The following is a 46735-nucleotide window of genomic DNA, read 5'->3' as shown; positions in this document are numbered from 1 at the left end:
AGCTCAACATTTTTCATGATGGCCTCTCCAGAAAGAAAAACACCCTGCCAGCGTACCGCCTACAGGGTGGGGGTGACCATCTCATTAGCCCTGGCGGAGGCGGCAGCGATACTGGTGCTGCGAAAGCGGTTGCAGGACTATTACGGGGAAACGGACGGGGACGACTGACGCCGGTCCCGGAACGGGCGGCGTTAAGTGGTTATGTTCGCGAAGCCATGACGAATGGCGCGCGACTGTCCGTTGCTCTGCGAGAAATCAACCTGAGTGAACGCACCTGGCGGCGATGGCACAAGAGCGCGGAAGACAAGCGTCCGGGGGCAATAAGGCCAGTAGCGGGCAACGGCTTAACGGCAGAGGAAGAGCAGCAGATACTGGCGGTGTGTCATCAGCCAGCGTATGCCAGCCTGCCGCCGTCGCAAATCGTGCCGCGACTGGCGGATGAGGGAATTTATCTGGCCAGCGAATCCACATTTTACCGGGTGCTGCGGCGGCATGGCGAAGCGCATCGCCGGGGTCGGCAACGGGCGGCACGGAAAGTCACCCCGGCAACGACCTGGCAAGCCAGCGGCTCGAATCAGGTGTGGACATGGGACATCACATGGATACCGTCGACCGTGAAGGGACGCTGGTTTTACCTGTATCTGGTGGAAGACCTCTTCAGCCGAAAAATAGTGGGATATGAAGTGTATGAAACAGAAAGTGGCGAACAGGCAGCAGCCCTGATAGAGCGCACGGTACGTCGGGAAGGATGCTGGCAATGTCCACCGGTACTGCATGCAGACAATGGCGCGGCGATGAAGTCACAGACGTTGCAAATGAAGCTTTTTGAGTTGGCAATAACCCCGTCTCACAGCCGGCCAAGGGTCAGTAACGATAACGCGTATGTGGAATCGTTGTTCAGGACGCTGAAATATGTACCGGACTGGCCGTCATCAGGGTTCATAACGCTGGAAGAAGCGCGGAACTGGGTGGAGAGATTTACCCGGTGGTATAACGCGGAACACCGGCACAGCGGTATCCGGTATGTAACGCCGGCGCAGCGACACCGGGGTGAAGACAGAGAGATACTGCGGAGGCGCGATGAAGTATACCGGTCGGCCCGTTCTGTCCATCCGGAACGCTGGTCTGGCAAGACGAGAAACTGGCAGCCGATAGGCGAGGTCATGCTGAATCCAGAGCGAGAAAAACAGGCAGCCTAAATCAACCGGGGGTCGAGTAGCCCAAGGGAACCTCCCCCTCAGGCTCTCACAGAACCGTACGTGAATCTCTCGATTCATACGGCTCTTCTTATCCAACTGCCTTTGTATAGATAAATGCCCAGTGCGCAAACAATTTAGGATGCTGTCCTCTTATCTGTTTGAGCCAGTTCCATGAACGTCGTTTGTGTCCGCGCAACCGTTTGTATTTGTTACGGGCCCATCGCCCCAGATGCAGATCTATTCTGACCAAGGCTCGGGACAATATTTCTGGGTAAAATTTTCCGTAATACGTTATCCACCCCCGCACCCGGGAATTGATCCGTTTCGCCAATTGGCCTAGATCCATCCCGGTTGCCCTGGCGATTTTCATACCTCGTAATACTTCACCCATCCGTTTGAGCGCTTTCCTGCTGATTCCCGGGTTGAATCCGCTAAACAACTTCCTCTGCCGATCCTGTACGGTCCGGGCATGGAAGCTGAATCCCAGAAAATCAAATCGGGTATGCTCGGCATGGCCGGTACGACGTCCATCTTTGCAATACACCAGCCGCGTCTTTTCTGGATGAAGTTGCAACCGACAGGCGGTCAATCTCGCCTGTAAGGCTTCGAGCAACGCTTTTCCTTCAGATTCGGTGCGGCAATGGCAGACAATATCATCGGCATAACGCTCGAACGGCACCTGTGGAAAATGTTTATTCATCCAGCTATCAAACGCATAATGCAAGTAGAGGTTGGCTAATAACGGTGAGATTACCCCACCTTGTGGCGTTCCACGATCGCGTGACTGACATTGCCCGTCAGCCACTCTCACCGGGCACGCCAGCCACCGTCTGATATACAGTCGTATCCAGCTTTCGGGGATATGCTTTTCAACGGCGCGCATCATCAAATCATGGTCGAGCGTATCAAAGAACGCTTTCATATCCATATCCAGCACCCAGTCGTATCGCCAACAATGCCGTCGTGCCTGCTCCACTGCGTGGTGAGCACTTCGTTGTGGACGATATCCAAATGAGCTGGGATGGAAAAGCTGTTCCAACCTCGCTTCCACTAACAACTTGACCGTCATTTGCGCCACCCGATCGCCTACGGTAGGGATCCCCAGAGGCCTGAACTCGCCGGCTCCTTTGGGGATCAATACCTGACGAACCGGCGATGGCATATAACTCCCCGAACTCATCCGGTTCCATAACTTATACAAATTGGGCCCCAGCCGTTCCCCGAAGGCGGTGATGCTTTCCTTGTCAACGCCCGGCGCGTCTTTGTTGGCCGCCACACATTTCCACGCTTCCCACAGGGCTCGTTTGGGTATATCAAAGGGTTTTGCCGTCCGGCAAGGATCATCCTGATGCACAGTTGTCCTCACTTTTCCGCTGGATAAGGTCATGCCTTCGCTCCGGCACCATTACAGTACTTTCCTCACTACTACGCATGACTCCGTCTCTGTATTCCGCATCGGTACTCAGATCCTCCGCAGGTTCGCTGCTTGAATCGCTCCCTTGGCATCGGAATGACAGATTCTCCTGTTCCGTATCTGTGCCTGAATGATCGTCACGCCACCTCCGTGCCGGATACCGCCAGACCCGCACTTCAGGTATCGGTCTGACTTATCCCAAAGCGTTGACAAGACCCTGGTTCTGATATCGGTTGCAATTATCGACATGTCTTCAGTGGTTCACTTGCGTTCGTCTCAATCATTCTTACCTAACGGAGTCTTGCTCCGCCTTTTCCCATGGCGCTCACCACACACGCTCTTTACGTATGCAGCCCAGGGTGGTTTGGGATCACCGCCTGATCGGCGAACCCGAGGGGCCTACCCTCATCACAAATACAGCATGGTAAAACTTCATCCGGAAGATCTACCTTCAGGACACACTGCCAACTATCTTGACACTTACCGCGGCCGTTAAAAGAGAGCCTCGATGTGAATATTAGCAATCTTACCGCATTTTAAAATATTGCATATTCTTAACAATTTATCTTTCTTTCAACAAAACTGTCACATTGGTATAAGGGTGACTCATTAAGTGATTACGGAAGGAGTCATGGCATGAGTATTAACCATAAGGGCACATTATTAATTGATTCAAAAGATATTATTTTAAGGAAATTTACAAAAGATGATTCTGGTAATGTCTACAAAAATTGGGCATCAGATCCTGAAGTAACAAGATATCTTACCTGGAAAGCCCATGAAAATATTAATGATACTTATGACATAGTCAGTGGATGGGTTGAAAATTACAATAGTAAAGAATTCTATCTCTGGGCAGTAGAGCTTCGTAGTTCTGGAGAGGTTGTGGGCTCAGTCACCTTGAGTCATGTCGATAATTTCAGAGAAAGCGCCGAACTCGGTATCGCGTTATCACAAAAATTCTGGAGAACAGGCGTAGGAACGCGAGCGGTCGGACTTGTCATAAGTCATGCTTTTAATGTGCTTAATTTTAAACGCATCTCTGCAAATCATCAGCCAGATAATCGCGCATCCGAAAAACTGCTTCGTAAACTCGGTTTCAAACTTGAAGGTGTTGCCCACGGTTATACAAAAAACAAAGATGGTGAACTAACGGATGTTGTCCAGTATGGATTGCTAAAAGAGACAATGGTAAAAGAAACGAGCCGTTTTAAAACAGATCAAACCTGGAAAGATACTCGCAACCATTATCTAAAAGTGCTTGGTAAACCATGGTATCAATTGTTGGCTGAGCTTCAGAATACGCTTTCTTTTGCTACTTTTGACTTTTATAATCTGCGAAAAATAAAAACTCTTCACCTACCTATAACAACTGGATCTATCTCCAGCCCGATGGGCAAAGGCAGTGATTCACTTCCTGTTAAAGTAAAAATGTTTGAACAGGATGTTTATCTCGCTGACTCAATGCAATTTATGCTTGAATACGGTACAAGATTATTTGGCAATGGTGCATGGTACATTATGCCATCTTTCCGGGGTGAAGATAACGATAAGCGTCACCTGTCTCAGTTTTATCATAGTGAGGCTGAAATACCGGGTACGATAAATGATGTGATAGTACTTGTAGAAGATTATCTTGTTCATCTAGCCCGGCATATATTGCTTCGACATGGTGTCTTATTAAATGAAAAGTTAGGTGACATCTCTCATTTGATTTCTCTCGCTGAGAAGAATAGGCCTTTCATACGAATAACATTAGATGAAGCAGATGACCTCCTTAAAGAGCTATCCCCGGATAATTACCATAGCTACATTGAAGACGTGGGTGAATTCAGGAATTTAACTCATGCGGGTGAACGACGTCTTATACAACATTTTGGTGGGTTTGTCTGGGTAACTAATTATGACATTCTTAGCGTCCCATTCTATCAATGCAGGGATCCGAAAAAGCCGCATTCTGCATTGAATGCAGATTTATTATTTGGTATTGGCGAGGTGGTGGGAGCTGGTGAGCGTCATAATGATGGAGCCGGAGTGATAAAAGCACTCGAAGAGCATCAGGTCGCAGCAGATGATTATGAGTGGTACATCAGAATGAAAGAGGAATATCCTTTAAGAACGGCAGGTTTTGGTATGGGGATTGAAAGATTTTTAATGTGGGTAACCAGAGAAAACGACATTCAGGATTTCCAGTTGCTTCCACGCGTTAATGGTGAAAATATTGTACCTTGAATCAACGCTAACGCTACCCGAAGGTAGCGTTAGTTTTTCTCATTATGAAGGGAGGGGAATTGTGCTTAAAAGCAGTGCAGCCGTCAGATTCACTGGCATAATGTACTCCGGCGTAAGGATGCTGATTGGCGCGTATTCTGTAATATACATGCTCCAGAATGGTCTTTCCGTTAGTCAGGTAGGTCTGCTCAAGACTTTTCAGGGAATCATTATCGTCTTTTTGGATATACCCCTTTCTTATTTTTCTGACAGCTATAGCAGAAAGTTTTCAATCAGCGTCAGTATACTTTTTTCTTCTGCATGGTTGCTTACTATGGGAGTGGCAGATAATTTTTGGGTTTTCATGCTGGCCGAACTCTTCAACGCCTTATCTTTGGGAATGATGAGTGGTACATTCGATAGTTACCTTTATGATCATAGTAAAAATGAGAACAATCATATATCTTCTCAAAAGATATTCTCATTATATTATAAATATCAGTTTATGTTTATGGGGATTACGTCTCTTATAGGAGCGACTGCTTACTTCTACATAGGAAAACTGTCTATATTTATATCATCATTTTTAATGTTTATAGTTTTCTTAATGTCCGTCTTATTACCCTCTGATCGAGAGTTTAAGAGCGAAAACAACTCAAGGCTTTTTTCCTTCACTATGTTGGGGAACGGTATCAAGCAGGTTTTCGCAGGCCGCACAGGTTGGTTAATTTTATTCACTGTTATTATATCTTCATTCTTCCTTCAGTCCCTCATTCAATACTGGCAGGTTATAGCGGGAAGAGTTCTGCCGGAAGACGGGCAGTCGATAATCTTAGGTGTCATTTTCTTTTTTATTATGCTTGCGCAGTCCGCAACAGGCTTTGTCACTGAGACTCTACCTTCTAATTATAATGCTAGATTCCATTTTTTATTCTTCCTAGCGGTTATAATTTCATCAATATCTTCTGTGTGTTTTAGTAATATATATGTGTCAGCGTTTTATCTCTGCATCATATTCTTTTATATCAATTTTGTTCAAATCATTTCTTATACTCAGATGGTATCACATACAGAAAAAAGTCTGCGTTCTGTTACATTGTCTACTATAGCCACAGTAAACAAGATAGTGATGTTTGTCATGATTGCACCATTTGGTTTCTTACTGCAGATGTACGATTGGTTATTTATAATTCCTGCTTTCTTAATAATTACTCCTCTATTTTTCTTATATTTCAGAGGTAGTAGATGAGGATTGCCTGTCTCTTTAATAAATCGTTTTTTCTATCCTGTAGATAGGAGGAAATCTGGACACAGATGAAAGTGACCTGCTCACCGTTGATTAGTAAACCTAACCCCCGGAAACCACGCCCTGTACGTCGCTCTGCACCTTCCAGCCCCCTCACCGGGGCTGCCAGCCTACTACAGGCTCATAAAAGTCAGTGCTCAGAGAGCAAAAAACCCGCTCAGGGCGGGTTCTTTGCTCTGTAGCCCGTGATGCTTAGCGGGCACCCGGCGTACAGCGTGATGATATTCTCTTTTGGCGAGTTAACTATACGTCGAATGAGCCGTATGATCAAACCTGTATTCAATCCGTCCTGTTCCCGGCCATTTCCCATAGAGCAAAACGCCCGGTGCCATCTCCGGCTGTAACGGGCGCCGGTTTCAGCGGGGTGCCACTGGCGAAACGGCTAGGCTTCAGACTCCGAGTAGTGGAATCGTAGATTAGCCCCATAGATCACCAGACACTTCGCCTCTCTTAAAATAAGAGGTAGTCTTGGAACTATGTTTAACACCAGTCAGAATAATAAGATGGTTGAAGTGTTATCAGGACCTGAGCGGCGTCGGCGTCGTACACCGCAGGAAAAAATTGCCATTATTCAGCAGACTATGGAACCCGGTATGACCGTGTCTCATGTCGCGCGCCTGCATGGCATCAATGCAAACCAGATATTCAAATGGCGCAAGCAATATGAAGACGGTTCGCTGACGGCTGTTGCATCGGGCGAGGAAGTGGTGCCGGCCTCCGAGCTCGCTGCCGCCAATAAGCAAATCCGCGAACTCCAGCGCCTTCTGGGCAAAAAGACGATGGAAGCCGAGATCCTTAAAGAGGCCGTGGAGTTCGGTCGGGCAAAAAAATGGATTGCGCATGCGCCCTTGTTGCCCGGGGACGACGACTAACCGACGTCTGCCGGAGTATTGGTGTGTCGCGTGCGCAACTGAGCATCAGGGTTCACCGGCCATCTGACTGGCAGGATCACAGACGGCAGCCCCGTACTGACGATACCACCGTATTGTCCCGGATAAACATGGCGGTGGCTGACCTGCCGACGTAGGGTTATCGCCGTGTGTGGGCGCTGCTGCGACGGGAGTCAGAGCGGGACGGCCTGCCTGTGGTTAATGCGAAGCGGGTGTATCGCATTATGAGAACACATAATTTGCTTCTTGAACGTAAACCCGCTGATCCTTGCCGTAAGCAGGCCCATAAGGGGCGCGTAGCAGTAGCGGAAAGTAACCGGCGCTGGTGCTCAGATGGCTTTGAGTTCCGCTGTGATAATGGCGAAAAGCTGCGGGTGACCTTCGCGCAGGACTGCTGCGACAGGGAGATCATTGACTGGGCAGCGAGCACCGGAGGCTATGACAAAGAAACGGTGCAGGATGTCATGCTGGGTGCGGTGGAAAAACGCTTCGGAAGGCAGTTGCCAACAGAGTCGCTGGAGTGGCTGACGGATAACGGTTCAGCCTACAGGGCTCATGAAACGCGGGCGTTCGCCCGGTTGCTGGGACTGGAGCCTTGCACGACAGCAGTGCGAAGCCCGGAAAGCAACGGCATAGCAGAAAGCTTCGTGAAGACGATAAAACGGGACTACATCAGCATCATGCCGAAACCGGACAGCCAGGCAGCGGTGATGAATCTGGCGGTGGCGTTCAGTCATTACAACGAACATCATCCGCATAGTGCACTGGGATATCGCTCACCACGGGAATATATACGCAGGAAGTTATCGCAACCGTAAGAGAGCAAAAACGTCTGGATATATAGGGTCAAATCCAAATCGGCAGATGAAGTCTCTCAGAAAGAGTGTTTTAATAAGCACCGTTAAACATTCATATGTATAACGGAGATAGCAGTATGATTGAGAGGATTTATGACGGAATGAGTATATTTACTGCGCTGGTATTGTCAGGAATTATATGGATAACATGCATTGCGGCGGCATGGTATTATCATTTTAGCGATGCGCGACGTTATTCGTGGCAAAGCGGTTCTCTGGCAGACGTTTTAGATCTGATACCTCAGTGGGTAATGAACTCCGTTCTTGTTGCCTGGTTTGTAGCAGGCTCGTTCCCGATATTGAACTACGTGGCAGAAAAAGAGCAGTTCGGCAGTATTGTAGGCCGCTCCCGTGAATTGAGCATCTTCGATGATCGCCCTTGGTACGGCGTTGGTGGTTATCAGATTCTGGCAATAGTGGCTATCATGGTTGCAGGCTACCTTATTCATCGCTTCCGGGATTGAATCAGCACACCGGGAGCGTTTCCAATTCAGGATAAACCGTCTGGCCTTGGCAGAAATGAAGAATATCACTATTGGTATCGGGGAAACTTTAATATCGGCACTGGAGCAGGCGTTTTTTGCATGCGTGCTGATCGACGATAACGACCGCATCCGGTTTTTCAACCAGGCCGCCGAGAAATTGTGGGGATTTTCGTGCGAAGAAGTGCTGGGGCACTCCGTAGAACTGCTGATACCGCCGGTGATATTTTCCGATCATGACGACGACATTCGCCGGAACCGCGAGAGCGCGGCGTCAACCGTTATTGGCAAAAGCCAACGCCTTCAACTTCAACGCAAAGATGGGCAGCCACTGTGGGCTAGTTTTACCCTACTGAGGCTTGATGTTGGTTTGCGTCCGCACTATCTGGCACTCGCAAGAGACGTCACCGAAGAGGTCGATCAGGCTCAACAACTGCTATTGCAATTCAAGGTCTTCCATTCGGCACATCAGCCCATGGCGATACTGAATGCAGACAGACATATAACCCAGGCCAATCATGCCTTTGCCAAGCTGTTCGGCTACGAGGTTGAAGAGATGATTGGGCACGAGCCGGCCAGCCTGTTCTCCGCCGAGGAACTGACGCCAGAAGAATTTGCAAACCATCAGGCTTTTCCCTGGGGACAAGAACCTGTCCTGCATGAGGCAAAAGCACGCACTAAAAACGGGCGCTCTCTTTGGATCCGCATTTTCAGTTCCCCCATCGACGACACCGATGGCCCATTCCGGGGTTACTCACTTGATGTAGTGCACGACATTACGGAGGCCAGGCGCCTACGCGATCTGGAACGCGACGTCCTGCAATCAATGGCCAGCGATTTATCATTTTCCGAGCAGGGAAAGTTTCTTTGCCGCAGGTTGCGCGAGATTGTACCGGACATCCTCGTCTCGATTATACGTGTCGATGATGAGCGCAGATTGAGACTGTGGGCGGCGGATGGTTTACCCACTGACTATCTCCACAAAATAGAAGGGCTGATACTTGGCCCGAATGTTGGTAGTTGTGGTTCTGCTGTCTCGCGGGGGCTACCCACGATTTGCTGCGATATCGAGCACGATCCACACTGGAAAGACTATGCCGATCTGGCGCTGCGCCATGGTTTGAGAGCCAGTTGGTCGTTCCCGATCAAGCTGCGCAACGGCGTGGTAGCGGGTGCCCTGGCTTTCTACTCCAGGGCGCCCAACGAACCAAGCGCCTATCATCTCCGTATCGTCGAATCATGTACCCACTTGTGCATGTTAGCCATCGAACGCGAAGTGGATCGGATGCGCATGGATCGCCTGACCCACTTCGATCGTTTGACTGGACTACCGAACCAGGAGCGCCTCAGACGGTGCATCGACGAATTGCTGGTAAAGCGTTCGACAACCAGCCTCGCCGTGCTCTCGCTGGGGCTGGATGGTTTCCGGGAGCTCAATGAGGGCCTGGGGTATGCCGTGGGCGACCAGGTGCTGCTGAAAGTCGCAACACGGCTTCAGGCGCATCTGGACAGCCTGGCTTTTGTCAGCCGCACCGGAGGTGACATTTTTGTGGTTGTCGTGCCCAATCAGGATGTCGATTCCACAATACAACTGATCAAACTGCTGCAGGAAAAACTGGGCGAGCCGTTTGACGCTGCGGGCTATCCGGTGCATATCACCGCCAGCGTGGGGATTTCTCTCTATCCGCGGGACAGCGGTGACCGAACGACCCTGCTGGAGGATGCGCATAAGGCGATGCATGAAGCCAAGGCGTCAGGCAGGGGCAATCACTACTTCTTCAGCCCAGAGTTGAATGTTCTTGCCCGCGACCGGTTCCTGTTGGGGACGGCCCTGCACAGGGCTATCGTCGAAAACAGATTGCATTTGGTCTATCAGCCACAGGTGCGCCTCAGCGACCAACAACTTTATGGCGTTGAAGCGCTCGCGCGCTGGTCTGATCCGGAACTGGGCGCGATACCGCCGGAGCGTTTCATCAAGCTGGCCGAAGAAATCGGCAAGATCGAAGCGCTGGGACGCTGGGTGCTGCGACAGGCATGCTGTCAGATGGCTGCCTGGCAAGCGCAAAACCTCCCCATTCCGGTGGTTTCCGTCAACCTGTCGCCACTGAGCTTCCGTGCCCCGGGGCTGGCAGACTATGTGGCGGCGCTGTTGCAGGAATACTCGCTGGAAGGAAAGAGCCTGACGGTGGAAATTACCGAAAGCGCATCGATGGCGTTGACCGACGACATGCTACAAGTCGTCCGCGCATTGCGTGCGTTGGGCGTCGGATTGGCCGTGGATGATTTCGGAACAGGCTATTCGAGCCTGTCCAACCTCGCCCATCTGCCCGTCACCGAAGTTAAGATCGACCGCAGCTTCATCAGTCAACTCCAGGAGGATGAACGCCTCAAGTCTATTGTGGTTGCCGTGATCGGCATGGGAAATAGCCTTCGCCTGAACGTTATTGCGGAAGGGGTAGAAACCGCCGAGCAATGCGATCTGCTGCAGCACCATCAATGCCCGGTCATTCAGGGCTACTTTTTTTCCCACCCCTTAGCCCCGCAGGAACTACATCAGTGGCTCGAACACCGTTCGGATGAGGGTTGCCAACACTCACTTAAAGGCGATGGCGGAATGGAGACACCGAAGAAAGCAACATGAATACTTTTAGCAACACATACTGAACTTAACACGTTAGCTGCTAAGCCAGACGCCTTAAAGCGACGATTATGCTAATTTAATCCGCAGCCCCGGTGAGGGGGCTGGAAATATAGGGTCAAATCCACTCTGCTTCTACAATCTCTCCCGCCATTGGTTTCTCTCTATTCGATTTATCGTCTACCATGCTTTTTACCCAGAAGTATACTGCCCTACGTTTACCATAAGGTATAAACCTGTAAGTATCCGCCCCAAACGGAACCATTCTCTTGTAGGTAGTATCCAGCAGACGGTTTAGGTAAATTCAAAACCAACTTCCGCTTCACGCCCTGAGACATTCGACAAGCTTTTTATGGCTTCAGTAAGGACGAGTGTCGCGCTTCAAGAGTCAGCAAATACCTCGCTTCGTCGTATTGGGTTCTGGTCTTCCAGCAGCGGTAAATGATCCTTATCCATTTGAATGCCAGAGCCCGGATGGCTGATTGATGCGATTTCCCTTTTTCTCGCTGACCCTGGTAATAAAGTCTAGCCCAGTATGATGAGTTAACCGTCTTGGCAGCCCATTCAACAAAGGTCTGCCTGACGAACTTCGCACACTGCCATCTCCAGTGAACCCAGGATTTCTGGCCACTTCGTTCTGTCACAGGTGCAATACCTGCGTAGTTTTGAATTTCTTCAGCGCTGTTAAACCGGTCACGGTTATCACCAAGTGCAGCAAGCATACGTGGGCCCATACACGGCCCCATGCCCGGAAGCGATTTGAACAGACCTGCATCTGGCAATGTGTCAAACAGCGTTTCGATTCGTTCGTCATAGGTTTTGATGATTTCACTCACGACTTTAATTTGTGTCGCCAGTGCTGTTGCCATCAAAGCATTAGCCTCTATAACACTCGGGTCTGTCGTCAATGGGATCGCGTTATCAATACTCACCACACGCTGCTCGGTAATGGCCATTGCGCGGCCACCTTTGGCATTGAGAAAGTTGCGGATCGTCTCGCGCCTGGCTCGTTTCAGTTGTTGCAGACTGGGCCACCGTATAATCAGTTCACACAACAGTAAGCTACTCCGATGTGAGAACCACTCCAGTGGCTGAGGATAATACTGTTTAAGCGTGTTGATTATCCGGTTCACAAAGCGTCGTTTATCTTCAACCAGCTGACGACGTTGCTCAACCAGTTGCTGGAGTAACCGGATATCCGCATTGTCGGATTCAATAGCTTTTATCTTCTGGGGGTAACGCAGCATTAACTCTAATGCCAGCTCGGCATCCTGCGGATCATCTTTAGCGCCGCTGGGCGAGAAGGCTGAACGAGCCAGGGACAAAGCGTGGACGGGGGAAAACGGTGATAAAGGGATATTTTTTGAAAAGCATATACCACGGGGCCCTTCTTCAGTTCGAGAGCTATTGCGATTTTGCCTTTTACCTTCTGGTGTAACTCAGTAAGCCAGACATCAAGCGCTTCTGCAGTATGTTCAATCACATGGAACACGCGTTCACCGTTTTTGAACTGAACGCAGACATCGTGTTTTTATCTGCCCAGTCCAGACCAACATGTGCAGCAAACTGATTAGTCGCAGTCATCACCAACTCCTTTTCACCGGGGATTGGTATGCATTCCACGCTCTTCGAAAGAAATATAGCCAGCAGTTTATCTGCATGCCCTGAGTATTCGTTAGCGAACGTGGAGCACCTACTGGTTCGAAAGAAAAGCGGCGATCATCACATGATTCTCGCTCAATATTCGTAACCAGTAAGCGCATACCCTGAATCACTTCAAAGTGTAATTCTCAGGGTGCGAATGACTATACCTCGCTCAAATCAGTCTGTCAGATTTGATTGTATTCTATCTACGAAATCTGTCAGAGCGAGTCTGAACTGATACATATAAACGGCACGGCATCGTGCCCTTTATATTAGATATCACCATACATTATTTTCATTGAGCTTATGATGTTGCTTGTTTTTTCATCACTGACAGTCTTTATAAACTTCTTCTTAAATTCGGAATAAAGATCGGTTTTATATAACAACCTGAAAGAGTCAATATCAATTATTCCCTGCTCGGATAAAGTATTGGGTGGCCATACGGTTACCATATCTGACTCATTGCCAGAACTCCTGAAACCGTCTAATTCATCACGAGTGATCAACCTCAGAAGTGCTAGTACTTTTTCTACTGAGTAGGGCTTGATAAAATGCTCACCTTCGATAAGAAAGAATACTGAGGCAGATTCATTATGATGAAAATCATTACCATGACATACGATTGAAAAGGTTAGCTCTGAAACACTAAAATTAATTCTATGTGATGGTAGTGTTTGTGATAATTCTTTAATTACTCTGGATTTGTTATTCCTTGTGCTCACGCCACGGGTAATTACAGGAAATAATTTTTGTAGTCTTTCTTTGGTAAATATTAAATCAATAGTTTCTTTAGGATATTGTGTAAGGTTAAATGCGCCGCTTTGTAATGGTCTCATGAGGTATTCAGCATAGGCACCATCAATGCATTTGTTTGTTGCTTCCTTGATGTTTTTAATGCTGGCATCTAAATCATTATTCGATAGGTCAAGGCAACGAAATACATAATGTTCATCATACGGAATGTTATTACTTATTGATGCGCGAACAAGCTCCGTCGTTATGTCGATGATGATCTTCACATAGTCATTATTAACGGCATGACTATGTGAAAGATAAGCCGCATGGCAATAATGAAGCATGAATTTTATTTCAGAGAAACTCAAACGGGTAGCTTGTGTTTGTATGGTACTAAATAGTTTAATGTAAATGTTTGAAAGTCCACTTTCAGGATTTTCCATTAATTCATAGTAATGTTTTTTTTCGAAGTCTTCGTTATCAAGACTAGCTTCAAGAACACTCTGCACGTGCTCAGTGAGCGATTTATTTTTTGACTCCGCCCTTGCTCTGAGACTATTCATTAATCGCTCAGGGAATCGGAATGATGAGGGGACTTTCATCTCTATTTCCTTCTGTATTTCGTTTTTTATTTGTAGTGTAATACACTGTAATCGTGAGATGAGTGTTAGTCAAGAGATTGACGGATTTTGGTCGGATCGTTTACCCTATCCGCGTTGTACCGTCGTCCCTGGACGACCATCCAATGCCTCAGCTCTCTGTGAGAGGCGCCTTCGGGTGAGTGCCATCCAATGTTTCAGCGGTCTGTGAGAAACGCCTTCGGGTGATCGCAAAATCCTCCTAGCCTGGAAGAGGATGCCCAAGTGGCGGTACCTCCGTTTACCCTTTGAGAACGGAGATCACGACAGTGATGAAGGTTCATTAATGACTAATCTGTTCCCGTTCAGGGACAGTCTCTCACACCATAAACGTATGTATTTACGTCTCTAAGCAGAGAAGCCCGTCACGACGCGTTTCACTGTTTCAACGCCTTGATTACTTTATTTTTTATGACGTCTCGCTGACGAGGCAACCTTTGAACGAACGTATAAAGCCAATGGGTAATTTGGCTGCTTACGTGAGTCTCATTGGGAGCAGAGGAGCGCGCGTCACTTGTGAAGTGGCGAAGACACTACCAAGTGACGCGCGCAGCGCACAACGTCTCAACCCACGCACGACGTGGTTTTCAACGTTTTAGTACCATCTGACCAACACGTAGTCCGTGTCAGTACGGTCTTAAACTTACATTCACTTCAACGTAACTACGACGGAACTAACCGTTTTGAACGTTTCATTATCTATTAGGAGGAAATCGACTCGGTATCGATGGCGACACTATGAACAGTAGTGTTGGAGGCAGCTTGACGAATGTCAGCTCTGCATAAGCAGCAAACAGGTCAGAGACCTGAGGTGCCTCGCAAGAACTCAACATTTCGCCGCCCCGATGCACAGATGCCAGTCGAGACGCAGGAAGCGCAAAAGTAACCGTGCCGTCGGGGTTGAAAATGTGGAATACAGATCTGCCTGCTTTTGCGAAAGTTGGGGGATGTGTGTTTCCTATGGAGATATTGCGATGTCCAGATTCAGTAAACAACTCGGCAAACAGCTTGTCACACTCGCCCGCCAGGGACGGGGGAGTTTTAAAACTGTCGCTGACCGCTCCAGAATTGCCGACCGTTTTTCTGAGCGCCTGGCGAAGTTAAATATTCAGATCAGGGATGTAAAACACATTAAGACGTCTCATATCGAGAAATATATTCATAGCCGTCAGGCTGAGAATATATCGCTTCGCACGTTGCAAAATGAAATGTCAGCGGTACGTTCAATCATGACTGCAGCAGGTAGAAATAAATTAGCCGACCCAAATCATGAAAAACTGAGTAACCAGGCGTTGGGTATTTCAGGTGCTAACCGTGATGGAACAAAAGCACCAATAACGGATGCGAAATTAGCAGCAGTCATAAACCACTCATTAAAAAAAGATGAGGGTGTAGCGCTGGCAGTTCAATTGTCTCGTTATTTAGGTTTGAGAACCGAAGAAACCGTTCAGTCGGCAAAATCGTTAAAAACGTGGAAGCAGGCTTTGATTAATGGGAATGAACGTGTGCGGGTAGTTTTCGGAACAAAAGGTGGACGTCCACGGGAAACAACCGTTTATAATCGAGAGAAAGTCTTATCAATTTTAGATGCAGCAATAAAGCACTGTGGTGAAAACAACGGGAAGTTGATTGACAAGCCATCTTTACATACTGCAATTGAACGTTACCGAAACATCGTTCGTGAGGCGGGAATGGTCGGTAAAGATGCGCCTCATAGTTTACGTTACGCTTATTCACGTGATGCTGTTAGTTTTCATATTGAAAATGGGATGAGTCAGGATGAAGCTGAAGCATTAGTCTCGATGGACTTAGGACACGGAGATGGTCGTGGTCGGTATATAAAACAGGTGTATTTAAAAGATGGACTGGATGAATGACAGTTTACAAACTGGACATGTTTATGTTCGTTATGACGATAAACCTGATTTACCGTCAGTATATACGGATTGAAGGTGTTTATCGCAAGGTAGTTATCGGTATTCCATCAGTGGGAGACTAGCCGCAACTGCAGCCCGCTCCAGAGGTTACTAACGTATTTTTAAACCTTTCGCCGCAGCTCACTCAGGGCTGCGGCTTATAATTTTTTCAACTTGTCGATAAATAGGCTTGACACCTCGGATTGAGTATTCAAAAATAAAATTTCTTACTTGTTGTCTTCGGACAACCAGCCAATGCTTCAGCACTCTGAGAGAGGCGCCTTCGGGTGAGTGCCAACCAATGTTTCATGTGACCTGTGAGAAACGCCTTCGGGTGGTCACAATATCCTCGTAGCCTGGAAGAGGATGCCCATGTGGCGGTAACTCCGTTTACCCTTTGAGAACGGAGATCACTTAACGGTGATGAAGGTTCATTACAGCCTCAGCGACCTACCAGCAGTTTTTTAACTCTGCTTATGCCTTTCTGATTTAACTGACTAACCCATCGGATCACACCTGTTTGGTGATGGGTTGGCTCACCCATCGGGAAATACCTTCCCGGTGGGGCCGGTGTTTCCCGTTCTTATAGGAGAAGCACCATGTATACCTTTTCACCACGTTATTTACGTCCAACTTCTCGCTTTACCGAGAAATTGCGCTCATTCTGGTGCCGAATAAACCCGGCACAGGAAGGCGTAATGGAAAGTGAGTGGAAACATACCGCTACGGGAGATCTGAGCTTTAGAGCCAGAGCTTTTCCACTGCCGTCAGGTGGCTGGGGCGCGTCAATAATCTCTCGTTCCGGATTCCATCCTGAGATGTACAGTTTTTCTAATCGGCCATTAACAGCAGGAACTGCTGCAGCCGTTTTTCATACTCAAAGGGAGGCCATGGAGGCGGCAATGGTTCTGGCCGAACATCTGGCTTCGCTTCGTTACCGTTATCATTAAAGCGTTCGTCTTTTTGTAGCGACTGACCCTGACGGGGATTTATTCCCGTCCGGGGGATAGATCCCCCTCTTTATTCATTATTTACGGAAGAGGATTTATCTATGTCTCAACATTCATCTGCCCCGGAATCAACGCCGGTTATTTACACTATTGAACAAGTGAACACCGTACCACTTGCAGACTGGCATGCGTATGTACTGGCGGTGACGGAGGCTTTCTGGCAACTGCCTGAAATATTGCGTCCTACCTCGCAGGATAAACAGTTCGCCACCATATCACGGTCTTCTGAGCTGTTTCCTGAGCCCTCAATGCTGGCATTTTGCGGTGAAAAATCACGACCGGCCTGTCTAACGATCGAGCGCGTGCGTAGCCGCAATGTGCTGACCATTCAGGAACTGGATTTTCAGCAGCAACCCTGCGATTTTTTTGCACGCGTAGTGATGGTGCTACTGCACAATCTCTGCCCTGGTCATTTCAGGGTGCATTCTACCGCAGGATCCAGTAGCTGGAGGCTTCCTCAACGCTGGGCCGAGTGTCATTTAAATATGACGCTGACAACGCCACAACAACCTACGTCACAACCTCCGTCGTTTGAGGTGGATACCCGAGTCGTAGGTTCTGTGACCTGGCTTATGCTGACATTACTGACGGAGTCGCAACGCGGCTTGAGTCGGAGAGAGTGGAAACTTATCGCTGAAATCGAAATGAGTCTGTATCAGCCAGGTAATATCGCAGCCGACTGATATTCATTGTTTATCTATCCCGGAGGGAGCTTCCCTCCGAGGGGGCTGTCTCCGCAAATCATGAGGAGCAGCATATGTTACGTTTTTATGGACCCGGACTGAAATCTGTTATGGCCGAATCCATTTCTACGGATAAACCCGTTGTGCTGGTTAAGAACAACGGTGTTTATCTGATGGTTGAAGCGGGAGAAGTCGCTGATGATGGCAGTTTGAAGCATCTGGTGTACGCCGAAGGATGCAATCCCGCATCTGATCCCCAATGGCAGGCAATGTCACAGATACTTGTCGGTAAAGATAGTTTTACTGAAAAAATCTTCCTGACAGACGGCCAGCGCTGGGACATGATCAATAAATCCCAGCAACTGGTGATTGTACCGGAAGATACTGCTCTGAAAGTGTTCACCGGAAATCCGGATTATGTCCCCGTTGCGGAATACCGCAACCTGACCGACAGAATGAACACCATGACCATTGCTCATTTTAATGCCTGCGTTGGCCCGAAAGAGTTGATGAACTGGCGTGAAATGGCATACAGGTTGTTCTGGAAATGCCGGACCGTTCACTGTAAGCGAGCCAATAATAGCGACCACTATCAGTTCATCATGGCTGTAAACCATCTGCATCGTCGTGCGCAGTGCGTGTCGCCAACCGGCGCGCTACTCATTACGCACTGATAAACCTGTCCCCTGGGGCGTATTCTTCGCCACCTGGGGAGGAATGCGCCTTTTTTATGAGGAGCACTCCATGAAAAAAACATCGCGTCAGTTCACGCAATCTCGTGGCGACCGTCCGGATCTGTATCAGCAGGTGACGGACAAAATCATTGTGGCCATAGAGAATGGAACTTTGCCCTGGCGTAAGCCATGGCGAACCAATCAGCCCCGTATTTCTCCGAATGCCGCCATGCCGTGCAACGGCACGACCGGTTATCTCTACAGCGGCGTCAATGTATTGCTGTTATGGATAGCTGCAGCGGAGAACGGCTATGAGGCTAATCGCTGGTTAACCTACACACAGGCGCAAGCCGTTGGCGGTCATGTACGCGCAGGCGAGAGCGCGACACTGGCCGTGGTATTCAAACCCTGGGATAAACAGGTGGAGGATACCGACGGTAAGCCGCAACTGGACGACGACGGGAACCCGCTGAAAATGCGAATACCCATGCTGAAACCCCTGTATCTGTTTAACGTCGCCCAGTGTGATGACCTCCCGGATAGCGTTGTCGGCGAACCGCCGGAAGATGCCCCGGAACAGGATGTCACACGGGTTGATGAGAAAATTCAGGAACAGGTTAATACGATGGTTGAAGCCTGTGGCGTTCAATTTGACCGGATTTACCAGGACAAAGCGTTTTACTCACCGGGCCGCGACCTGATTGTTTTGCCGCAGGTTCAGCAGTTTCGAACCGAGGCGGACTACTGGTCAACGTTGCTGCATGAACTGGTACACAGTACCGGTCATGCCAAACGGCTTAATCGTGAGGGGATCACCTTAACTTCGTGCCGGTTCGGCGATCCGCTTTATGCGTTTGAAGAACTGGTGGCCGAGCTGGGCAGCGCTTTTTTATGTGCGCAGTTGGGGATCTTCGGTCATGTCCAGCACGACAGTTACCTTGAGTCCTGGCTTAAGGTGCTGCATGAGGATAAACGTGCGATTTTTCGTGCCAGCAAACAGGCAAGGGAGGCATCCAATTTTCTGTTAACGCCTCTGGCTGAAGCAGAAATGGGGACGACTGAATCCACGGTGGCGGCATGAGAGAGGCATCATGATGAATCATGAACAACAAGTCTGGCAGTCCACTGCCGGCACTCTGCTGGCTAAATACTTTGGCCTGATGTTAAACGATACCGAACTGTGTGAAGAGGATTGCGTTATTGCTTTGCAGGAGGCCGGTATACGGCCGTTTGAGGCAATCAACACCCTGGTGGACAAGTACCACCTGGAACGCATTGATGGCACTGGCTATCAACCATTATCACCGTACATCCGTGAAGTCGACGAGTTGAAGATTTTACTGGATGCGGAAGAGGAATGCAGCTAACAAAAAGGCAGGCGTAATTAGCCTGACCGTCATGATTTAACACCTGACCCATAGGGGGGAGACATTCCCCCTATGGGGGAAACTCCCTCTTTTTCTTGTAAAAAAGAGGAGAAATACCATGTCGAACTGGTGCAACAATCGTTTGATTATCACTGGACAATCCGTGTTTGTGGATGAGATCCAAAAATGGGCCAATGGTCATGTGGTACCTGACTATCGTCATGCCATTTTGCAGAGCTGCCGCCTGTTTTTAGCTGGTTGCGCCGGCATATTGAAGCCGGCGACGGTAAAACCCGGTATCTATGTGCCCTATCCCGGATTACTGTCGCACCCTGGCGTGGCATCGCCACAGAATATGGCCTTTGAACAGTGGTTTGGTTTACTGAAAGCGGATGTACCGTTAACGACAGAGAACATTCGGCTGATTGAACGTCTCTATCGCCAATCAGGCATTGATGCGGTGAAGTGGGAGAATATCCCGGCTATGGCGCAGGAGCGTATTGCGGATGTGCTCATCCGTCTGTATGCGGACTGGTTTGGTATCGTCGGGGTCGGCCCCGTCATTGATGCCGGCAGTTGTTGGGAGCGCCTGGGCATGATGCCTGAGTATACCGCTCCATGCGATATGCTGTTGCTGATACCGACACGTTTGGCCACTGAACTAAATGGATCAGGGGATCTGTTGCGGGACGTGCCAACCACGGCCGGACTATATGCCCGCCAGTACGGGGTCGAATGGCCATGCGGGCACAACGTCGGCTGCGCCCGGGACGGTATCAACACGCTAACGGTGCACTTTGACTCTCCATGGTATCCGCCTGCAGGCGAGGTCATCGGCGTTCTATCGGAGCAATTCAGCTGTCAGGTTGAACACGCCTGGTTTATGCCGGACTCGGAACATAGTGGCTATGATCGTTATGACCGGGGCCAGCATGTTGACGGCGGACGAATAACGCCAGAATCCCCTGAAGGTGATGTCGTGTACCTGACCTATGCAGACAAGGATTCTGTGCCGCTTTCAACAAACGCAGCAGCCAGTTAATCGCTGACTGTTCGATTTAATTAATCACTGGCCACCGCTGACAACGGTGGCTTTTTTTACCCGTTGGGGAACATTGTTTCCCTGACGGGATACGTGTTCCCTTTTTTATGGGGAGCACGCATGAACGGCGTTATTGACCATGAAAAGGCTTTTGTTTCTCTTTTTAACCAGACTGCGCGATACCATAAGCGTCACAAAGTATTCGAAGATTTTGTCAGCTGTAGCGTAATTGCGCTGGAGAACCGTCTTTGCTTCAGCCAAAAGCGGGAGGACAAACATATGCGAATAATTAGTGGGTATGAAAAAACGGATGTGGGGCGCTTGGCGCAGCTGCTTGCCCACGTGGTTAATGGACTGCAGGTAAGGTTCTGCGATTTTCTTGGCAGGGTGTTTATGCAGTTGGAACTGGGTGATAAATATCGTGCTCAGTTTTTTACGCCATGGGAAATTCCGTTGATGATGGCTAAAGTGCAGTTGGGTGACGTGAATAAGGTCTTTAACCAGCGGCCTTTTATCACGCTCTTCGAACCTGCATGTGGCGCGGGTTGTATGGTATTGGCCTATGCCGATGTGCTTAACCACGCAGGTTTTGCTTCACGCCGTCATCTGTGGGTTTCCGCGACGGACGTAGACCCACTGGCGGCTGGCATGGCCTATATACAGTTGTCGCTGTGCGGCGTAGCCAGCGAAGTCGTGATTGGGAATAGCCTTCACAATGAACATCGGCGGACCCTCAACACGCCCGGGCATGACCTAGGGAGTTGGATATGTAGTGCTGAAGTCAACTAATCGGATTGATTATATATTCTCTTGGCTGTGTAAACCTCGTTGGGCAGCTCTTTTCTGAGGATGCTCAAGGTATGGCTATGGTAGCCGAAGCTTTGGATCCTCAGTTCCTGTAGTTACGTGAGTTGCCCCGTTACATGTTCAAATCCAGGATTATCATCACTCGGCATTTCCGATGTATTGGAATTTTACACACCGTAAAAATGTGATTTACATCACATTTTATTTGAATTTAATAATCATTTGCAAAATAAAAGTGTGACTCAATACCCATTTCAAGGCGGGATGGTTTGAACGTTTTCCAAATTTTGAGAATCATAAGAAAAGTTAAAGGTTTTTTGGGCTGGCTGAGTATTTTTTGAAGCCACTCATCAAAGAACAGATTGCCAATCCGTATAAAATCATTGGATTTCAATGCTATGCAAAAAACAGATGAGTGTGTTATGACAAAGGCTTCTAGTGTCAAGGCCGAAGAAATAAACAGTCATACTTATATTGTCAGAATTACCGTTCCCGGTTTTACTTACCTGCCTGGGCAGTACATTAAAGTAAGTAGCGGTAACGGGCTGGAAAGATATTTTTCTATATCGTCTTGGAACAACCCCGTCAACTGTGATGAATCAGATGTAGTGGAAATTTTAATCAAATTTAGCGAGTTTTTGTCAGCATCACACAGAATTATCTTAGATATTATTTCTGGCAAAGAGATATTTATTTCACAACCGCGGGGGCTGGCTTACTGGCGACAGTCGAGCTATGGAAACGTCCTTATAGCTTGTGATTCAGGTTACGGATATGTAAGAGGAATTATAAAATACATAGCTGATAACCACGATAAGCAGCCGACAATGTTAATATCAATAACCGAGAACGGATATGTTTGCTTCGATGCTCAATATCTTAATGACCTGAGTCGTCGGAACAGTAATTTTCGCTTCATATCAATTGATGAGGCTTATTCTAAGCGGGGAGGGGTATTTATAAGGAAAGTCATTCAGAATATCAATGAGTCACATTTTTCCAGGTCAAACTTTTATATAGGTAGCGGTAATAATTTCTTTCAATTGTTTAAAAATGAACTCGATAGCCTAGGTGTTAATAACACTAGGATTATCTCAGATAATAACTAATAGGACTGAATCATGCTAAAAGAAGATTATCTCCGCAGGCTTAAAAGGCCTCGGCAGGTATATGTTGATTCCAAGCTGGTAACTGATGTTTCCGACGAACCCACCTTTCAGGGGGCAATAAATAGTATTGCGCAGTATTACCATCTTCAGGAAACACAGCCAGATATTTTTACATATCAGGAAAATGGCTCGGAATTTCATATTAGCACGCTTGCACCGGAAAACTCTGAAGATTTAAAGAGGAAAAGAGAAAGCTATAAAGCCGTCGCTGATCTGTCCTTTGGCATGCTTGGCCGGACACCTGATTTTATCAACTGCGCCCTTGCGGCTATGGCTAGAAATGCGCATATCCTTGGTTCAGGTCAGTTTGCAGATTTTTCAGATAATGCAGTGCGGTATTATGAAAAATGCCGCCGTAACCATCTTTTTATTGGCCATGGTGCAATAAATCCGCAGATTGACCGGGGGGTTCCGCTGGGCGCGCAGGAAAACAGATACTGTGGGGTGCGTGTCGTTTCATCAGATGAAGAAGGGATAATCGTTTCCGGTGCCAAGATGATCGTCACCCTAGCTCCCATTGCAGATGAGCTTCTGGTCTTTAATATGCCAGGGTTAGTGCCTGGGGATGAGGATTTTGCGATCGCCTTTGCCGTACCTGTTACGGCAGCGGGCATAAAACTTATATGTCGTAAGCCGCTCCAGCACACTAGCTATAGCTTATTTGACCATCCAGTTGCTAATTTATTCGATGAGTCAGATGCTTACATGATCTTTGATGACGTATTCATTCCCTGGAGTGATGTTTTTGTTTTCCGGGATGTTGATAAGTCCAACGCTTTTTATGATAAAACTCGCATCCGTAATCATAATGGACATCAGGGGATTGTCCGTGGCCTTTCTAAGGCTGAGTTGCTAACTGGCGTAGCAATTGAGCTGGCCGATAAAATGGGCCTCACTGGTTTTCTCAACGTCAGGGAACAACTGGGTGAAATGACTTCCTGCCTTGAACTTGTCCGCGGTGCCATACTTCTAGCAGAGCAAGATGCGATTTGCGAGAATGGATTGCTTAACCCTAGTATTCATGCGATCCAGGCTGTCCGATATCATTTCCCCAAATGGTATCAACGTATGGTAAATATCATCCAGTCGCTTTCAGCAGGTTCTATGCTGGCAGTACCACATCATGGTGATTTTGAAAACGAGAACTCATCAGTTATTAACGAATCTCTCCGGAAAACATCGCTTAATGCCAGTGACAGATGTTTCTTATTAAATCTTGCATGGGATCTGAGTGGAGACGGTTTTGGACAGAGACAGATGGTTTATGAAAAATATCATGCAGGTGATCCTATTCGGATTGCAGCTATGCATTATGCTAATTACCCAAAAAACCAAATATTTAATCATTTGAATAATATAAAAAGGATTTATCGTGATTCACTGTGCGAGCCTAGCATATATTGAGAGCGGAAAGGTATTGCTCGTACGGGTAAGGGAAAATACGTTATGGTATTTTCCTGGAGGGAAAGTAGCAGTAGGCGAAACCCCCAGTACCGCTCTCATAAGAGAACTCTCAGAAGAGCTAAATATTAATGTTAAACCAGCTGACATTCGTTTTCTTACCGAGATTACAGGGCCTAATCACGACGGAAGTGATACTGTCAGACTATATATTTATACATTGGATGAGTTGCCGCCATGTAGACCAGGAAGTGAAGTCAGAGAAATACGATGGTTTACTCTTTTAGATGAAAATCTTATGGCACCAGCCGTAATAAAAACACTTAAGGCTCTTAATAATGGCTTATAACCAGAATCAAGTTGAATTACTGTTCGAACGGGAAAATATTGATGTAATAATTGGATCAACCAAAGAAAATTGCCTGTATTTTTCAGGTTTCTCTCCTGTTGTGAAAACGCTCAATCCTTACTATGGGCAATGCTACGTATTGCTACACCGCAAGGATCCAAGCGCTGTCAGTGTTGCGCATTCCATTGGTGAGATTGATCAGATTCTGGATACGGATGTCCCTGTTCGGCATATTGAGACTTACGGCAGATTTTATCGTGAATATGGTGGAACTGCTGGTCTAACGCAGGAAGAGAACAGATTGAAGGAGTACAGTTGTGTCGACTCCTCCAATAGCTCGCCTTCTGAAGCAGTCACACAACTCATCAAAAAGCTAGACCGAAAAGAAGCTGTTCGCCGCATCGGCTATGATGAAGATGGAATGCCGGCACAGACACTGCAAGACTTACAACGGGCTTTTCCTGAATCGGTATGGGTTGGTATTTCTGCGGCAATCCGTCAGGCTAGACGCCATAAAACAGACATGGAAGTGGATATGCTTACCCGGTCTGCGCGGATTAATGAGGCCGCAGTACATGAGGCTATTCGCAGGGTTAAGCCGGGAACAAGTGAGGCGGAGATAGCAGGCTGGTTTAATCAGGCGCTGGTGAGATATGGTGCTTTTCCTTCGTTAACAATGATAAAAGCGGGTCGTGCGGCAGTAGGCGGACAGCGCCGGCAGAATGCCGGCATTATCCTTGCGCCCGGGGATCTGCTCTGGTTTGATTCTGACGCTGTCTATCAGGGGTTCTGGTCAGACATAGCTCGAGTATATGCCGTTGAAAAAGTCAGCCCTGTAATACAAAAGCGTTATAGTGCGCTCAAGAATGGCATGCTGGCAGCTTTCTCCTTTATCCGCCCGGGCCGTACCGGTAAACAAGTGTTTGAACATGTCATGGATGCGGTACACCGTTCCGGTTTTCCTGAATACCGTCGTCATCATGTCGGTCATGCCATAGGTCTCGAACCTTATGAATTCCCCATACTCGGCCCTTCAGACCAAAATATTATTGAAGAAGGCATGGTTCTGTCTGTTGAAACGCCCTATTACGAGTTTGGAGTAGGCGCACTACATATCGAAGATCCACTTTTCGTCGGTTCTTCCGGTAATCGGTTTTTAACTTCCCAACCCGTCCCCGACTTGAAAATTCTATAAAGGAATAAATATGAACACAGTTTCTGGCGTTAGCGAATTAATCGGTAATACTCCAGTGTTTTCTCTTGAGCATCCTCTTATTCCTGAAAAAAAAAGGCTATATATCAAGCTTGAGCAGTTTAATCCCAATTTCAGTATTAAAGACCGTACAGCACTGGGACTCATACAGAAAGCATTTGAAAGCGGAAGACTGAAGCCTGGTGGAACGGTCATTGAATCCACGTCGGGTAACTTGGGTAAGTCGCTATCTATGCTCAGTGCTAGCATGGGATTTCACCTGATAGTCGTGGTAGATCCAAAGGTCAGTAAAAATTCTCTCAACTGGTTCAAGGCATTTGGAGCAGAGGTTGAGGTTGTGGACATTCCGGATGCGTCGGGCGGATACCAGGCGGCACGCATTGAAAGAGTTAAACATCTGCTTAAAACGCATCCAGGCGCGTACTGGACTAATCAGTATGACAACCCTGATAACCCTCGGTATCACGAGTCAGTGACGGCAAAAGAGTTTTTCGATGCTCCTGTTGACATGCTCATAGGCTCGGTGAGCACTGGTGGGCATTTTGGTGGTATCAGTAAGGGTGTCAAAGCCGTACGGCCGAGGATCAAATGCATGGCATGTGACGTTGTCGGTTCGGCTATTTTCGGCAAGCCCTTCCATCCTTACCTACTTAATGGGCTGGGATTAGGCTGGCGGGCAGAAAATACGGATCTGGAAGCATTTGACTTTCTCAATAGTGTTACCGATCAAAATGCAATTTCTCTATGCCGCTTGCTTGCCAGAGATACCGGTTTACTGCTTGGAGGCTCCTCCGGTGTAGTCATCTTCAGTGCTTTAATGGCGCTACAGCTTAATGATGTTCAGTCCGTTATGGCAATAGCACCAGACTCCGGCATTAACTACCTGGAACAGTTTTATGATGATGACTGGTTGGCTGAAAAACGAGTGAGTTTATTATCGGAGGAACAACTGAGACAGCAGTTGGCCTTCAGCCTTGAGACGTTTCAGACAAACCAGAGCGTGCCCTGATGATATTTGAATTATTCCGTAAAGTGCTGATGAAACTTCCACCTGAAACAGCACACCACCTTGCAGTTTTTGGTTTGCGTTGTTTTAAGCCCACCCATACGGTTGCTGTCCCAGATGGACTTTCATTGAAAGTCTGGGACAAAGGATTTTCGCATCCTATAGGCATCGGTGCAGGGTTCGATAAAGATGCTGAAGCTTATCATGTACTTGGCTGCATGGGGTTCAGCTTCGTAGAGGTAGGTTCAGTAACCCCTTTGGCTCAGCCGGGAAACCCCCGTCCCCGGTTATTTCGCCTGCAGGATGACGACGCGATCATTAATCGCTATGGATTCAATTCAAAGGGAATGAACTATGTAAGGAAACGTCTCGAAAGGGATAAAAGTGACGTCACGCTAGGAATTAATCTAGGAAAAAATAAGGCTTCCGCTGATTATATGGATGATTTCATTGGTGGAGCAGAAACGCTTATTCCTTTTGCTGATTATCTAACGATTAATCTCTCATCGCCTAATACCCCGGGGCTAAGGGATCTTCAGCAGGCTGAAATGGTTGATCCCTTACTAAGACGGTTGGATAAGTTAAGGCAGGAAATAAAACCAAGATGCCCCATTCTTATTAAACTGTCTCCTGATATGGAGATTGGTGCAGAATCGGAGCTGCTTTCCTATTTATCGGCCTCTGCTGTGGATGGGCTTATAGTTAGCAATACAACAACGGATAGGGACAACCTTTCCAACTTGCCTTCATACATGAATACGGGGGGGGTGTCTGGTAAGCCCTTACAGTTTAAGTCAAGGGAAATGTTGAAAAGAGTGTTTGCTGTAACAGGACACTGTAAGCCTATTATCGCTTCTGGTGGTATTAACAGCGGAGAAGAGGCATATCGGCGGATTTGTATGGGCGCTAGCCTATGTCAGATATACACCGCATTTGTATATGGTGGTCCCTCCCTCTTACCCCGGATGCTGGGGCAGATGAAAGTCTGTATGCAGCGTGACGGTTACAGCACTATCGACCAGGCAAGAGGATCATATTATGTCAAACACGCAGAGTGATTTTGCTGATTTTTTAATAGAAAATAAAGTTGTTGAGTTCGGAGAGTTCAGGCTTAAATCAGGAAGGGTTAGCCCCTACTTTTTTAACTTCGGGAAATTATCGAGTGCTCGTTTACTTAACAAAACCGCATATTTTTATGCGCGTACCATTTTAGAAAATAAAATATCTCCTGATGTTATCTTTGGTCCAGCTTATAAAGGTATACCCCTCGGGGTGGCTACGGCACTTAGTCTACAACGCGACTTTAAATTTGAAGTTAATTACACATTTAACCGTAAAGAGGAAAAAATCTATGGTGACGGGGGAGTGATGGTAGGCTCCCACCTGAAAGGAAAAAAGGTACTGGCAGTTGACGACGTAATTACGTCGGGAATGACGGTTGACGATACTATTAAACTAATAAGTGCCGAAGGTGGTACTTCAGCAGGGTATATCGTTGCTCTGGACAGGCAGGAGAAAGGGATAGACGGCGCCGGTTCGGCATTACATAGTGCGATGGATCGTCTAGATATTAAGATATATTCAATTACGACAGTCAGGCATATTCTTTCGTGTCTAAAGAGTTTACCGACAGAACAGGATAGTATCAGAAAAATTGCTGATTATCTTGACAGGTATGGCGCGGAGTAGAGATATGCCTAAGCAGAAAATAACAAAGTCAGATGTAAACTATGTTATTAAAATTGAGAAAACATCCACTCTCCGTCAATCGGAGGAAGTCAGTAGGGAAGCTGTCAGTTTTCTATCCGAAAATATTCTTTCCGAAGGTATCTGGAAGACAGTTATCCCGGCAGAGTGGAATACAGGATGGGTAATGGATGGCAATCACCGATTAAGCGTTGCACGCTACCTAGGATTAACATACCTGCCGGTTGTAAGGCTGCATTATGATGATCCACGGGTAAGAGTACTCAGGTGGGATAATTGTGAACCTTACCCAATGCATCAGCTCAGGTGTGAAATACAGAGCAGCATATTACTGCCATTTAAAACCACAAAACATTTGTTTAATCCTCTGCTACCTGATATACGGATGGTGCTAGATGAGTTGCGTGGTCACTGAAGTGTGCCATTTTAATATGGTGGTAATATGGGGAATTTCATGAGCGTTATTTATTATATTCTTGCTGTGTGTATCGGTGTTGCCATCGCGACACAGTCTGCTGTAAATAATCAGCTTAAGTCACTACTCGGAGGAAGCACCTTACTTGCCTCGCTTGTTTCATTTGTTGTGGGAGGATTATGTCTTTTTTTTCTGTGCGCTCTATCAGGTGAACGTTTTACGCAGTTAATTCAGCTACGCCATGTTAATATGTGGTTACTATCAGGGGGGGCGCTAGGTGCATTCTTTGTATTTGGCACCACGTTATTAGCGCCCCGACTGGGGGTCGCGGCGATGATTTCGCTGGTTATATTCGGCCAGATAATAATGTCACTACTTATGGATAAGTTCGGATTTCTGGGATTACCTATTCGGGATATAGCTCCCCTGAGACTTCTAGGTATATTATTGGTATTGGTTGGGGTTCTATGTGTTAATCTGAGCGACAGATGAATAGTTACGGTATATAATAGATGCCGGCCACGATAGTGTGATTTTTTGTCTGCGGCAGATGCTGGGTATTTATGTACTGCTTTTAATAAGGGATACGGATAAATTATGAGGGCAGCTGTTTTCTGCGGGTCAGGTCACGGGACTGATCCTATCTTTATTAAAGAAACTGAACGTCTGGTTCAGTCAATGGCCCGAAGGGGAGTTCGTCTGGTTTATGGGGGCGGCCACGTCGGATTGATGGGAACGCTAGCTGATACTGCCATCTCGTTAGGTGTCCACATAATTGGTGTTATGCCAAAGTCTCTGGTCAGTCATGAGTTAGCACACAAGGGGCTAGATGAACTGAAGGTAGTAAAAGATATGCATGAGCGTAAGCACATCATGGCTGAACATGCGGATCTTTTCATTGCTCTACCCGGTGGGGCAGGCACCTTGGAAGAAATATTTGAGGCATGGACATGGGCTCAGCTTGGTCTGCATAATAAGGCCTGTGCCTTCTACAATGTTAATGGATACTTTAACCCATTGTTTGCTTTCTTTGACCGTATGATCGAAAACGGATTTATGAGAAAGGCATATTCTGATATGCTCGTTATTTCTGAAGATCCTGAGGTGCTCATCGACAGGGTATTATCTTATACCCCACCGCCGCCGAAATGGACGAGCTAACCCAGAGTTTACCTTTCTGAACATAAGCGATGCCAAACAAGACAGATAGCGTTCTGAATTTTGCGTCACGTTAAAGGGCTTCAGCGTCGTCACAGTATTCAGTCGCTCATCAACTGCGAAAATGTCAATTTATATGGTGAAAATTTAGGATTGCCGGCCTGTTGGCCGGCGTTTTTATGTCAGTGTGTATCAATCTCGGTAACTCGGAAACTATCCGGCTTTAGCGCTATGCTATTGTATATTGATTGAATTTTCCATGATTAACCAGGCTCGATATGATTGGTCATATCAACAGCTTGACCAATTACTTCGCCATTTTGTAGCAAGTTAAACTTAACCATAATCATGTTGATTTCATGGTCAGTTTTGTTAGTTCCGGTACCTGAAATAGCTTGAAGGCCATTTGGAGTATTCTGGAAACTCAGCCCGGAAAATGCCACATCGTTATTAGGCTGTGTCCCTTAATCATCTGAGCTATAGTAACTACTTATTTCCACAACACTTTGAGATATGGCCCGATACGATCTTCCCGATGAAGCATGGAGCATCATCCAGCCCTTATTGCCTGCCGAACCTACATCCCCACGAGCCGGACGCCCATGGGCTGAGCATCGTAAAGTCATCAACGGTATGTTCTGGGTGTTGTGTTCTGGTGCGTCATGGCGCGATTTACCTGAGCGATACGGCTCCTGGAAAACGGTTTATAATCGCTTTAATCGGTGGTCTAAATCTGGTGCCATTAACATTATTTTCAACAAGTTACTTTCATTACTTGATGCACATGGCCTTGTTGACTGGTCTGCTACTGCGCTGGATGGCAGTAATATCCGTGCGCTGAAATGCGCTGCCGGTGCTCAAAAAAACATCCCGATATCACCGGAGATAATGGGCTGGGTCGCTCTCGCGGTGGTTTTGGCACCAAAATCCATCTGGCGACAGACACAGGCGGTCTCCCGCTAAACATTGTACTGAGCCCCGGACAGGCTCACAAAAGCCAGTTCGCATTACGCCTGCTGGATGGTATTGGTGTTCAGGGTCAGAACGGCAGCATGAAGCGCCGTGGTTATGCGGTTTTGGCTGACAAAGCTTACTCAGGGCATGTGCTTCGTAACGAATTGAAACGAAAAGGGGTAAAAGCAGTTATCCCCCTAAAATCTAATAAAAAAATGGCTTCTGACGGACGCTCACGGTTCGCCAGTGACGTTTACCGCCGCCGCAACGTAGTGGAGAGATGTTTTGGCCGGTTAAAAGAGTACCGGCGTATTGCCACACGCTACGACAAAACGGCGAGAAATTATCTATCGATGGTGAAACTGGGCTGTATCCGACTATTTTACAAGAAGTTATGCAATTAAGGGACACAGCCTAAACCAACCGCGGATGCCAATTCCCTTGGCACTTACCGAGATCATGTTACTTTTTAAAAAGTGAACCAAATCAGGTAAAAACCGACACCGACGAACACTGTAGTGAACAGGCTTTTAGTTGAAACCGCAACAATTGTCGTAACTAGTGCTGATACGACAGGCGCAATTATTCCCCCTTCTTGGTCGGTCTTGCCCACAAGCTCAAGAATAACGATACCAACCATAATTCCTGAGGGAACGAAACTTAGCCAGCTGAGCATGAACCGAGGAAGCGTAGCACTAGCCAAAAAAACGATAGGGAGAGCCCGAACGGCGATTGTTATAACGGCACAAGCGATAACCGTAAAAAGGATGGGCTCGTTCATTTTTTTCCTCCCAATGCAGGGTAAAAATACATTGCTGTTGCACAAACAGTTGCAGCAATGGAAGTGGCAACAAGTAGCGATACATTCATATCGAATTTACCAAGGCCAGCCAAGATCACTACAGTAGAAATGAACATCGCAATTAACTCAAGCCACTTCTGTTTACTTTCAAAATAATTAAGAACGATGAGGCCGATAAACATTGCAGTTAAACTGAAACCCAGTCTGTGAGAGAAGTCTGCTGGAATAGATTTTGCTAAAAATGCGCCAACGATATTTGCAATGGTCCAGTTTACATAAGCGGCGCTATTTAACCCAAGCATCCACCAGTAAGAAATTTTTCCATTTTTGGAGGCGTGTTGAGTGGCGACGCCGAATGTTTCATCCGTCAGTAGCATGCCGCTAATGAACTTTTGCATACCTGTAAGTTCTGAGAAATAGCGTGAAAGATACGAACTCATAAGCAAATAGCGGATATTCACTAACAGGACGGCAAGTACAACCGAAAGTGTGCCGGCACCGCCTATCCACAGGGAATAGAAAAGGAACTGTGCCGATCCCGCATAAAGTAACATTGCAAGCAATGCAACGTCGCCTAATGAGAAACCGGAAATTGAGCCTATCGCCCCAGCGGCAAACCCGATACTCCAATACCCTAGAATTGTTGGGCCGCAGGTGATTGCGCCGTCTATAAAAACCGAGCGCTTATATGCGGTAGTTTCTGATATTGACATACAGTGTATCTCTCTCCTCAATGCAGTCGCTTACATCAGCGAACATCAATAGCGATAGGAAAATAAAATTTATGTCTATCGATAAATGTAAACCTAACGTTAACCGTAATGAAAAATTCCCATTTTTTTATTTGTTTTTCCTTATGCTTATTATATAAGCTGCCATTGGCAAATTATGCCAGTTTTTAGTCTGTATTATATCTCTCATCTTTAATTTTAATTTCTCATTTGTTTGAAAGTCAAGTGATTTAAGAAGTGCTCCAGAACGAACAGAGCCTGTTTTTTCAGAATTAAATAGGTCATCTACGCTGTTCATTTTCCATGTTTTTTTGACGAGACTTCTTTTTATTTCCCCTTCATTAAATCCACATATAGATATAAGTTTTTTTAATAAAGAATAATTATTGAAGATATGATAGTCTGGACCTGTTGGCAAATCTATGCCTGATATTCTACAATCAGCAATTGCTTTATTAAGAACATAACCTGCCAGGTTTAAATTATCATCTGCCCATATAGTAAAAGAGAATACTCCTCCAGGTTTTAATACCCGATATATTTCAGAAAAGGACCTTTCGATATTATAAAAATGTTGTACACCAAAATTTGATACTACAAAATCAAATAATCCATCATCAAATGGAAGATCTGTTATATCTGCAATATAGAATTTAAAAGATGGGTGCTCTTTTTTTGCTATATTTATCATGTTTTCAGAAATATCAATAGCTTTGATGTCAAGAGGGGCATAATTATTTAGTATTGGTATCATGTTCCCTATTCCAGTCGCCACATCTAAAATACTCTTATCTTTTATATCGAATCCTGAAACTATTTCTTGGCCAAACATGTTAGTAACGTTAACCCATGATTCTTTATAATTATTTGATACAGACTGCCATCCTTCATACTCAAACTCTTTAAATGAAATATTATTCATATGTTGTCATCACCTTTTCAAAAGTACATTTTCCGTTATTTTTAATACTGAGGAATCATCTGGGATTGAATTTTTAATCGTTACTCGCGGGGATATTTTTACATTATTCCCTATCTTAATACTTCCCAGTAAATTAACAAATGCGCCTATTTCAACATTGTTGCCAATTACCGGGTGTCTTTTTCCTGTTGGATTATTTGCAATACCAGAAGATCCTATTATAACTGATTGTAATATATAACAATCATTGCCAATAACTGATGTTTCCCCTATAACCGTTCCAATCCCATGGTCTATGACAAATCGCCTCCCAATCATTGCGCTTGGGTGTATTTCTATTCCTGTTTTTAATTTTGCATTTTCAGATATTATTTTCGCATCAAGAAATAAGCCATTTTCATGAAGAAAATGTGCTATTCTGTATGAAAGTACGGAAAAGTATGAAGGGTAGCACATCGCTATATAATTCAAATCTTTTCTTCCTGCCGGATCTTTCTCTGAAAAAGCGCAAAGATCGTCATAGCAGAAGCTATATATTAGATCAACATTTTCACGTTTCAAATGAAACACGTTATGATCAAATAATATTTTAAATATTAATCCATTTACTATAAATCTAACTGATAACTTATCCATGATGGATCCTTTCACATATAGCTTTTTCCACTGTCTGGAGCAACTGTTAGTATATTGTCTTTGCTTTTATATTGTTTAGATAGTTTCATTGCGGCAAGTATATTTGCTCCCGATGAAATACCAATAAATAGGCCCTCTTTTCTTACAAGGTAATCTCTGAGTTCTTGAACTTCTTCAAAGTTAACATCTATAAAATGATCTATATTGTTAAAATCAATGAAAGGCGACGTAATGCCTACTGCAATAGCCTCTATTTTGTGTGGGATAAAAATTCCATTTTTAATATCACAACCGATTGGTTGTACACCAACTATTTTTATTTCTGAATTTAATTCTTTTAATCTTTTTCCGACACCGGAGATTGTGCCGCCACTTCCTACGCTACAAATAAAAGCAGATATGTTACTTCTCATTTGTGTGATTATTTCTTTGGCAGTGAATAAATAATGTGCATTAGGATTTGAACTATTTGTAAATTGATCCAAGAAAATATAATCACCACCTTCTTTTAAAATATCATGTACCATTCTTATATGCGATCCAGGACCATTTTTATTATCTGATCGTATTATGTCAACACCATATTTTTTAAGTGTATTAACTTTTTCCTCACTAAAATTATCAGGTATTACAAGCGTTAATTTATACCCCTTTATGGCTGTGGCTAAAGCCAGACCAAGCCCTGTGTTGCCGCCAGTTGGTTCTATAAGCCTTGAACTCTTTGTTAATAACCCCATATTCTCAGCATCAGTTATCATTTTTAGACCGACGCGAGATTTTATGCTGCCTCCAGGGTTAAATTCCTCCAATTTTACCCAAACCTTTCCAAAATTTTTATTATATATATTATTTATTTCAACTATTGGTGTGTTTCCCATGCAGTCTAGTATATTCATACTATATCCTTATGCTCTTTCAATTATACTATGGAACTATGTTGAATAAGCTAAAATTTTATAAAAAATATGGTTATACCCCTTCTTGAAAAAGCAGAGTGATAATAAATAAATTTTCTCATAATCGGAATGTTGAATATTCGCTATGAAAACACCAAGCTTTACCGATTGTAAGATTATCGCCATGCTCAAACAGGCCAAAGCAGGAGTTGAACTATGTTAAGTATGATCTTACCCACATAAAGAGGGCACGGCCCTAGGATTTATCCCGTAACTATTTTTTACTGTTAAAGAGATGCAAAAGCCATTCGGCACGATAGTAACCGTTCAAAAAACACTCGGTGTTGAATCAATTTTTGCACATTAAAATAAATTTCATTGTCTTCCTAGACATGTAACGAAGTTAAGGAAGACACCCTTTTTCAAATTGTTCCTGTCTGAGACATGATGAATGCTCATGTAAAATAGACAATGCCGATTCATAACTAGAATTCGATATTATCACAATTAGCCATTTATTTTGACGAGTGGCTGAGTAACGTGATTATGTTGTGGTATTTTTACCATGGCTCAGAATTATGGACACTCCTGTTCTCATTACCTAAGAAACGCGAAAATTTCTTCCCTATGTTTCAAAATTATTTATTAAATCCATATGCTACACGCTAAAAAAAAAAGAACAATAAAAAAAAGTGAAATAATATAAGTGCCGTTATTAATTAATTATAAATAGGTCCCCCAATGAAGTAACTTCGTGAGTTTTATCATCATGTTGATTTTTCTAGTTATTTACAATACCAGCCCCCTTCGGTATATGTTAAATCGCGAACTATCAACCGAAGCATGCACAGCACAAAAAATTTTTCCTTTTCGGGAAAAGTTTGATGTTGCCCACGAACAATGGACACAGCTCTCTGAGCTTACCTACATAATGTGGACACGACCCTAAGCGAGATTCTGGTTTTCACTGTGCTGATGATCTCTGCGTCAGTACCACAAAGCACCGTTCTATTGCGTCTGCGGCTGAGCGTTTTGGCCGAAAACCATATGAATGGTGATCGGCGGTAGTTTCAGCCACAGGCTCTGTTGCCAACAGAAAGCGTGCCTGCATGGCACGATCATGCATCGTGGGGATCCCCAGCGGTCTTTTTTACCGTTCTTTTTGGGGATATGTATACGCCGTAACGGCTGTGCCCGATAACCCCGGCAGGACAGTGCCAAAACGGCCTGCCACTTTTGTTGCGGGTTTATCCATAACGTTCAGTCGATACCGGGTGTATGACGTCCTCGGTTCGATGTCACGCGTCTTACAGCCAACAGCCTCGCCTGATGAGATCGGGTAAGAAGCCGCTGGAGCGCTCGCACTTTATTCCAACGTTGCGCTTTGGTTGCCTTGGCGATACGCATCTGGAACCGAAATACATCATCTTCAACCTGTTGCCAGTCGATCGATGACCACAGAGATGATGCTGAAGGTGCACCGCACTGGCTTGTGACCTGCTGCGTCATTTGCGTTCCCTCATAATATCGATTTTCCAGACTTTCTCGCCAGAGAAGCCCCACCGGACGTCAGCCCCTTTTCAGGTCGGTTAAAAAAAACCGTATATCGGTCGTTACGACCGATCATTCGCTTCTTCCGGCGTCCCGTTCCCGCACAACCATGGCTTACTCTCACGAGTTCGCTACCTAACGGAGTTGTACGGGGTTACCACGTTCCGTTCCTGTAACTCAAGGGAACAGGCCCCCCGTTAACACCGGCGATGTAACACTCACGATACCCTATCTGTGAGAAGGTATACCTGATCGCGTGCCTTTTGGCTGAAGCCTGACAGCCGCTTTGGCTTCTTTCATATTACGGTGCTTGTCGGGGTTTGCTTATGCTGACCATACCCTTGTCCCTGGCGCCTTCACCGCCTGCGGCTAGCAGTTTCAGATTGGACCTCACAGTCCGTCCCTACGGATGAGCCGTGGCCACGTTGTCCCCGACGCGTTGCACCCTGAAATTGCTCTCAACGCACAGTCGGGTAGGGAACTGCTGGTGAGACAGTAGGTTTCTTCGCACTTCTTACTGCATACTGGCTGAAACAATCACAGGAACAGCCTCGTGTCGCACCACAGAATTCTGAACGCTCTCGAGTAGAGTCAGCAAAAAATATCAACGGCACCATAAACATTCTCTTATTATTGATCATTTGTTTTATGCAATGTCTCATCCATATTTTCAGCCAGAGCCTGCCGCAAAAGTAACTTGGCACCCCAGGTCGTCAGCTCAGTAATTTCATCCTGCTTCAGGCCAAAGGTATCTTTAAGCACCGTCATCGCCTCCGTGCCGTACATCACTGACATCAACATCACCAGTTTTTGCACCTTCTCCTGCGGAAGCTGTGCTTCCAATGGTGCCAGTGCCTCGGTGAGTGCTTCTTTTCGGTTACTTTTTTTGAGCCGCGGTAGACCATCACCAATGGCTTCTTCTGCCCCTTCCGCGTGGGATTCCTGCCAGCGCTGCTGTGAAATACGCAGGGCGTCCCGCATCAAACCTTCGTGAGAACAAAGTTCTCCATATCCCCAGGCCATCAACTTGGCGACGTTCTCTTCCGGATTCCCCCCCATCTTTGGCCTCTCAAAGGAGCCGATCACCCTTTTGACCACATATTCGACAAATTCATTGTGGGTTGTGAAGTAAGTCTTAAGGGTAACCTTGGCATACTCCGCTTCACGGGTGATTTCTTCAGCCGTAGGGAATTTGTTTTCCCGGTACAGCTTGAGGGCTGCCAGGGTCAGGCGATCGAGCGTTCTGCGGCGTACCGGCGACAGGTTGTCTTCATCGAAGAGAATCATGGTGTTAGTCGAGCCTCAAACAAAAAAATATTCTTAAGGATAAAAATATATTGCGAGATAATAAATATTAGCATAGCTTTATAGTGCACGATAACAATCAATCTTTCACCCCTAATCATGGAGTGGGTTGTATGGCCAAATTTGTATATGTCATCGGTACTGCAGACACCAAGCTGGATGAGCTGGTCTGGCTAAAGAACTGCCTGCATGCGGCCGGCGTGGACTCCCATATCATCGACGTCTCCACCGGAGGACCAACTGAATTCAATGAGAACAGCAAAGTAGATATCCCCTCGTTCCAGGTGGCCGAGTATCATCCGGACGGTACCGACGCAGTATTTTGTAACGAACGTGGCCGGGCGGTGACCGCCATGTCGGTGGCATTAACCCGTTTTCTTCGCAGTACGTCGGAAGATATTGCCGGGTTGATTGGGATTGGCGGCTCTGGTGGTACGGCGCTGATTTCGTTGGCCATGAAATCAATGCCGATAGGCATTCCCAAACTGATGGTTTCCACGATGGCCTCAGGCAACGTGGGTGCCTATGTCGGCGGCGTGGATATCGCCATGCTGTATACCGTGACTGATCTTAATGGTCTGAATTACCTTTCCCGAACTATTCTGGCCAATGCCGCCAACATGATAGCTGGCGCAGTCAATCATGAAGCCCCCACTAACCAAGCCCAAAAACCTGTACTGGGGCTGACGATGTTCGGGGTAACCACGCCTTGTATCAATCAGTTGATTGCCGCGCTGGACAAAGAGTTCGATCCGCTGGTTTTCCACGCCACGGGTAACGGCGGCACCAGTATGGAACGGCTGGTTGAAGAAGGTGAAATTGTTGGCGTACTGGATATTACCCTGACGGAAACGGCCGATTTGCTTTTTGGCGGCGTTCTGGCCTGCCCGGATACACGGCTAGACTGCATCGCACAAACCCAGGTGCCATGGGTGGGCAGCGCCGGCGCGCTCGATATGGTCAACTTTGGCGAACCCGACAGCATACCTGAGCGTTATGCTCAGCGGCAGTTTGTCGAGCATAACGCTCAGGTGACGCTAATGCGGACAACACCAGAGGAAAACTACCAGCTGGGCGTATGGATTGGGGAAAAACTCAATCAGTGCAACGGGCCGGTACGTTTCATCATACCAGAAGGCGGGTTTTCTGCTCTAGATGCCCCAGGCCAACCTTTTTTCGATCCCCAGGCAAGGCAAGCCTTTGCCGAAGGGTTGGAATCGACGGTGGTACAGACGGCACGGAGGCAGATTATCAAAACGTCTCATCATATTAACTCACCTGAGTTTGCTTCACTTGTGATGAAGGAGCTCAAAATCGCCATGCAACACCAGGGAACTCTTCATCACTTAACACCAGGGAAACTCTCATGAAAAACTATCCTTCACTCGTTCAACACCTAAAACAGAAAGTTGCCCGGGATGAGCCGATTATCGGTGCCGGCGCGGGAACGGGATTGTCGGCGCGCAGCGAAGAGGCCGGCAGCGTCGACCTTATCGTGATTTATAACTCCGGCCGATTTAGAATGGCTGGCCGGGGCTCATTATCCGGGCTGATGCCTTACGGCAATGCCAATCAGATAGTGCGTGAGATGGGCGATGAAGTTCTGCCCATCGTGAAAAATACCCCTGTATTAGCCGGCGTGTGCGGTACGGATCCGTTTTGCAATTTGTCGCCGTTCCTCGATGAATTAAAGGTACAGGGGTTTGCCGGCGTGCAGAACTTCCCGACCGTCGGGCTTATCGACGGTAATTTCCGCAAGAACTTGGAAGAAACGGGAATGGGCTACGCACTGGAAGTGGAAATGATACGTCTGGCGCATGAAAAGGGGATGCTAACCACGCCTTATGTCTTCAACCCGGACGATGCCGTCGCTATGACGCAGGCCGGCGCTGACGTGATCGTGGTGCATATGGGGCTGACCACTGGTGGTGACATCGGCGCTGAAACAGCGCACGATCTGGAGTCCTGCATACCGGTAATCAACGCCTGTGCCTGGGCGGCCAAGGCGGTGCGCGATGATATTATCGTCCTTTGCCATGGCGGGCCTATTGCCGAACCGGAAGATGCGGCCTATATCCTGCGGCATTGCCCGGATTGTCATGGCTTCTACGGTGCAAGCTCAATGGAACGTTTGCCGACCGAAAAAGCGATAAAAAATACCGTCGAAGCGTTTAAGCAAATAAAACGGCATTAGAACCGAGCATGACACGCTAATAAAAAGAACAATACAAAACGGTAAAATAATATAAACGACGTGATTAATTAATTATAAATAGATTATCCCATGAAATAACCCGCGTGAATTTTCTCATCACGCGGATTTTTCACGGTTTTTCCAATACCAGACTCAAGCAGCATGTGATCAATAACAAACCCTCAACCGAAAAGCGCCCAGCTCAGAAATAATCTTTTCATTTCGGGAAAAGGTTTTTTTGTGGCGTGTCTCGTGGCGACCCGCGCAGCATAGTGCCGGTCATGTTTTTATGGAGTGCTGCTGATGCCTTATTCTGATACGCCTGAACAGGCCGCCGTCATCGGCTGGTCCGGGCACCGCCTGGTGGTCCGGGCCTTTGCCGGCACCGGAAAAACCTCCACCCTGGTACGATTCGCGTTGGCCAATCCTGAGAACAGAATGCTCTATCTGGCCTATAACCGGGCAGTCCGGGATGAGGCCGAGCAAAAATTCCCGTTCAACGTAGAATGCAAGACCTCTCATCAACTGGCCTGGCGTATTGGCCGACATTACCAAGCGCGCCTAACGGGCAATCTACGCATCACCGATGTTGCCCGGCTGCTTAACAGCCGTCACTGGCCATTGGCGCGTGTAGCCACCACCACCTTTAACGCTTTTCTCTGCAGCGGCGATGCCGGGTTAGGCATTCAACACCTGCCTGACGAAGATTCGCGCAGCGGGTTGTCAGCCGAGAAAATTCTGGCCGCGGCGCAATGTCTTTGGGAAGCCTCTATCCGTCAGGACGGGACATTCCCGGTGACCCATGACGTTTACCTCAAGCTTTATCAACTCTCCCAGCCTGATTTCTCGAAACGTTGGCATACCGTACTGTTCGATGAGGGGCAGGATGCGAACCCGGTAACACAATTTCTGGTACTGACACAACGCTGCAGTGTGGTGCTGGTTGGCGATCGCCACCAACAAATTTATCGGTTTCGCGGTGCCGAAAATGCCCTGGATGCGCCGCAGTTGGCTGATGCTGATCGCCTTTGCCTGACCCACAGTTTCCGGTTTGGGCCTGCCGTCGCCGGTGTGGCGAATATGCTGTTAGCCCGCCAGGGGGAAACGTTGACCGTGGTAGGCAATGGCGGCAGTGATAGCGTTGTCACCCGTTTGCCTCCGGAAGCCGCGCAGGGGCACATTGCCATATTGAGCCGAACCATTGCCGGCGTCATTGGCGCAGCACTCCAGGCCAGCCTGGGCGGTAAAAAGGTGTTCTGGATAGGTGGCATTTCCGGTTACAAAACAGAGGAAATGGAGGATTTGTACTGGTTCTCGGCCGATATGCCAGAACGCATGCACTCCCAACGTCTGGCGCAGGAATACCGCAACTTTGAGGAATTTGAAACGGTGGCCAGAGCTACCAAAGATGCCGATATGAACCAGGCGTTGCGGTTGCTTGATATGTATTTTCCCTTGCCGCAGAAGCTGCAGGTCATGCGTGAACATGCCGTCATTGATGAGAGCCGGGCACAGGTCACGGTTTCAACGGCCCATCGCAGCAAGGGGCTAGAGTGGCCGGTGGTGATGTTGGATGACGATTTTGCCGATATCACCGATCCGTTGATGACGGAAAAGGAGCGCACCGACGAAACCAATCTGCTGTATGTGGCGGTGACGCGCGCCCGGCAAACGCTGGTGATCAATGCGTTGTTACAAGCGCTGATGGCCGAAGAGTGTGATACCCCAGGGGAGCCATCATGCTGAAAACCATCAGGGGATTACTGCTTGGCAACCAGGCGGCACTGACTAAAGCTGTACCTCAGCCGCCATTTCAGGCATGCCCGACCGGTTATTTTATGCCGCTATCTGCCGAACAATTACTGAATACCGCTTCCCGTAAACAGTGCCTGCAGCAACTGTGGGAAAGCAGCGCGCTGCCTAAAGATCTCTATGAGCAATTTTATCTGCAGCCTCTGGAGAAGTTGATTGCATTGATGCAGGCACTGCCAGCTTCACAACAGGGGGAATATGCCGATAAGAACTCACTGATGGAAGTCACCTTGCAGACGACAACCTTTGCCGTACGCCTGGCCAAGGGGCATATGCTGCCGCCCGGGGCGCCGCCGGAAGAACAATCCGCGCAAAACATACTGTGGAACGCCGTCATTTTTTATGCCGCCCTTTGTCAATATCTGCCCGTTTTTGACCAGATTGAAGGCGAACTGCAGAGCGGCCAGCCCTGGTTACCCGGTCTCACCGTGCCCAGTGAACCGTACCGTTTTCGTTTCAAGACTACACCATTAGAGCCGACATTAACGACAAGCCTGTGCGTGTTGATCGCCGCGCGCCTGGTGCCGTCAGCAGCCATTGCCTGGCTGTCGACACTGCCTGCAGCGGCTCAGGCGCTGATGCTGATTACCTCACGGCAGCCCAGCCCGTTGCCGGTCATTGATGAGATTGTCCACGAAGCGGTTCGGCAGGCTCGGGGAAGCCGCCTGCTACAAGCCTTGCCAACTGCTTCCATAGCAGGTGTTACGCCAGCGCTGCAGTTGACGCAGCCGCTTCAACCAGGAGCGGTCGGGTCATCGCTTCCTATGATGGATTTGCAGAGTGCTGCACCAGTGGTAGAAGCACCGCCGCCGGGAAACATGCTGCCGGCAGCGGTAGCTGAGTCGAACCAAACCACTCCAGCCGATGTAGCGCTGGTCTCTGCGCTGGACGAACCCGTCGATGGTAACCCGGCGACTGGCGGTGTTGTGGCTCCAGAGACGACTGCTGGCGATGGCACTGAGGATATGAAGACCTTGTTGTCGTTGATGGCCGTGACGATACCTGCTCCGGGTGGCCAGGAAACACAGGAAGAGAGCCACGCCCCCCAGGAAGAGGTGCTCTTGCCTGAGGATGTCCAGCCCCCGGAACAGGTTATGCCCACTGTAATGGAAGCCCCCGTGGATACGCCAGAACAAACGGCCACACAGGAAAGTGAACCTACAATAATCGGTGATACAACACGGGATGTTGATGTTGTCACCCCCCCGGCACAGCCGAGCGAACGTCAGCCATTTCCCGATCCGGTTTCAGTCGATAACGACGGTAAGATTTTTTGGCAATGGTTGAGCAACGGACTCAATACCGGCGAAATTCCGGTCAATACATTAGGAGCGAGGGCTCATCTCGTTTCTGGTTTTGTTTTCATCACTGTCCCTGGCATTTTTTATCTTTACCTAAAGATGTCTGGCTTAGAAGGTAACCAGCGCGAAGCTATCCAGGAGAGCTTTGAACGTCTGGAAAAACACCGCAGGGTCAAGGGGAAACGTTTTTATTTTGCTCATCTTTATGAAAACACTGATGGTTCTGGGCCTTTTAAACGAACCAAAGGTTATCTCATAAAAGCGAGCCTGCTCTATCAGGGGAAAAACGTACCTGACGATAGTCCGGTACTGGTGCTCCCTTGACAGGGGTTATCTGTGAACGCGAGCCCAAGTGTTCGCTGTACTTATATATTAAACAGGGGATGTCATTCATATGAATAAAGCACGGTTAGTGAGCTGGGAGTCATTACTTGAAGAATACTTTTTTTCCAAGGCATTACGCCCGGATACAGAAAAGAGCTATCGTCGCGTGGTCGCGGTTTTCCGAAAATTCATTGGTGAAGACATATTGCCTGACGAAGTGACCCACCGCGACCTGCTTTTATGGCGCCGGGACATGATGGGTAGAGGATTAACGACCAGCACCTGGAATAATAAAGTTCGTCATTTGCGTGCGCTATACAACCAGGGCATAAAGAAAAAGTGGCTCATTATTGAGGAAAATCCGCTTAACGAAACACAGGTGCCATTAGGGAGCAAACGGAAGAAAATCCTTAGCCGTGACCAACTGGTAAAGGTGAATCTGGTGCTGGGACAATTTGAAGAAAGAGAAAAGTGTCAGGCTAGGCAATATCGGCCTTGCGCACTCTATCCGACATGGTATTGGCGGACGGTGATTGATTTATTGCGCTCTACGGGGATGCGCCAGAACCAGTTGTTACATATACGCTTGCGGGACGTCGATCTTGAAGCGCATGCGATATTGTTGTGTAAAGAAGGGAGTAAAACACATCGTGAATGGCTAGTTCCTATCGTCAGTTTTGTCCGCGAACGCATGCGAATATTGGTCGAGCGCGCTAAAGCGCAAGGCGCTGACCCAGAAAGTTATCTGTTTGATGTAGAACGGTTCCTAAATCCGTTGGGCGAGGTCGGTCCTGAGCCCGCTATACAACCGGTTCGTTCGTTTTTCACCAGGCTAACTAAAGAGTGCGGTTTCAAGGTGAGCCCACACAGGTTTAGGCATACCCTGGCAACAGAAATGATGAAGTCGCCCGACCGCAACCTGGCGATGGTAAAGGGATTGTTGGGGCATCGGAGTGTCAGTACAACTATGGAATATGTCGAACTGGATTTAAAGATTACGGGTCAAGCGTTAGAGGATGAGTTATCACTTTATATGGACGTAGTACCAATGCGTGAGGAAGAGGTCAGGGTAGCCTTGACATAACTTTTACAAACTGTAAAAATTAACAGTGATCGAGAAAAGGACGCCTGCGTGGGCCGTAGGCGTCCTTTTTAAGAGGAACCTAATTATTAACATCGAGTGTGCAAGTTCGAAAAACACTGCGATATTAACTTGCTAGTTCCTTTGTTCCGCCCGTTAAAGGGGTACCTCTAACCAGCGTGCTTTGATGCAGAATTGGTGGTGCCCGGACTCGGAATCGAACCAAGGACACGGGGATTTTCAATCCCCTGCTCTACCGACTGAGCTATCCGGGCAACGGGGCGCATTAAACCGTAAAGGCCTGTCGGCGTCAACGGATTTATCGCTCATAAACCGGCAAAGTGATTCATTTGCTGGCTTTTCAGGCAAAAAACGTAAAACATCGCCCTCTATGGCCAAAAAACCGCCGAGCCTTTCGCCAGAAATATCAGCCCAATGCGCCATGTTTACGGCACTGCGCCACCTGTAAGACGTCCTCTGCCAGCCGTTTGGCCATGAAGACATCCTGGAGCTGGCGTTTTACCAGCAGTTTGCTCAGGCACCCCTCCTGAATCAACTCCATCTGCTGCGCCACCATGTCTGCATCGTCTGCCTCCATCTCACGCAACAGATCGCGCGTCAACGCCAGCGAGCTCTGCTTTTGCTGTTCCGCCAACAGATGAATGGGATGTTCCGGCTCTGGGTAAAAGCTGCAAGCGGCGATAAACAGGCAACCTGGATAGCGGCCATTGCGAACGTATTCGGCCAGCACGTCATAGCGCGCGAGCAATTTCTGTTGCGACGACAGGTTTTCATCCAACAACAGCTGCCGGCGCCAGGTATCGATCTGCTGCCCATGATAGCGTAGGCAATCATACAGCAGGGCTTCTCTGTCCGGCCAAAAGGGGCCGAAATCGCGCGGCTGCACGCTCAACTGCTTCGCCAGCATCTCAAGGGTCATGCTCGCCAAGCCGTATTGTTCCAACAGCCCCAAGGCGGTATCAAGAACGTGTTCACGTTGCACTTGCACTCCCTCCCAATTCAGTTCAGATAAACAGTGTCGTTTACAGCACGGTTTTCTGCAAATGTGTATGGAACGCCGCGGCATCCATAAAACCGGTCACCCGGCTGGCGGGCAGTTCACGCCCGGCGGCATCGAAGAACAAAATGGTGGGTAACCCCAGCACCTGCAGATGTTTCAATAATGCCGCCTGCTCCGCATTGTTGGCCGTCACATCGGCCTGCAGCAGAACGGCACCCGCTAATGCCGCCTGTACGCCGGCATCGCTGAACGTGTATTTCTCAAACTCTTTGCAAGCCACACACCAATCGGCGTACAGATCCAGCATCACCGGCTTCCCCTGCGCCTGACGCAACGCCTGATCCAACTGCGCCACATTGTGGATAGGCATAAACGCCAGGCCTGACTGCGGAACCTGTTGCGCAGGTGTGCTGCCAAAGGCCCAATCTTGCAACGGCCGGGCGGCGATCACGGCGGCGGCCAACAACAGGATTTGGGCGATGCGCCCCCAACGCCGCGCCGTTTTCAGGCTCAGCAGAAATGCCCAGGCGAAGAAAGCCAGGCCAAGCAAGCTCCAGAGCCGCAGGCCCCATACCTCGCCAATCACCCGTTCCAACAGGAACACCGGCAGCGCAAGGATCACAAAACCAAAAGCTTCTTTAACATACTGCATCCACGGCCCGCTGCGCGGCAGCAAGCGGTTGCCGAACAACGTTACCACCACCAACGGGATCCCCATCCCCAGAGCATACAAATACAGCGTTCCCGCCCCACTCAGTAAATTGCCGCTTTGCGCGATGTACAACAAAATGGCGCTGAGCGGCGCTGTGGTACAGGGGGAACAAATCAGGCCAGCTAGCACGCCCATCACAAACACCCCGGCCAGTGAGCCGCCCTGCTGTGTGTTGCTCCACTGTGCCAAACGGGTTTGCAAACCCGTGGGCAATTGCAGTGAATACAGCCCGAACATCGACAGCGCCAGCGCGATAAACATCAGCGAAAGGCCGATCAACACATACGGGTGCTGCAAGGCCGCCTGGAACTGCAGCCCGGCGGCGGCCACCACCAGCCCAAGCAGGGTATAGGTTAATGCCATCCCCTGCACATACACCAGCGCCAGTATCAAGGTGCGGCCGGTGCCAGGCGGGCGTTTGCTGCCGAGAATAATGCTGGAGATCAGCGGGTACATCGGCAGCACGCAGGGGGTAAACGCGATGCCAATGCCAAACAGCAAGGCCCACAGCGGTGAGAACGGCGGGCTGGCCGGGTTCGGGCCGGCCTGCGGCGGAGCG

Annotated in this window: 41 protein-coding genes, 1 tRNA gene and 2 pseudogenes (1 of these 44 running past the window's edge); 30 read left to right on the top strand and 14 right to left on the bottom strand. The window is 47.7% G+C overall.

All coding sequences use genetic code 11. The features are described 5' to 3' along the window. On the top strand, positions 1-1199 hold a 1199-nt coding region (locus tag AC559G_RS10365), incomplete at its 5' end, for an IS3 family transposase (protein WP_498912504.1). Positions 1200-1287: 88 nt separating this feature from the next. Here AC559G_RS10365 and ltrA read toward each other — a convergent pair. Beyond that, positions 1288-2586 carry a group II intron reverse transcriptase/maturase gene (ltrA, locus tag AC559G_RS10360; protein ID WP_498912503.1) on the bottom strand — a complete coding sequence of 433 codons (1299 nt, stop codon included), beginning with the start codon at positions 2584-2586 and terminating at the stop codon, positions 1288-1290. Between the two features lie 663 nt (positions 2587-3249). On the opposite strand from ltrA, the gene AC559G_RS10355 reads away from it, so the two are divergent. From AC559G_RS10355 to dosP, 5 genes and pseudogenes are all read left to right on the top strand, one after another. Continuing rightward, entirely contained in the window at positions 3250-4845 is a 1596-nt protein-coding gene (locus AC559G_RS10355) for a GNAT family N-acetyltransferase (protein WP_498912502.1), read from the top strand. Continuing rightward, entirely contained in the window at positions 4835-6073 is a 1239-nt protein-coding gene (locus AC559G_RS10350; protein ID WP_498912501.1) for an MFS transporter, read from the top strand. The genes AC559G_RS10355 and AC559G_RS10350 overlap by 11 nt, the downstream gene beginning before the upstream one ends. A 560-nt stretch (positions 6074-6633) precedes the next feature. Then, positions 6634-7838, top strand: a pseudogene (locus tag AC559G_RS10345) (IS3 family transposase). A gap of 116 nt (positions 7839-7954) precedes the next feature. Further along, a complete protein-coding gene (locus AC559G_RS10340) occupies positions 7955-8341 on the top strand; it encodes a hypothetical protein (RefSeq protein WP_498912500.1) in 387 nt (128 codons plus the stop codon). Between the two features lie 55 nt (positions 8342-8396). Continuing rightward, entirely contained in the window at positions 8397-11000 is a 2604-nt protein-coding gene (dosP, locus tag AC559G_RS10335; RefSeq protein ID WP_498912499.1) for an oxygen-sensing cyclic-di-GMP phosphodiesterase DosP, read from the top strand. A gap of 347 nt (positions 11001-11347) precedes the next feature. On the opposite strand, the pseudogene AC559G_RS10330 reads toward dosP, so the two are convergent. Together AC559G_RS10330 and AC559G_RS10325 are read right to left on the bottom strand one after the other, a co-directional pair. Continuing rightward, positions 11348-12584: pseudogene (locus tag AC559G_RS10330) on the bottom strand (IS110 family RNA-guided transposase). 329 nt (positions 12585-12913) lie between these two features. Beyond that, entirely contained in the window at positions 12914-13981 is a 1068-nt protein-coding gene (locus AC559G_RS10325) for a hypothetical protein (protein ID WP_498912498.1), read from the bottom strand. Between the two features lie 1010 nt (positions 13982-14991). Between AC559G_RS10325 and AC559G_RS10320 the strand changes: the two genes are divergently transcribed. The 18 genes from AC559G_RS10320 (at position 14992) to AC559G_RS10235 (ending at position 29937) form a co-directional block, all read left to right on the top strand. Continuing rightward, a complete protein-coding gene (locus AC559G_RS10320; RefSeq protein ID WP_498912497.1) occupies positions 14992-15894 on the top strand; it encodes an integrase domain-containing protein in 903 nt (300 codons plus the stop codon). Positions 15895-16532: 638 nt separating this feature from the next. Further along, entirely contained in the window at positions 16533-16883 is a 351-nt protein-coding gene (locus AC559G_RS10315) for a hypothetical protein (protein ID WP_498912496.1), read from the top strand. Positions 16884-16984: 101 nt separating this feature from the next. Continuing rightward, a complete protein-coding gene (locus AC559G_RS10310; RefSeq protein ID WP_498912495.1) occupies positions 16985-17626 on the top strand; it encodes a hypothetical protein in 642 nt (213 codons plus the stop codon). A gap of 74 nt (positions 17627-17700) precedes the next feature. Next, entirely contained in the window at positions 17701-18300 is a 600-nt protein-coding gene (locus AC559G_RS10305) for a DUF3085 domain-containing protein (RefSeq protein WP_498912494.1), read from the top strand. Positions 18301-18370: 70 nt separating this feature from the next. Next, a complete protein-coding gene (locus AC559G_RS10300) occupies positions 18371-19381 on the top strand; it encodes an ArdC family protein (RefSeq protein ID WP_498912493.1) in 1011 nt (336 codons plus the stop codon). A gap of 13 nt (positions 19382-19394) precedes the next feature. Beyond that, on the top strand, positions 19395-19667 hold the full coding sequence (locus AC559G_RS10295; protein ID WP_498912508.1) for a TA system toxin CbtA family protein: 273 nt from the start codon (positions 19395-19397) through the stop codon (positions 19665-19667). Positions 19668-19785: 118 nt separating this feature from the next. Continuing rightward, positions 19786-20709 carry a DUF1281 domain-containing protein gene (locus tag AC559G_RS10290; RefSeq protein ID WP_498912492.1) on the top strand — a complete coding sequence of 308 codons (924 nt, stop codon included), beginning with the start codon at positions 19786-19788 and terminating at the stop codon, positions 20707-20709. A gap of 120 nt (positions 20710-20829) precedes the next feature. Then, positions 20830-21498: a DNA methyltransferase family protein gene (locus AC559G_RS10285; protein ID WP_498912491.1), complete on the top strand. Its 669-nt coding sequence runs from the start codon at positions 20830-20832 to the stop codon at positions 21496-21498. A gap of 416 nt (positions 21499-21914) precedes the next feature. After that, on the top strand, positions 21915-22625 hold the full coding sequence (locus AC559G_RS10280) for an FAD-dependent oxidoreductase (protein WP_498912490.1): 711 nt from the start codon (positions 21915-21917) through the stop codon (positions 22623-22625). Positions 22626-22637: 12 nt separating this feature from the next. Next, positions 22638-24089, top strand: a complete 1452-nt coding sequence (locus tag AC559G_RS10275) for a 4-hydroxyphenylacetate 3-hydroxylase family protein (protein WP_498912489.1) — start codon at positions 22638-22640, stop codon at positions 24087-24089. Further along, positions 24058-24435 (top strand): NUDIX hydrolase, encoded by a 378-nt coding sequence (locus AC559G_RS10270; protein WP_498912488.1) that lies wholly within the window; start codon positions 24058-24060, stop codon positions 24433-24435. The genes AC559G_RS10275 and AC559G_RS10270 overlap by 32 nt, the downstream gene beginning before the upstream one ends. Then, positions 24425-25630: a M24 family metallopeptidase gene (locus AC559G_RS10265; RefSeq protein WP_498912487.1), complete on the top strand. Its 1206-nt coding sequence runs from the start codon at positions 24425-24427 to the stop codon at positions 25628-25630. Before AC559G_RS10270 ends, AC559G_RS10265 begins: the two co-directional genes overlap by 11 nt. Before the next feature lie 10 nt (positions 25631-25640). Beyond that, positions 25641-26657 (top strand): PALP domain-containing protein, encoded by a 1017-nt coding sequence (locus tag AC559G_RS10260; RefSeq protein WP_498912486.1) that lies wholly within the window; start codon positions 25641-25643, stop codon positions 26655-26657. Further along, positions 26657-27712, top strand: a complete 1056-nt coding sequence (locus AC559G_RS10255) for a dihydroorotate dehydrogenase (RefSeq protein ID WP_498912485.1) — start codon at positions 26657-26659, stop codon at positions 27710-27712. Before AC559G_RS10260 ends, AC559G_RS10255 begins: the two co-directional genes overlap by 1 nt. Next, complete coding sequence (pyrE, locus tag AC559G_RS10250) at positions 27693-28343, top strand: orotate phosphoribosyltransferase (protein WP_498912484.1); 651 nt, start codon at positions 27693-27695, stop codon at positions 28341-28343. Before AC559G_RS10255 ends, pyrE begins: the two co-directional genes overlap by 20 nt. A 4-nt stretch (positions 28344-28347) precedes the next feature. Next, the gene (locus AC559G_RS10245) at positions 28348-28776 is read left to right on the top strand and encodes a ParB N-terminal domain-containing protein (protein WP_498912483.1); all 429 of its coding nucleotides are present in this window, start codon (positions 28348-28350) and stop codon (positions 28774-28776) included. Positions 28777-28815: 39 nt separating this feature from the next. After that, on the top strand, positions 28816-29268 hold the full coding sequence (locus AC559G_RS10240; RefSeq protein WP_498912482.1) for a DMT family transporter: 453 nt from the start codon (positions 28816-28818) through the stop codon (positions 29266-29268). A 102-nt stretch (positions 29269-29370) separates the two neighbouring features. After that, positions 29371-29937 carry an LOG family protein gene (locus tag AC559G_RS10235; RefSeq protein ID WP_498912507.1) on the top strand — a complete coding sequence of 189 codons (567 nt, stop codon included), beginning with the start codon at positions 29371-29373 and terminating at the stop codon, positions 29935-29937. A 260-nt stretch (positions 29938-30197) separates the two neighbouring features. Here the strand turns inward: AC559G_RS10235 and AC559G_RS10230 are convergent, their stop codons facing one another. Further along, complete coding sequence (locus AC559G_RS10230) at positions 30198-30377, bottom strand: FxLYD domain-containing protein (RefSeq protein ID WP_498912481.1); 180 nt, start codon at positions 30375-30377, stop codon at positions 30198-30200. A 70-nt stretch (positions 30378-30447) separates the two neighbouring features. On the opposite strand from AC559G_RS10230, the gene AC559G_RS10225 reads away from it, so the two are divergent. Further along, positions 30448-31292 (top strand): IS5 family transposase gene (locus AC559G_RS10225; protein ID WP_498912480.1). Its coding sequence is split into 2 segments (ribosomal slippage): positions 30448-30793 and positions 30793-31292, totalling 846 coding nucleotides; the frame shifts between segments, so codons are not numbered across the junction. 65 nt (positions 31293-31357) lie between these two features. On the opposite strand, the gene AC559G_RS10220 is transcribed toward AC559G_RS10225, so the two are convergent. From AC559G_RS10220 to AC559G_RS10190, 7 genes are all read right to left on the bottom strand, one after another. Further along, complete coding sequence (locus AC559G_RS10220; protein WP_498912479.1) at positions 31358-31669, bottom strand: AzlD domain-containing protein; 312 nt, start codon at positions 31667-31669, stop codon at positions 31358-31360. Beyond that, positions 31666-32403 (bottom strand): AzlC family ABC transporter permease, encoded by a 738-nt coding sequence (locus AC559G_RS10215; protein WP_498912478.1) that lies wholly within the window; start codon positions 32401-32403, stop codon positions 31666-31668. Before AC559G_RS10215 ends, AC559G_RS10220 begins: the two co-directional genes overlap by 4 nt. 127 nt (positions 32404-32530) lie before the next feature. Then, positions 32531-33343: a class I SAM-dependent methyltransferase gene (locus AC559G_RS10210; RefSeq protein WP_498912477.1), complete on the bottom strand. Its 813-nt coding sequence runs from the start codon at positions 33341-33343 to the stop codon at positions 32531-32533. Positions 33344-33352: 9 nt separating this feature from the next. Then, on the bottom strand, positions 33353-33979 hold the full coding sequence (locus AC559G_RS10205; protein WP_498912476.1) for a serine O-acetyltransferase: 627 nt from the start codon (positions 33977-33979) through the stop codon (positions 33353-33355). Positions 33980-33990: 11 nt separating this feature from the next. Continuing rightward, positions 33991-34875, bottom strand: coding sequence for a PLP-dependent cysteine synthase family protein (locus AC559G_RS10200; protein WP_498912475.1), 885 nt, complete (start codon positions 34873-34875; stop codon positions 33991-33993). A 1260-nt stretch (positions 34876-36135) separates the two neighbouring features. Beyond that, positions 36136-36282 carry a reverse transcriptase N-terminal domain-containing protein gene (locus AC559G_RS10195; RefSeq protein ID WP_498912506.1) on the bottom strand — a complete coding sequence of 49 codons (147 nt, stop codon included), beginning with the start codon at positions 36280-36282 and terminating at the stop codon, positions 36136-36138. 774 nt (positions 36283-37056) lie between these two features. Next, positions 37057-37713, bottom strand: coding sequence for a TetR/AcrR family transcriptional regulator (locus tag AC559G_RS10190; protein WP_498912474.1), 657 nt, complete (start codon positions 37711-37713; stop codon positions 37057-37059). 131 nt (positions 37714-37844) lie between these two features. Between AC559G_RS10190 and AC559G_RS10185 the strand changes: the two genes are divergently transcribed. From AC559G_RS10185 to AC559G_RS10165, 5 genes are all read left to right on the top strand, one after another. Further along, the gene (locus AC559G_RS10185) at positions 37845-39101 is read left to right on the top strand and encodes a Tm-1-like ATP-binding domain-containing protein (protein ID WP_498912473.1); all 1257 of its coding nucleotides are present in this window, start codon (positions 37845-37847) and stop codon (positions 39099-39101) included. Then, positions 39098-39925, top strand: a complete 828-nt coding sequence (locus AC559G_RS10180) for a phosphoenolpyruvate hydrolase family protein (RefSeq protein ID WP_498912472.1) — start codon at positions 39098-39100, stop codon at positions 39923-39925. The genes AC559G_RS10185 and AC559G_RS10180 overlap by 4 nt, the downstream gene beginning before the upstream one ends. A gap of 303 nt (positions 39926-40228) precedes the next feature. Continuing rightward, on the top strand, positions 40229-41671 hold the full coding sequence (locus tag AC559G_RS10175; protein ID WP_498912471.1) for a DEAD/DEAH box helicase: 1443 nt from the start codon (positions 40229-40231) through the stop codon (positions 41669-41671). Beyond that, positions 41665-43362, top strand: coding sequence for a TraI domain-containing protein (locus tag AC559G_RS10170; RefSeq protein WP_498912470.1), 1698 nt, complete (start codon positions 41665-41667; stop codon positions 43360-43362). Before AC559G_RS10175 ends, AC559G_RS10170 begins: the two co-directional genes overlap by 7 nt. 70 nt (positions 43363-43432) lie before the next feature. Beyond that, positions 43433-44446, top strand: coding sequence for a tyrosine-type recombinase/integrase (locus AC559G_RS10165; protein WP_498912469.1), 1014 nt, complete (start codon positions 43433-43435; stop codon positions 44444-44446). 196 nt (positions 44447-44642) lie between these two features. Here the strand turns inward: AC559G_RS10165 and AC559G_RS10160 are convergent. The 3 genes from AC559G_RS10160 to AC559G_RS10150 form a co-directional block, all read right to left on the bottom strand. After that, positions 44643-44718 (bottom strand) — tRNA-Phe (locus AC559G_RS10160). A 152-nt stretch (positions 44719-44870) separates the two neighbouring features. Further along, positions 44871-45446: a TetR/AcrR family transcriptional regulator gene (gene dicD / locus AC559G_RS10155; protein ID WP_498912468.1), complete on the bottom strand. Its 576-nt coding sequence runs from the start codon at positions 45444-45446 to the stop codon at positions 44871-44873. Positions 45447-45486: 40 nt separating this feature from the next. Next, on the bottom strand, positions 45487-46735 hold the 3' portion of the coding sequence (locus AC559G_RS10150) for a protein-disulfide reductase DsbD (RefSeq protein ID WP_498912467.1). The gene runs 458 nt beyond the window's last position; 1249 of the gene's 1707 nt are visible here — the last part of the coding sequence; its start codon lies off the right edge, out of view; it ends in the stop codon at positions 45487-45489.

The organism is Gibbsiella greigii (assembly GCF_039540155.1).
GTDB lineage: Bacteria > Pseudomonadota > Gammaproteobacteria > Enterobacterales > Enterobacteriaceae > Gibbsiella > Gibbsiella quercinecans.
Note: the sequence above shows the minus strand (reverse complement) of the source record. Positions and strands in the feature narration are given on the sequence as shown.

Excerpts from the sequence above, each read along its gene's own strand:
- ltrA (WP_498912503.1), bottom strand. The coding sequence starts at position 2,586 with ATGACCTTATCCAGCGGAAAAGTGAGGACAACTGTGCATCAGGATGAT.
- AC559G_RS10290 (WP_498912492.1), top strand. The coding sequence starts at position 19,786 with ATGTCGAACTGGTGCAACAATCGTTTGATTATCACTGGACAATCCGTG.
- AC559G_RS10220 (WP_498912479.1), bottom strand. The coding sequence starts at position 31,669 with ATGAACGAGCCCATCCTTTTTACGGTTATCGCTTGTGCCGTTATAACA.
- AC559G_RS10300 (WP_498912493.1), top strand. The coding sequence starts at position 18,371 with ATGAAAAAAACATCGCGTCAGTTCACGCAATCTCGTGGCGACCGTCCG.
- AC559G_RS10355 (WP_498912502.1), top strand. The coding sequence starts at position 3,250 with ATGAGTATTAACCATAAGGGCACATTATTAATTGATTCAAAAGATATT.
- AC559G_RS10315 (WP_498912496.1), top strand. The coding sequence starts at position 16,533 with ATGTATACCTTTTCACCACGTTATTTACGTCCAACTTCTCGCTTTACC.
- AC559G_RS10240 (WP_498912482.1), top strand. The coding sequence starts at position 28,816 with ATGAGCGTTATTTATTATATTCTTGCTGTGTGTATCGGTGTTGCCATC.
- AC559G_RS10275 (WP_498912489.1), top strand. The coding sequence starts at position 22,638 with ATGCTAAAAGAAGATTATCTCCGCAGGCTTAAAAGGCCTCGGCAGGTA.
- AC559G_RS10200 (WP_498912475.1), bottom strand. The coding sequence starts at position 34,875 with ATGAATATACTAGACTGCATGGGAAACACACCAATAGTTGAAATAAAT.
- AC559G_RS10280 (WP_498912490.1), top strand. The coding sequence starts at position 21,915 with ATGCAAAAAACAGATGAGTGTGTTATGACAAAGGCTTCTAGTGTCAAG.
- dosP (WP_498912499.1), top strand. The coding sequence starts at position 8,397 with ATGAAGAATATCACTATTGGTATCGGGGAAACTTTAATATCGGCACTG.
- AC559G_RS10185 (WP_498912473.1), top strand. The coding sequence starts at position 37,845 with ATGGCCAAATTTGTATATGTCATCGGTACTGCAGACACCAAGCTGGAT.
- AC559G_RS10180 (WP_498912472.1), top strand. The coding sequence starts at position 39,098 with ATGAAAAACTATCCTTCACTCGTTCAACACCTAAAACAGAAAGTTGCC.
- AC559G_RS10265 (WP_498912487.1), top strand. The coding sequence starts at position 24,425 with ATGGCTTATAACCAGAATCAAGTTGAATTACTGTTCGAACGGGAAAAT.
- AC559G_RS10310 (WP_498912495.1), top strand. The coding sequence starts at position 16,985 with ATGTCTCAACATTCATCTGCCCCGGAATCAACGCCGGTTATTTACACT.
- AC559G_RS10245 (WP_498912483.1), top strand. The coding sequence starts at position 28,348 with ATGCCTAAGCAGAAAATAACAAAGTCAGATGTAAACTATGTTATTAAA.
- AC559G_RS10190 (WP_498912474.1), bottom strand. The coding sequence starts at position 37,713 with ATGATTCTCTTCGATGAAGACAACCTGTCGCCGGTACGCCGCAGAACG.
- AC559G_RS10340 (WP_498912500.1), top strand. The coding sequence starts at position 7,955 with ATGATTGAGAGGATTTATGACGGAATGAGTATATTTACTGCGCTGGTA.
- AC559G_RS10170 (WP_498912470.1), top strand. The coding sequence starts at position 41,665 with ATGCTGAAAACCATCAGGGGATTACTGCTTGGCAACCAGGCGGCACTG.
- AC559G_RS10295 (WP_498912508.1), top strand. The coding sequence starts at position 19,395 with ATGAATCATGAACAACAAGTCTGGCAGTCCACTGCCGGCACTCTGCTG.
- AC559G_RS10205 (WP_498912476.1), bottom strand. The coding sequence starts at position 33,979 with ATGGATAAGTTATCAGTTAGATTTATAGTAAATGGATTAATATTTAAA.
- pyrE (WP_498912484.1), top strand. The coding sequence starts at position 27,693 with ATGTCAAACACGCAGAGTGATTTTGCTGATTTTTTAATAGAAAATAAA.
- AC559G_RS10215 (WP_498912478.1), bottom strand. The coding sequence starts at position 32,403 with ATGTCAATATCAGAAACTACCGCATATAAGCGCTCGGTTTTTATAGAC.
- AC559G_RS10305 (WP_498912494.1), top strand. The coding sequence starts at position 17,701 with ATGTTACGTTTTTATGGACCCGGACTGAAATCTGTTATGGCCGAATCC.
- AC559G_RS10175 (WP_498912471.1), top strand. The coding sequence starts at position 40,229 with ATGCCTTATTCTGATACGCCTGAACAGGCCGCCGTCATCGGCTGGTCC.
- AC559G_RS10210 (WP_498912477.1), bottom strand. The coding sequence starts at position 33,343 with ATGAATAATATTTCATTTAAAGAGTTTGAGTATGAAGGATGGCAGTCT.
- AC559G_RS10260 (WP_498912486.1), top strand. The coding sequence starts at position 25,641 with ATGAACACAGTTTCTGGCGTTAGCGAATTAATCGGTAATACTCCAGTG.
- AC559G_RS10165 (WP_498912469.1), top strand. The coding sequence starts at position 43,433 with ATGAATAAAGCACGGTTAGTGAGCTGGGAGTCATTACTTGAAGAATAC.
- AC559G_RS10285 (WP_498912491.1), top strand. The coding sequence starts at position 20,830 with ATGAACGGCGTTATTGACCATGAAAAGGCTTTTGTTTCTCTTTTTAAC.
- AC559G_RS10320 (WP_498912497.1), top strand. The coding sequence starts at position 14,992 with ATGTCCAGATTCAGTAAACAACTCGGCAAACAGCTTGTCACACTCGCC.
- AC559G_RS10255 (WP_498912485.1), top strand. The coding sequence starts at position 26,657 with ATGATATTTGAATTATTCCGTAAAGTGCTGATGAAACTTCCACCTGAA.
- AC559G_RS10195 (WP_498912506.1), bottom strand. The coding sequence starts at position 36,282 with ATGCGTATCGCCAAGGCAACCAAAGCGCAACGTTGGAATAAAGTGCGA.
- AC559G_RS10325 (WP_498912498.1), bottom strand. The coding sequence starts at position 13,981 with ATGAAAGTCCCCTCATCATTCCGATTCCCTGAGCGATTAATGAATAGT.